The sequence below is a fragment of the Halomonas sp. BN3-1 genome, from assembly GCF_003056325.1.
In the GTDB taxonomy this organism is placed as follows: domain Bacteria; phylum Pseudomonadota; class Gammaproteobacteria; order Pseudomonadales; family Halomonadaceae; genus Halomonas; species Halomonas litopenaei.
Window position 1 is genome coordinate 223,757 of sequence record NZ_PYVV01000004.1, and the last position, 56,661, is coordinate 280,417.

The 56,661-nt window shown below is 65.3% G+C and carries 51 protein-coding genes (2 of these 51 only partly in view); 28 read left to right on the forward strand and 23 right to left on the reverse strand.

What is annotated here, in order from left to right; genetic code table 11:
* The 3 genes from C9F12_RS07685 to C9F12_RS07695 all read right to left on the reverse strand — a co-directional run.
* Positions 1–363 carry the 5' portion of a VOC family protein gene (locus tag C9F12_RS07685; RefSeq protein WP_045991321.1) on the reverse strand. Its footprint begins 93 nt before the window's first position, so the window shows 363 of its 456 coding nt (coding positions 1–363); its start codon is at positions 361–363; its stop codon lies beyond the left edge, outside the window.
* 95 nt (positions 364–458) lie between these two features.
* Entirely contained in the window at positions 459–3,233 is a 2,775-nt protein-coding gene (locus C9F12_RS07690) for a heavy metal translocating P-type ATPase (RefSeq protein WP_240184198.1), read from the reverse strand.
* Entirely contained in the window at positions 3,230–3,679 is a 450-nt protein-coding gene (locus C9F12_RS07695) for a MerR family transcriptional regulator (RefSeq protein WP_108448495.1), read from the reverse strand. Before C9F12_RS07695 ends, C9F12_RS07690 begins: the two co-directional genes overlap by 4 nt.
* Before the next feature lie 394 nt (positions 3,680–4,073).
* On the opposite strand from C9F12_RS07695, the gene C9F12_RS07700 reads away from it, so the two are divergent.
* The 3 genes from C9F12_RS07700 (at position 4,074) to C9F12_RS07710 (ending at position 8,795) form a co-directional block, all read left to right on the forward strand.
* A complete protein-coding gene (locus C9F12_RS07700) occupies positions 4,074–5,402 on the forward strand; it encodes an outer membrane protein transport protein (protein WP_308812410.1) in 1,329 nt (442 codons plus the stop codon).
* Positions 5,403–5,766: 364 nt separating this feature from the next.
* Complete coding sequence (locus tag C9F12_RS07705; RefSeq protein WP_045991318.1) at positions 5,767–7,701, forward strand: TonB-dependent receptor; 1,935 nt, start codon at positions 5,767–5,769, stop codon at positions 7,699–7,701.
* 47 nt (positions 7,702–7,748) lie between these two features.
* Positions 7,749–8,795: an MBL fold metallo-hydrolase gene (locus C9F12_RS07710; RefSeq protein WP_108131208.1), complete on the forward strand. Its 1,047-nt coding sequence runs from the start codon at positions 7,749–7,751 to the stop codon at positions 8,793–8,795.
* Between the two features lie 104 nt (positions 8,796–8,899).
* On the opposite strand, the gene C9F12_RS07715 is transcribed toward C9F12_RS07710, so the two are convergent.
* From C9F12_RS07715 to C9F12_RS07735, 5 genes are all read right to left on the reverse strand, one after another.
* Positions 8,900–10,534: an ABC transporter ATP-binding protein gene (locus C9F12_RS07715; RefSeq protein WP_108448496.1), complete on the reverse strand. Its 1,635-nt coding sequence runs from the start codon at positions 10,532–10,534 to the stop codon at positions 8,900–8,902.
* A gap of 20 nt (positions 10,535–10,554) precedes the next feature.
* Entirely contained in the window at positions 10,555–11,439 is an 885-nt protein-coding gene (locus C9F12_RS07720) for an ABC transporter permease subunit (RefSeq protein ID WP_045991316.1), read from the reverse strand.
* A gap of 9 nt (positions 11,440–11,448) precedes the next feature.
* Positions 11,449–12,375, reverse strand: a complete 927-nt coding sequence (gene oppB / locus C9F12_RS07725; protein ID WP_045991315.1) for an oligopeptide ABC transporter permease OppB — start codon at positions 12,373–12,375, stop codon at positions 11,449–11,451.
* 75 nt (positions 12,376–12,450) lie between these two features.
* Positions 12,451–14,064, reverse strand: a complete 1,614-nt coding sequence (locus C9F12_RS07730) for a peptide ABC transporter substrate-binding protein (protein ID WP_240184199.1) — start codon at positions 14,062–14,064, stop codon at positions 12,451–12,453.
* A 166-nt stretch (positions 14,065–14,230) separates the two neighbouring features.
* Positions 14,231–15,862, reverse strand: coding sequence for a peptide ABC transporter substrate-binding protein (locus C9F12_RS07735; RefSeq protein ID WP_045991314.1), 1,632 nt, complete (start codon positions 15,860–15,862; stop codon positions 14,231–14,233).
* Between the two features lie 386 nt (positions 15,863–16,248).
* On the opposite strand from C9F12_RS07735, the gene prfB reads away from it, so the two are divergent.
* The 7 genes from prfB (at position 16,249) to C9F12_RS07770 (ending at position 23,078) form a co-directional block, all read left to right on the forward strand.
* Positions 16,249–17,347 (forward strand): peptide chain release factor 2 gene (gene prfB, locus C9F12_RS07740; protein WP_197037043.1). Its coding sequence is split into 2 segments (ribosomal slippage): positions 16,249–16,323 and positions 16,325–17,347, totalling 1,098 coding nucleotides; the frame shifts between segments, so codons are not numbered across the junction.
* A gap of 150 nt (positions 17,348–17,497) precedes the next feature.
* Positions 17,498–19,027 carry a lysine--tRNA ligase gene (gene lysS, locus C9F12_RS07745; protein WP_045991312.1) on the forward strand — a complete coding sequence of 510 codons (1,530 nt, stop codon included), beginning with the start codon at positions 17,498–17,500 and terminating at the stop codon, positions 19,025–19,027.
* Between the two features lie 159 nt (positions 19,028–19,186).
* Positions 19,187–19,573: a hypothetical protein gene (locus C9F12_RS07750; RefSeq protein WP_045991311.1), complete on the forward strand. Its 387-nt coding sequence runs from the start codon at positions 19,187–19,189 to the stop codon at positions 19,571–19,573.
* Positions 19,574–19,736: 163 nt separating this feature from the next.
* Complete coding sequence (locus tag C9F12_RS07755) at positions 19,737–21,203, forward strand: MFS transporter (RefSeq protein WP_045991310.1); 1,467 nt, start codon at positions 19,737–19,739, stop codon at positions 21,201–21,203.
* Positions 21,204–21,275: 72 nt separating this feature from the next.
* The gene (locus C9F12_RS07760) at positions 21,276–21,587 is read left to right on the forward strand and encodes a BolA family protein (protein ID WP_045991309.1); all 312 of its coding nucleotides are present in this window, start codon (positions 21,276–21,278) and stop codon (positions 21,585–21,587) included.
* Positions 21,584–22,525 carry a hypothetical protein gene (locus C9F12_RS07765; RefSeq protein ID WP_162816411.1) on the forward strand — a complete coding sequence of 314 codons (942 nt, stop codon included), beginning with the start codon at positions 21,584–21,586 and terminating at the stop codon, positions 22,523–22,525. Before C9F12_RS07760 ends, C9F12_RS07765 begins: the two co-directional genes overlap by 4 nt.
* Positions 22,497–23,078: a GNAT family N-acetyltransferase gene (locus C9F12_RS07770; protein WP_240184200.1), complete on the forward strand. Its 582-nt coding sequence runs from the start codon at positions 22,497–22,499 to the stop codon at positions 23,076–23,078. The genes C9F12_RS07765 and C9F12_RS07770 overlap by 29 nt, the downstream gene beginning before the upstream one ends.
* Before the next feature lie 171 nt (positions 23,079–23,249).
* On the opposite strand, the gene zapB is transcribed toward C9F12_RS07770, so the two are convergent.
* Both zapB and rsmD read right to left on the reverse strand, forming a co-directional pair.
* Positions 23,250–23,471: a cell division protein ZapB gene (gene zapB, locus C9F12_RS07775; RefSeq protein ID WP_045991307.1), complete on the reverse strand. Its 222-nt coding sequence runs from the start codon at positions 23,469–23,471 to the stop codon at positions 23,250–23,252.
* A 164-nt stretch (positions 23,472–23,635) separates the two neighbouring features.
* A complete protein-coding gene (gene rsmD, locus C9F12_RS07780; RefSeq protein WP_108131214.1) occupies positions 23,636–24,310 on the reverse strand; it encodes a 16S rRNA (guanine(966)-N(2))-methyltransferase RsmD in 675 nt (224 codons plus the stop codon).
* A 171-nt stretch (positions 24,311–24,481) separates the two neighbouring features.
* On the opposite strand from rsmD, the gene ftsY reads away from it, so the two are divergent.
* The 4 genes from ftsY (at position 24,482) to rpoH (ending at position 28,731) form a co-directional block, all read left to right on the forward strand.
* Positions 24,482–26,029 carry a signal recognition particle-docking protein FtsY gene (gene ftsY, locus C9F12_RS07785; RefSeq protein WP_108448498.1) on the forward strand — a complete coding sequence of 516 codons (1,548 nt, stop codon included), beginning with the start codon at positions 24,482–24,484 and terminating at the stop codon, positions 26,027–26,029.
* Positions 26,026–26,694: a cell division ATP-binding protein FtsE gene (gene ftsE / locus C9F12_RS07790; protein WP_045991304.1), complete on the forward strand. Its 669-nt coding sequence runs from the start codon at positions 26,026–26,028 to the stop codon at positions 26,692–26,694. The genes ftsY and ftsE overlap by 4 nt, the downstream gene beginning before the upstream one ends.
* The gene (ftsX, locus tag C9F12_RS07795; protein WP_045991303.1) at positions 26,691–27,734 is read left to right on the forward strand and encodes a permease-like cell division protein FtsX; all 1,044 of its coding nucleotides are present in this window, start codon (positions 26,691–26,693) and stop codon (positions 27,732–27,734) included. Before ftsE ends, ftsX begins: the two co-directional genes overlap by 4 nt.
* Positions 27,735–27,864: 130 nt before the next feature.
* A complete protein-coding gene (gene rpoH / locus C9F12_RS07800; protein ID WP_045991302.1) occupies positions 27,865–28,731 on the forward strand; it encodes an RNA polymerase sigma factor RpoH in 867 nt (288 codons plus the stop codon).
* Positions 28,732–28,906: 175 nt separating this feature from the next.
* On the opposite strand, the gene C9F12_RS07805 is transcribed toward rpoH, so the two are convergent.
* The 4 genes from C9F12_RS07805 to C9F12_RS07820 form a co-directional block, all read right to left on the reverse strand.
* Positions 28,907–29,941 carry an SPFH domain-containing protein gene (locus C9F12_RS07805; RefSeq protein WP_108131605.1) on the reverse strand — a complete coding sequence of 345 codons (1,035 nt, stop codon included), beginning with the start codon at positions 29,939–29,941 and terminating at the stop codon, positions 28,907–28,909.
* 140 nt (positions 29,942–30,081) lie between these two features.
* Positions 30,082–30,546 (reverse strand): NfeD family protein, encoded by a 465-nt coding sequence (locus C9F12_RS07810; RefSeq protein ID WP_108131216.1) that lies wholly within the window; start codon positions 30,544–30,546, stop codon positions 30,082–30,084.
* Positions 30,547–31,148: 602 nt separating this feature from the next.
* Positions 31,149–32,612, reverse strand: coding sequence for a DASS family sodium-coupled anion symporter (locus C9F12_RS07815; RefSeq protein ID WP_108448499.1), 1,464 nt, complete (start codon positions 32,610–32,612; stop codon positions 31,149–31,151).
* Between the two features lie 272 nt (positions 32,613–32,884).
* Entirely contained in the window at positions 32,885–33,289 is a 405-nt protein-coding gene (locus C9F12_RS07820; RefSeq protein ID WP_045991298.1) for a DoxX family protein, read from the reverse strand.
* Positions 33,290–33,515: 226 nt separating this feature from the next.
* On the opposite strand from C9F12_RS07820, the gene C9F12_RS07825 reads away from it, so the two are divergent.
* A complete protein-coding gene (locus tag C9F12_RS07825) occupies positions 33,516–33,977 on the forward strand; it encodes an META domain-containing protein (RefSeq protein WP_108448500.1) in 462 nt (153 codons plus the stop codon).
* A gap of 24 nt (positions 33,978–34,001) precedes the next feature.
* Here C9F12_RS07825 and C9F12_RS22490 read toward each other — a convergent pair whose 3' ends face one another.
* Both C9F12_RS22490 and C9F12_RS22495 read right to left on the reverse strand, forming a co-directional pair.
* A complete protein-coding gene (locus C9F12_RS22490) occupies positions 34,002–34,595 on the reverse strand; it encodes a hypothetical protein (RefSeq protein ID WP_124804937.1) in 594 nt (197 codons plus the stop codon).
* Positions 34,596–34,663: 68 nt separating this feature from the next.
* On the reverse strand, positions 34,664–34,807 hold the full coding sequence (locus C9F12_RS22495) for a hypothetical protein (protein ID WP_162816412.1): 144 nt from the start codon (positions 34,805–34,807) through the stop codon (positions 34,664–34,666).
* Between the two features lie 267 nt (positions 34,808–35,074).
* Between C9F12_RS22495 and C9F12_RS07835 the strand changes: the two genes are divergently transcribed.
* Both C9F12_RS07835 and C9F12_RS07840 read left to right on the forward strand, forming a co-directional pair.
* On the forward strand, positions 35,075–35,317 hold the full coding sequence (locus C9F12_RS07835; protein ID WP_108448502.1) for a hypothetical protein: 243 nt from the start codon (positions 35,075–35,077) through the stop codon (positions 35,315–35,317).
* 11 nt (positions 35,318–35,328) lie between these two features.
* Positions 35,329–35,676, forward strand: coding sequence for a DUF3024 domain-containing protein (locus C9F12_RS07840; RefSeq protein WP_108448503.1), 348 nt, complete (start codon positions 35,329–35,331; stop codon positions 35,674–35,676).
* A 120-nt stretch (positions 35,677–35,796) separates the two neighbouring features.
* On the opposite strand, the gene C9F12_RS07845 is transcribed toward C9F12_RS07840, so the two are convergent.
* From C9F12_RS07845 to C9F12_RS07860, 4 genes are all read right to left on the reverse strand, one after another.
* Positions 35,797–38,643, reverse strand: coding sequence for a valine--tRNA ligase (locus tag C9F12_RS07845; RefSeq protein ID WP_108131221.1), 2,847 nt, complete (start codon positions 38,641–38,643; stop codon positions 35,797–35,799).
* Positions 38,644–38,875: 232 nt separating this feature from the next.
* Complete coding sequence (locus tag C9F12_RS07850) at positions 38,876–39,373, reverse strand: DNA polymerase III subunit chi (protein ID WP_045994722.1); 498 nt, start codon at positions 39,371–39,373, stop codon at positions 38,876–38,878.
* 66 nt (positions 39,374–39,439) lie between these two features.
* Positions 39,440–40,534 carry a branched-chain amino acid aminotransferase gene (locus C9F12_RS07855; protein ID WP_045994721.1) on the reverse strand — a complete coding sequence of 365 codons (1,095 nt, stop codon included), beginning with the start codon at positions 40,532–40,534 and terminating at the stop codon, positions 39,440–39,442.
* A gap of 241 nt (positions 40,535–40,775) precedes the next feature.
* A complete protein-coding gene (locus tag C9F12_RS07860; RefSeq protein ID WP_108448504.1) occupies positions 40,776–42,293 on the reverse strand; it encodes a leucyl aminopeptidase in 1,518 nt (505 codons plus the stop codon).
* A 194-nt stretch (positions 42,294–42,487) separates the two neighbouring features.
* On the opposite strand from C9F12_RS07860, the gene lptF reads away from it, so the two are divergent.
* The 5 genes from lptF (at position 42,488) to bfr (ending at position 46,690) form a co-directional block, all read left to right on the forward strand.
* Entirely contained in the window at positions 42,488–43,570 is a 1,083-nt protein-coding gene (gene lptF, locus C9F12_RS07865; protein WP_083970631.1) for an LPS export ABC transporter permease LptF, read from the forward strand.
* On the forward strand, positions 43,567–44,631 hold the full coding sequence (lptG, locus tag C9F12_RS07870; protein WP_108448505.1) for an LPS export ABC transporter permease LptG: 1,065 nt from the start codon (positions 43,567–43,569) through the stop codon (positions 44,629–44,631). Before lptF ends, lptG begins: the two co-directional genes overlap by 4 nt.
* Positions 44,632–44,830: 199 nt before the next feature.
* The gene (locus C9F12_RS07875; RefSeq protein ID WP_045994718.1) at positions 44,831–45,310 is read left to right on the forward strand and encodes an RDD family protein; all 480 of its coding nucleotides are present in this window, start codon (positions 44,831–44,833) and stop codon (positions 45,308–45,310) included.
* 337 nt (positions 45,311–45,647) lie between these two features.
* On the forward strand, positions 45,648–45,854 hold the full coding sequence (locus C9F12_RS07880) for a (2Fe-2S)-binding protein (RefSeq protein WP_045994717.1): 207 nt from the start codon (positions 45,648–45,650) through the stop codon (positions 45,852–45,854).
* 350 nt (positions 45,855–46,204) lie between these two features.
* Positions 46,205–46,690: a bacterioferritin gene (gene bfr / locus C9F12_RS07885; RefSeq protein ID WP_045994716.1), complete on the forward strand. Its 486-nt coding sequence runs from the start codon at positions 46,205–46,207 to the stop codon at positions 46,688–46,690.
* 365 nt (positions 46,691–47,055) lie between these two features.
* On the opposite strand, the gene C9F12_RS07890 is transcribed toward bfr, so the two are convergent.
* The 3 genes from C9F12_RS07890 to C9F12_RS07900 are packed head-to-tail and all read right to left on the reverse strand — an operon-like array spanning position 47,056 to position 48,882.
* A complete protein-coding gene (locus C9F12_RS07890) occupies positions 47,056–47,289 on the reverse strand; it encodes a DUF1653 domain-containing protein (protein WP_045993070.1) in 234 nt (77 codons plus the stop codon).
* Between the two features lie 19 nt (positions 47,290–47,308).
* Positions 47,309–48,106, reverse strand: a complete 798-nt coding sequence (tcdA, locus tag C9F12_RS07895) for a tRNA cyclic N6-threonylcarbamoyladenosine(37) synthase TcdA (protein WP_045993071.1) — start codon at positions 48,104–48,106, stop codon at positions 47,309–47,311.
* Positions 48,106–48,882 (reverse strand): pseudouridine synthase, encoded by a 777-nt coding sequence (locus C9F12_RS07900; protein WP_045993072.1) that lies wholly within the window; start codon positions 48,880–48,882, stop codon positions 48,106–48,108. Before C9F12_RS07900 ends, tcdA begins: the two co-directional genes overlap by 1 nt.
* A 161-nt stretch (positions 48,883–49,043) precedes the next feature.
* On the opposite strand from C9F12_RS07900, the gene C9F12_RS07905 reads away from it, so the two are divergent.
* The 6 genes from C9F12_RS07905 to C9F12_RS07930 form a co-directional block, all read left to right on the forward strand.
* Positions 49,044–50,522 carry a TrkH family potassium uptake protein gene (locus C9F12_RS07905; RefSeq protein ID WP_045993073.1) on the forward strand — a complete coding sequence of 493 codons (1,479 nt, stop codon included), beginning with the start codon at positions 49,044–49,046 and terminating at the stop codon, positions 50,520–50,522.
* Positions 50,523–50,687: 165 nt separating this feature from the next.
* Positions 50,688–52,430 (forward strand): bifunctional isocitrate dehydrogenase kinase/phosphatase, encoded by a 1,743-nt coding sequence (gene aceK / locus C9F12_RS07910; protein WP_108131228.1) that lies wholly within the window; start codon positions 50,688–50,690, stop codon positions 52,428–52,430.
* Positions 52,431–52,477: 47 nt separating this feature from the next.
* Positions 52,478–53,200 (forward strand): NAD-dependent deacylase, encoded by a 723-nt coding sequence (locus C9F12_RS07915; protein WP_045993075.1) that lies wholly within the window; start codon positions 52,478–52,480, stop codon positions 53,198–53,200.
* Between the two features lie 336 nt (positions 53,201–53,536).
* A complete protein-coding gene (locus C9F12_RS07920) occupies positions 53,537–54,418 on the forward strand; it encodes a tRNA-uridine aminocarboxypropyltransferase (protein WP_108448506.1) in 882 nt (293 codons plus the stop codon).
* A 236-nt stretch (positions 54,419–54,654) separates the two neighbouring features.
* Positions 54,655–56,181: a hypothetical protein gene (locus C9F12_RS07925; protein ID WP_162816413.1), complete on the forward strand. Its 1,527-nt coding sequence runs from the start codon at positions 54,655–54,657 to the stop codon at positions 56,179–56,181.
* A gap of 102 nt (positions 56,182–56,283) precedes the next feature.
* Positions 56,284–56,661 carry the 5' portion of a carboxypeptidase-like regulatory domain-containing protein gene (locus C9F12_RS07930; RefSeq protein WP_108448508.1) on the forward strand. 225 nt of this gene lie beyond the right edge of the window, so 378 of the gene's 603 nt are visible here — the first part of the coding sequence; the start codon lies at positions 56,284–56,286; the stop codon falls past the right edge of the window.

Here is a 56,661-nt window from a genome sequence, read left to right on the forward strand (position 1 = left end):
GGTACGACCCTCGATCTCGACCCCGTGGGCGTCGAGGCGCGTCTCCCAGGCACCAAGCTCCTCGCGGTCGATGGCCAGCGCCATATGCACCCAGCCGCGGCCGTCGTGGGGCGGGATGGTGCCCATGTCATCCGGCAGCACCACCGTCTCCAGGGTCTCGCCCTCGAGAAACAGCAGTAGCACCGAAGGGCCGACCTGGTAGGCGGTGAAGCGATGGTCGGCGTTGAAGGGCTCAAGCCCCATCACCTCCTCGAAGAAGGCGCGCGCCCGCGCCATGTCGGCCACGTACAGGGCGGTTTCCAGCACCGACCTGAGGCGGGGGCAGGGGGGCGAATCCAGGTCACTCACGGAAGGCTTGCTCATGGGGCGCTCCTAGGCGTGGCGGTCTCTTCAGGATAGCCAGAACCACCACACAATCAGGCCGATCAATCCCAGTCCCGTCAGGGTCACCACGATGCTCATGACAGCACCTCCTGCGATGGCGGGGTGGCGGGGCGTGGCGCTCGCGCGTTCTGGGGGCGCAGGCGCTTGAGTCGCAGCCGGTTGGCGTTGGCCACCACGGTGATCGACGAGGCCGACATGGCGGCGCCAGCGATCATCGGTGACAGCAGGGTGCCGGTGAGCGGGTAGAAAAGGCCGGCCGCGATGGGGATGCACAGGGCGTTGTAGCCCAGTGCGCCCCACAGATTCTGGCGGATATTGGCCAGGGTCGCCTGGCTGATCTCGATGGCGGCGGCGACGCCGTGAAGCGATGAGCGCATCAGCGTCACCCCGGCGCTTTCGATGGCCACGTCGGTGCCCTGGCCGATGGCGAAGCCGACGTCGGCCCGGGCCAGGGCGGGGGCGTCGTTGATGCCGTCGCCCACCATGCCGACGACTTCGCCCTCGGCCTGAAGGCGCTCGATCTCGGCGTGCTTGTCCTCCGGCGACAGCTCGGCGTGGACCTCATCGATGCCGACCTCTTCCCCGATCGCACGGGCGGTGGCGCTGTTGTCACCGGTCAGCATCACCACCTTGAGGCCATCGGCCCGCAGTCGCGCCACCGCGTCGAGGCTGTCCTCGCGCAACGGATCCTCGATGGCGAAGCCCGCCGTCAGGACGCCGTCCAGCGACAGATAGACCAGGGTGCGGGCCTGGGCCTGCCAGTCGTCGAGCTCATGGTCAGCGAGTGTGACGCCTTCCTCCTGCATCATCGCCGCATTGCCGATGGCCAGGCGTCGTCCCTCGGCGTCCCGGGCACGCACGCCGCGTCCGGTCAGGCTTTCGAAGGCCTCGATGGTGCTGTTGGCGAAAGAAGAGGCACTAGCGGTGCTGCCGCCAGATTCGTCGCTGGGGTTGGTGTCGGCGGCGGCATGGTCATGGCCATGGTCGTGTGCATAGCGGCCCAGGGCCTCGGCCAGGGGGTGTTCGGAACGGGCCTCGATGGCCGCGACCAGACCCAGCAGCCGGGTGCGGTCGTCGCTGGCTTCGCCAGCGAACCAGCGGCAGTCGGTGACCCTGGGGCGACCTTCGGTCAGGGTGCCGGTCTTGTCCACCACCAGGGTGGTCAGTCGACTGGCGGTCTGGAGCGCTTCGCCGGAGCGTATCAGCACGCCGTGCTCGGCGGCCTTGCCCACACCGATCATGGTCGACAACGGGGTGGCCAGGCCCAGTGCGCAGGGGCAGGCGATGATCAGTACCGTGGTGGCGGTGACCAGCATATGGATGACCCGCGGCTCGGGGCCGAAGTGGTACCAGGCCAGGGCGGTGAGCACGGCGATGATCATCACGCTGGGCACGAACACCGCCGAGACGCGATCGGCCAGGTTGCCGATGGGTGGCTTGGAGCCCTGGGCGTTGGCCACCTGTTCGGTGATGCGCCCCAGTCGAGTATCGGCACCGACGCGGGTCGCGCGGAACACCAACGACCCCCGGCCGTTGACCGTGCCGGCGCTGACCTCGTCGCCCGGGCCTCGGGCCAACGGCGCGGGCTCACCCGAGAGCATCGATTCGTCGATATGGCTGTCGCCTTCGACCACCTCACCATCCACGGGCAGGCGCTCGCCGGGCCGCACCCGGATCAGATCGCCCTGGCGAACCTCGTCGATGGGCAGGTCCAGCTCGCCCTCTTCACGCACCACTCGGGCGCTCTGGCTCTGCAGGTCGAGCAGGCGATGCAGGGCGTCCGAGGTCCTGCCCTGGGCACGCAGTTCCAGCGCCTTGCCCAGCAACACCAGGCCGATGATCATGCTCGAGGCCTCGAAGTAGAGCCCTCGGGCGGCCTGTGGCAACCAAGGGGCAGCCACCACCACCGCCATGGAGTAGAGCCAGGCGGTGCCGGTGCCCAGTGCGATCAGGGTATCCATGTTGGCCTGGTGGTGACGCAGCGCTTTCCAGGCGCCGACGAAGAAGGCGCGTCCCGGGAACGCCAGCACGGCCAGCGTCGCCAGGCCCACCAGCCCCCAGCCAAGGCGGGCAAGACCCGTCGGCTCAGGGTGATGGATCAGCATCATCACCATCAGCGGAACCGCCAGCGCCAGCGAGGCCAGGCTGCCCTTGAGCTTGCGCCGGTATTCGCGCTGGTTGCGTTCGGCACGCTGGCGTTCGGCCTGGCGCAGGTCGACGATGGGTTCGGCGCCGTAGCCCACGGATTCCACCGCTTGAACCAGCGCCTCGGCGTCAACGTCGCCGTGGATCCGCGCGGTATGGGAGGCGAAGTTGACCTCGGCGCGCTCGACCCCTGAGGTGGCGGCCAGCGCCTTCTGCACACTGGCCACGCAGCCGGCGCAGGTCATGCCCTGGATCGCCAGACGCTGGGAAGGCGCTGAGGGCTCTTCGTGAAGTGACGCTGAGGGCTCTTTATCGAGCGCGGCTGAGGGCTCTTCTTGCAGTGACGCTGAGGGCTCTTCCTGAAGCGACGGCGCCTCGGCGGGTGCTTGTGGCGTGGTCGTGCTGTCGCTGGCTATCTGCTCGTCGGTGCCGCTTGCCTCGGCGGGCGCTAGCGGTGTGGGCGCGCTGTCGGCGGTTATCTGCTCGTCGCTGCCGCTTGCCTCGGCGGGGTAGCCGGCTTGCGACAGCAGGGCGGCTAATTCGTCGGCGCCGAGGCATGAGGCAACCGACAGCGTGCCGCTCCCGGGGTCGCCTTCGATCTGGGCTTCGGCGTCGTGCTCCTGGATGGCCCGGCGCATGCGCCCGACGCAGCCCTGGCAGGACATTCCGGTTACCTGAAACTGGTGCTCCTCGAGGCGATTCATGACGACTCCCGCTGTCTGGCCGTGGCGGTTTCCGGTACGGACGCCGTCGGCACGCTTTCGATCAGGCGGCACAGGCTGTGTCCGTCCGGGACGCCGTCGGGCAGGTGTTGCCAGCTCTGCATGGCGTCTTCCATGCGCGCTGCCAGGGCCTCGAGCTCGGCGATGCGCCTGCGGATCTTCGGCAGCCGTTCGGCCAGCAGGTCGCGCACCATGGGGCAGGGTGAATCCCCCTGATCGGCGTGGGACAGGATGTCGCGAATCTCGGCCAGGCTGAATCCCAGGGTTCGGGCGCGCTGGATAAAGTCCAGACGCTCGCGATCGCGGTCGCCATAGAGGTGATAGCCGTTGTCAGGGTCTCGATCGGGCGCCAGCAGGCCCTCGCGGGTGTAGTGGCGCACCGTCTCGGCGGTCACGCCGGTGATTCTTGCCAGTTCACTGACCTTCATGTGCACTCCTGGGCGCCCATCGGCGCTGCGCATGGGAGAACGATGGGGATAGTGTAAAACCTGTGTGTTGCACAAAGGTCAAGGGCGCCTGAAGTATGCAGGAAGCGTTTTGTTTAGCTTGTCTAAGTCTTTGAAATGAGTGAATTGGCAAATGTTCTTTGACCAAAGTATGAGTAATTTGGCCATTAAAACGAACGTTTGGCCTTGAACTCTTTGGCGCCTTCGCAAACACTGCGAGCAGGCCCGTCGACAGGGCCAAGCAATTCAGGTCAAACAGATTACAAAGAGTGCTCGAAAGGAACTGCGCCCGGACAAGTGTGCGGACGCAACTGCACAATAACCACTGCGCCATAACAAGTACGCCGACACGCTTGCTGATAATAAGGACGCCGACATGATGCACAACAACTTCAAGCCTTTGACCCTGGCGGTTGCCGTGGCCACCGCTGCTCTTTCCGGCCAGGCGATGGCCGGCGCCTTTCAGCTCAACGAGCAGGGCGTAAGTGGCCAGGGCACCTCCAACGCGGGCCGTGCCTCCACCGTGACCGACGCCACCATCGTGTTCGGCAACCCGGCCGGCATGTCGTTTCTCGATCGTGCCCAGGTCACCGCCGGTACCGCCTTCCTGACCGTGGACACCGACATCAAGAATGCCGACGGCAGCGCCACGGGCTCCAACGAAGGCGATATGGTGCCGGACACCTTTATTCCCTTCGGCTTCTACGTCCAGCCGATCAACGACAACCTGCACTTTGGCCTCGGTGTCTACGCGCCCTTCGGTCTGATCACCGACTACGAAGGCCAGTTCCAGGGCCGTTTCTTCGGCGATCGCAGCAAGGTCGAGGTGGTCACCGTTCAGCCGACCATCTCGGTGAAGTTCAGCGAGCAGTTCTCGGCCGGCTTTGGCCTGACCTACAACCAGATCGATGGTGAGCTGACTGCCAATACTCAGGGAGGCCCGGTGGGCTTCTTTGACCAAACCGGTGCCTTCACTCCTACCGGAGTCGCAGGCGAAGGGGATGTGGACATCGAGGGTGACGATAACGCCTGGGGCTTTACCTTCGGCGCCATGTACAAGCCCTGGGAGCACACCACCTTCGGTTTCGCCTACCACTCTGAGGTGGAGTATGACCTCGAAGGCAAGGCGCGCTTTACCAATGTACGTGGACAGGGTGACCCGACGGTCGTTGCTGGTATCGGCCCCGTAGTCCCTGTAGGCACTGCGAGCCAGCAAGTCGACGCCGATCTGTCGATCACCCTGCCCGAGGTGTGGGACTTCTCGGTAACCCACGAGCTCAATGATCGCTGGACGGTGATGGCCGGCGCCGCCATGACCAACTGGAGCGAGTTCGATGAGCTGCGTGTCGAGAACGATGTTCGCGAGATCGTCGAGGCCCAGAACTATGAGGACAGCTGGCAGTACTCCATCGGTACCGCCTATCAGCTCAACCCCCAGTGGGTGCTGCGTACTGGCCTCGCCTACGACGAGACCCCGATCAAGGACGAGTACCGCAGCGTGCGTGTGCCGTCTGATGATCGCATCATCTTCTCGCTGGGTGCCGGCTGGACCCCGACCCCGGATCTGACCGTGGACGTGGCCTACTCCTATATCCACGAATCCGACGCCGAGCTGTCCCAGGAAGAGGAAAATCGCGGCACCTACGAGGCGGACTTCGAAAACACCGCCCAGGCCTTCGGTGCCCAGCTGACCTATCGCTTCTGACCTATCGCTTCTGACCGGCCACCACCTCGGTCCAGGCGACCGATATTGGCTTCCGCTAGAACATAGTCAGACCCTGCGCAGCGCCCCCTCCCAGGAGGGGGCGCTGTCGTTCGTGGAAGCCAGCCATGCCAAGAGAAGATATCAGCGTTGCAAGTGGAGGCCTTTCTGGAAGGGCAGGGGGTAACAACAGCGATGCTTCACCGTCAGGGTGATAGCACGCGAATCGGCGAAGTCCACTATTGTCGAACATCCCGTTGCATCGGTTTGCCGGTTTTCTGATCGCTAAACGCTGTCTGGACGTATCCCGGTTGGTTAACATTGCGAATCAATCGTATTTGGTCAATACAACAACCTGGTGCTCCGGATGTCCCTTCGCTTGATGATTCGCTGGTCTGTTCTGCCCCTGGGGGCGGCTTCCCTGTCTGTTCAGGCGCAACAGGATCTCGCCCTGGACAATATCGTCGTTACCGCTGCGGGCTATGAGCAGACGCAGACCGAGGCACCGGCTTCGATCAGCGTGGTGACCCGGGAATCGCTTGAAAAACGTGCCTACCGGGACATCACCGATGCGCTACAGGATGTGCCCGGCGTCGTGGTGACCGGCGGTGGCGATGGCGAAGACGTCAGCCTGCGTGGCATGCCGGCGCAGTACACCCTGTGGCTGGTAGACGGTCGCCGGCAGACTTCGCGGGAATCCCAGCCGAGCGGCGGGGGCGGCTTCCAGAAGGACTGGCTGCCACCGTTGAGCGCCATCGAGCGTATCGAGGTCATCCGCGGCCCCATGTCGACCCTGTACGGGTCCGATGCCATCGGTGGAGTCATCAACATCATCACCCGCAAGGTCGCGGAGGATTGGGTCACCCAACTGCGTACCGATGCGACGATTCAGGAAGACAGTGACTCCGGCAACGAATTCAACAATCAGCTGTATGTGTCCGGTCCGCTGGCCGACGACGTCCTCGGGTTGCAGCTGACCGGTCAGTACCAGCATCGCCAGGAGGACAAGATCGAGCGCGGCTATGCCAAGCGCGAGTTTTCCAACCTGGCCGCGCGGCTGTCGCTGGAGGCCACGCCCGATCACTCACTTTCGCTTGATGTCAGCCGACGGGAGCAGGATCGCACCAGTCGTGCCGGATTCTCGCTGCCCGAGCGTTCGAGCGACGCCGAGACCGAAAATCGACACAAGACCGTTGCGCTGTCCCACCAGGGCAACTGGGGGCTGCTGACCTCGGATTCCTACGTGCAGCTGGAGGAAACCGACAACGTCGGTCGCGATATCGAGATTCGCAATACGGTGGCGGATTCACGCTGGGTACTGCCGCTGGGCGACCACTTCGTGACCTTCGGGGGCACCTGGGAGGACGAGAAACTCGAGGACACCACCACCAACGCCCTGGCAGGCACCGACGAGATCACCGTCTACCAGTACGCGCTTTTTCTCGAAGACGAATGGTATCTGACCGATAGCTTCTCGTTGACCGCCGGGCTGCGCATGGACGATCACGAGTTCTTCGGTGAGCACTACAGCCCGCGACTCTACGGTGTCTGGAGCCTGCTGCCCGACTGGACCCTGAAGGGCGGTATGTCCACCGGGTTCCGCGCGCCCAACCTGCGCGAGCTGTCCGGCGACTGGGTCCAGGAGAGCCGGGGCGGCGATATCTACGGCAACCCTGATCTGGACGCGGAAGAGTCCCGTAGCTACGAGATGGGGCTGGTGCATGATGGCGCCAACGGCCTTCAGGCCAGCCTGACGATGTTCTACAACGACTTCGATGACAAGATCTCCACCATCGCCTGTGGCGATCGCGACTGCGGTGATGCGGCGGCCGGCGACCCGGACGCCCGTACCAACGTCAATATCGATGACGCCATCACCAAGGGCATCGAGGCTGGTGTCCAGATGCCGATCGGCGAACGCTGGCAGGCCCAGGCCTCCTACACCTACACCGATTCCGAACAGAAGAGCGGTGACAACGAGGGTCAGCCGCTGACCCAGGTGCCTCGCCACCTGTTCAATACCACCGTCAACTGGCAGGCCACCGAGGCCCTCGCTCCCTGGCTGCGCTTTACCTTCCGCGGCGAGGAAAGCCAGCCGGTGAATCTCTCAAGCAACAGCAGCACCTCCATCCGGGCCCCGTCCTACGCTACCTGGGACGCGGGGCTCAGCTGGCAGGCGACACGACAGATCCGTGTGCTTTCCGGCATCTACAATCTGACCGACAAGGACATCGAGTTCGATAACTTCGGTCATGTGGACGATGGACGGCGCTACTGGGTCGGGCTCGACCTGGAGTTCTAAAGCGCGCAGCGACCCACCTAAACGAACAGCAGCGAACAGGAAGGACCATGAAAGCGATGATCGCAGGGGCCGTGGTAAGCCTCACCCTGAGTCAGACCGCCCTGGCGGTGGATGAACCTCCCCAGCAGCTGCCCGAGCAGCTGGCCGAGCAGCTGGCTGAGCGGGGCCTGGCGGCCGGACAGGCCTTCCCCGGGCTGTCCAGCCTGTGTGACCTGTCGGCCAGGCTCAAGGTGGCGGGCCAGCGTCCGAAAGGCGAGGCGGCAGAGCGGGAGCGTCGTGAGTCCAGTCGCGATGACCGGCGCCAGCGCGGCCCGGCCGAGCCGATGCCGACCCAGGTATTCGACAATCTCTACTACGTCGGCACGCCCGGCGTCGCCAGCTGGGCGCTGACCACCAACGAGGGGATCATTCTGATCGATGCCCTCAACAACAACGAGGAAGCGCAGAAGTTTATCGAGCAGGGGCTGGTGGATCTGGGCCTGGATCCCGAGGACATCACCTATCTGGTGGTGACCCACGCCCACGGTGATCACTACGGTGGTCAGCAGTACCTGGTCGACAACTACGGAGCCCAGGTGGTCATGAGCGATGCGGACTGGACCGCCCTCGAACAGCCGGAGCTGGCCATCGACAATCCCCGCTGGGGCGAGCCTCCAGTGCGCGATATCACCATCGCCGACGGCGACACCCTGACTCTTGGCGATACCGCCCTCGAGGCCTACGTGACCCCCGGCCATACCCTCGGCACGCTGTCGCTGGTGATTCCGCTGAAGGATGGCGACAGTACCCATCGGGCGGTGCTGTGGGGCGGTACCGGTTTCAACTTCGGGCCGGACGAGGCCCGCTTGCGGGAGTACTCGGCCTCCGCCTCACGAATGAAGACGATCTCTGAACAGCAGGGCGTGGACGTCTTCCTGTCCAACCATCCCACCCGCGACAACACCCTGGCGCGGATCGAGGCGTTGGAGCAGCGGCAAGCCGGCGATCCCCATCCCTTCGTCAGCGACCAGGCGCTGGGTGCCCTGGACCTCTTGATGAGCTGTTCGCTGGCCCAGGCCGAGCGTGTCTACGCAGGCGAACATCCGACAGAGTAGAGACGTTCATACGAGCCAAAGCAGCGGCCGCTGCCTTCGCACACCAGGCGCTGCTCAAGCAGCGCCTGTTACGTTACGTAGGTAGAGCCCGTAGATCGCTTGGCCTAGGCCACCTGATCGAGCATGGCGGCGGCCAGCAGCTTGCGGGTGTATTCGGTCTTCGGCGCGGCGAACAGCGCTTCGGCGCTGCCCTGTTCCACTACCTCTCCGTCCTTCATCACCAGCACGGTGTCGGCCAGTGCCCGCACCACCGCCAGGTCGTGGCTGATGAACAGGTAGGTCAGGCCGTGTTTCTGTTGCAGGTCACGCAGCAGGTCGATGACGGTGACCTGCACCGAGCGGTCCAACGCTGAGGTGGGTTCGTCGAGCAGCAGGAACTCCGGCTTGAGCACCAGCGCCCGGGCGATGGCGATCCGCTGGCGCTGGCCGCCGGAGAACTCGTGGGGGTAGCGATTGCGCATCGAAGGATCCAGCGACACCTCCTTGAGCGCCGCCATCACCTGGGCCTCGCGCTCGGCGCGGGACAGGTGCGGGGCGTGGACCTTGAGCCCTTCGCCGATGATGTCGCCAACGGTCAGCCGCGGCGACAGCGAGCCGTAGGGGTCCTGGAACACCACCTGCAGCTTCGAGCGGATCGGCCGCATGGCGGTCTTGTCCAGCACGTCGAGGCGAGTGTCGTGGAAGCGGATCTCGCCCTGGCTCTTGAGCAGCCTCAGCAGGGCGCGGCCCAGGGTCGACTTGCCGGAGCCCGATTCGCCGACGATGCCCACCGTCTGGCCGCGACGGATGCTGACGTCGATGCCACGCACCGCCTCGAAGTACTCGCTGGGACCGAACAGGCGCTTCTTGAGGGCGAAGCGTACGCGCATGTCCTTGGCCTCGAGCACCATGGGCTCGCTGTCGGCCACCGGCGCCTTGCGCCCGCGTGGCTCGGCGTCGATCAGCATGCGGGTGTACTCGTGGCGCGGGTTGGCGAAGACCTCCCGGGTCTCACCCTGCTCGACCAGCTCGCCGTGGCGCATCACGCAGACCCGGTCGGCGAAGTGCTTGACGATGGTCAGGTCGTGAGTAATGAACAGGATCGCCATGCCGTAGCGGCGTTGCAGGTCCTTGAGCAGCTCGAGGATCTGGGCCTGGACGGTGACGTCCAGCGCGGTGGTGGGCTCGTCGGCGATCAGCATCTCCGGCTCGCCGGCCAGGGCCATCGCGATCATCACCCGCTGGCGCTGGCCGCCGGACAGCTCGTGGGGGTAGCTCGACACTCGTCTTGCCGGTTCGGGGATGCCGACCTGCTCGAGCAGGTCGATGGCTTTGGAGGTGGCGGCGCGTCCCTTGAGGCTCTGGTGGCGGTCGAGCACCTCCTTGATCTGGTCGCCGATGCGGTGCAGCGGATTGAGCGAGGTCATCGGCTCCTGGAAGATCATGGCGATGTTGCCACCGCGAATCCGGCGCATGCGCTTGGCGGTGGCGCCCAGCAGTTCCTCACCCTTGAAGCGGATGACGCCCTCGGCCCGGGCGAGCTCCGGCAGCAGGCGCATGGCGGCGGTGGAGGTCACCGACTTGCCGGAGCCGGATTCACCCACCAGCGCCAGGGTCTCGCCGGGATTGACGGCGAAGCTGACGTCCTTGACCGCCTGGACGGTGCCGTGGGGCAGCTCGAAGCTGACGCTGAGCCCCTCGATCTCGAGCAGCGCCTCGCGGGCGGGACGACGGGGGTTCTTGGGTTGTGTGTCGGTCATGGTCGCGTCTCCGTCGTCGATCAGCGGGTCTTGGGGTCCAGGGCGTCTCTGAGGCCGTCGCCGAGGAAGTTCAGGCAGAACAGCGTCAGCGCCAGGAACACCGAGGGCACCAGCAGCATCCAGGGCGAGGTCTGCATCATGTCGGCACCTTCGGAGATCAGCACGCCCCAGCTGGTCAGCGGCTCCTGCACGCCGAGGCCGAGGAACGACAGGAAGCTCTCGAGCAGGATGACCTTGGGCACCGTCAGGGTGACGTAGACGATCACCGGGCCGATGGCGTTGGGGATCAGGTGGCGGGTGACGATCTTGCCGTCCTTGACGCCGAGGGCGTGGGCCGCCTCGACGAACTCTCGCTGCTTGAGCGCCAGGGTCTGGCCGCGCACGATACGCGCCATGTCGAGCCACTCCACCGCGCCGATGGCGGCGTAGATCAGGAAGATGTTGCGGCCGAACACCACCATCAGCAGGATCACCAGGAACATGAACGGCAGCGAGTACATGATGTCGACGAAGCGCATCATCAGGTTGTCGACGCGCCCGCCGACATAGCCGGACACGGCGCCGTAGAGCACCCCGATGATCAGGCTGACGAAGGTCGCCACCAGCGCCACCGACAGCGACACCTGGCCGCCGTAGAGGGTGCGGGTCAGCAGGTCGCGGCCGTTGGCGTCGGTGCCGAGCCAGTGACCGCCTTCCAGGGTCGGGCCCACGTCGAAGGCGTTCCAGTCGACGTCGGCCAGCCCCCAGGGGGTCAGCCAGGGGCCGATAAAGCAGGCCAGGGTCATCAGCCCGAGCAGCCACAGGCTGGCCATGGCCGCGCGGTTCTGGCTCAGCCGGCGCCAGGCGTCGCGGCCGAGGCTGTCGCCGACGGGGGCGGCGGTCGGGGCGAGGGAATCGGTACTCATGGCGTCGCCTCAGTCGTCATAGCGAATTTGGGGATCAAGGGCCGAGTAGATCAGGTCCACGATCAGGTTCATCAACACGATCAGGGCGCCGTAGAACACCACCGTGCCCATCACCAGGGTGTAGTCGCGGTTGAGCGCGCCCTGGACGAAGTAGCGGCCGATGCCGGGGATGCCGAAGATCTGCTCGATCACCACGGAGCCGGTGATGATGCCGGCGATGGCCGGGCCCAGGTAGGAGGTCACCGGCAGCAGGGCGGGGCGCAGGGCGTGGCGCCAGACCACCTCGGCCTCGGTCAGTCCCTTGGCTCGGGCGGTGCGAATATAGTGGCTGCCCATCACCTCGATCATGCTGGCGCGCATCATCCGCGCGATGTAGGCGATCTGCTGGATCGATAGCGCGATCACCGGCAGGATCAGGTTGGGCAGGGCGCCGTCGTTCCAGCCCCCCGCCGGCAGCCAGCCGAGCAGCACCCCGAACACCAGCGCCAGCACCGGCGCCACCACGAAGTTGGGCACCGCGATGCCGGCCAGCGCCGTGCCCATCACCGTGTAGTCCACGGCGGTATTGCGCTTGAGTGCGGCGATGATGCCCAGCGGCAGGCCGATCGCCAGCGCCAGCAGGATCGCCAGGCCGCCGATCTGCAGGCTTACCGGGAAGCCCTGCATGATCAGCTCGGTGACGGTGAAGTCCTTGTACTTGAACGAAGGCCCGAAGTCGCCCTGGACCAGGTTGCCCAGGTAGCGGAAGTACTGCTGCCACAGCGGTTCGTCCAGGTGATAGGCGGCCATCAGGTTGGCCTCGATCTCCGGCGGCAGGGCGCGCTCGCCGTCGAAGGGCCCGCCGGGGGCGATGCGCATCAGAAAGAAGGCGATGGTGATGACGATCAGCATCGTCGGTATGGCCTGGGCCAGGCGTTTCAAGGTGTAGCTCAGCATGGCGCCGTTCCTCGGTTGACATGAAGGGCGGGCCGTCCCTGGCCGCGCCCACGATTGGGTTGGGGCGAGTGGTCGTCAGGGCGCGTCGCCGTCCACGGACACGTAGCGCAGCGGATGCACGTCGAGCGTCGTGGGCTGCCAGCCCTTGACGTCCGGAGAGACCAGATTGACGACCACGTAGTCGTAGATCGGCAGCATCACGTCGGCTTCCAGCAGGCGCTGCTCGGCCTCGGTCATCAGCGCGGCGCGTCGGTCCACGTCGAGCTCATGGGTGCTGGCCTCGACCAAGGCGTCGTACTCGGGGTCCGCGTAGCCGGTGCTGGCCGCCGCCGAGCCTCCCGCCGCGTAGGCGTTGAGGAAGTCGTAGGGGTCGTTGACCGTGGCCACGAAGCCGTAGCGGGCGATCTCGAAGTCGCCCTGGCGCAGGCCGGCGAAGTGCACCGCCGCCTCGCGATTGACCAGATCTATTTCCACCCCCAGCGGGCGCCACATGGCGGCGATGGCCACGGCGATCTTCTTGTGGTCTTCCAGGGTGTTGTAGGACAGCTCAAGTTCAAGCGGTCGATCCGGCCCGTAGCCGGCCTGATCCAGCAGCTCACGGGCCCTGGCCCGGCGGCTGTCCATGCCCTGGTCATGGAAGTCGAGGCTTGCCGAGGTGGGCGAGGCGATGGTGCGCGGCACGAACCAGTAGGACGGCGTCTGGCCCATGCCCAGCAGGCGCTCGGTGATCACCTCGCGGTCGAGCGCCAGATTCAGCGCCTCACGCACCCGCTCATCGCTGAGCGGCGTGCCTTCGCGCAGGTTGAGCATATAGAAGTAGCTGCCGATCAGCGGCCCGACGCGCAGCGACTCGCTCAGGTTTTCCTGGGCCCACTCGAAGCGCGCGGAAGGCACCGCGCCGTAGGCGATGTCGAGCTCGCCTGAGCGAAAACGGTTCATCAGCGCCGAGGTATCCTCGATGGCGTGGAAGTCGACACCCTCCAGCGCCACCTCGTCGGCGGCGTAGTAGCGAGGGTTGCGCTCCACCTCGACCTTGTCCTGGGGCTTCCAGTCGGCGAGCACGAAGGGGCCGCTGGCCACCAGGGTGCCTGGCCGGGTCCAGTCCTCGACGCCGCTGGTGAGCAGGTGGCGGGGCAGAGGTGCGGCCTCGGTCATCGCCATGGCCTGAAGAAAATAGGCGGTGGGCTCGGACAGCCGGATTTCCAGGGTGTGGGAATCCAGCGCGGTGACGCCGAGGCTCTCGGGTTCGGCCTCCCCGGTGTTGATCGCCCGGGCGTTGATGATGGGGTAGTAGAGGTTGGCGTTGTGGTTGGCGGTGGCCGGCGTCACCAGACGTTGCAGGGCGAAGACGGCGTCGTCGGCGGTGATCGGCTCGCCGTCGGACCACTGCGCCTCGCGCAGCCGGAAGGTGATGACCCGGCCGTCGTCGGACAGCTTCCAGGATTCGGCCAGGCCCGGCACCAGCGCGCCGTCGGGGCCATAGTTGACCAGACGATCGAACAGTTGGCGGGTGATCCGGCTCTCCCAGTTGCCGCTGACCTTCTGCGGATCCAGGGTGCTGGGCTCGGCGCCGTTGCCGACCTGCAGGGTGGCGGCCTGGGCGTCGGCAGCGGGCAGACAGAGTCCGAGGCTTGTCGTTGCCATCAGGCCGGCAAGTGCCAGCGGACGAAAGGCGTCCATGGAGACCATAGCGAAGTCCTTGTGGGGTAGGCAGAGCGTCGGTAGGGGACTCGCCTCCTGGTGGAGGCGAGTTCTCGCAGCGAGTCGTTGAAGTGAGTCCTTGAAGCGAGTCCTTGAAGATAGCCCAGCGCTGCTATTTACGAACCCAGCACTGCTATTTACCAACCCAGCGCTGCTACTCGTCGAAGGAGATCCAGCGAGACGGGTGATCGTCCTCGATGTTGTCTTCCCAGCCGCTGATCTTCGGGTTCACCAGGTTGCGTGAGACGTAGTAGAGCATCGGGATCAGGGCGTCGTCGTCCATGGCCAGGGCCTCGGCGCTTTCCATGACGGCCTTGCGTTCATCCAGGTCCAGGGTGGCGGCGGCCTGGTCGTAGAGGGCGTCGAACTCCTCGTTGGCGTAGGCCCCGTAGTTGTTGCCGACGCCGGAACGCAGCAGCGCCAGAAAGTTCTCGGCGTCGTTGTAGTCGGCGATCCAGCCGGCCCGGGCCACATCGAAGTCTCCCTCGGCGATGGTCTGGTAGTGCACCGTGGCCTCGGCATTGACTAGCTCCACCTCGACACCCAGCGGGCGCCACATGGACGACACCGCCACCGCGATCTTCTTGTGCTCGTCGGTGGTGTTGTAGCGCAGGCGCAGTTCGAGCGGTGACTCCTGGCTGTAGCCGGCCTCTTCCAGCAATTGCTTGGCGCGGGCCATGCGGGCGTTCATGTCATCGGTGATGTCATTGCCGTCGGCGTCTTCGAAGCTGGTGTTCTGCACCTGGTAGTGATCGATGCCGTCAGGCACGAAGGACAGCGATTTCTGGAAGGTGCCGCCCATGATCTGCTGAGCGATGACGTCGCGGCGCACCGCCATGTTGAGCGCCTCGCGCACCCTGGGGTCGGCGGTGGGATGACCGTCGCGGTGGTTGAACACGTAGTAGTAGCTGCCGAGGTAGGTGGCCATGTGGGTGGCCTCGGGGATCTCTTCCTTCAACAGCGGGTACATGCTCGAGGAGTACTCGGTCATGATGTCCAGCTCGCCCGCGCGAAAGCGCGAGACGCCGGCGTTGCGATCCTCGATGGTGTGGTAGCGCACGCCGTCCAGCGCCACCTGGTCGGCCTCGTAGTACTCGGGATTCTTGACCACGGTGATGCGCGACTGGGAGATCCACTCGGTGGGGGTGAAGGCACCGTTGGTAACGATATTGTCGAGATCCACGTAGTCCCGGCCGTACTCCTCGAAGGTGTGCTGTGGCTGGGGGTAGCCGGTGTAGTGGGTCAGCAGCTGCAGGAAGTAGGGCGTCGGTTGAGTCAGCTGGACCACGAAGGTGCGGCCTTCGTCGCGGCTTTCCACGCCAAGCTCCTCCAGGGGCAGCTCGCCGGTGTTGACCTCCCTGGCGTTGACCACCGGATAGAGCATATAGGCGTACTTGGAGGCGTTGGCCGGGTCCAGCAGGTGGCGCCAGCCGAACACGAAGTCCTCGGCGGTGACAGGCTCGCCGTCGGACCAGCGGGCATCCTCGCGCAGGCTGAAGGTGTAGGTCTTGCCGTCCTCGGAGACCTCCCAGTCGGTGGCCATGCCGGGCAGGATCTCGCCGTCCGGGGCGTTCTTGACCAGGCCCTCGTAAACGTCCATCAGGATCTGGGACTCCCACACGCCGCCAGAGATCTGGGAGGTGTCGAAGGAGGCGAGTTCGCCGGTGACGCCAAGATCGAGGGTCTCGGCCATGGCCGGTGCGCTGATGGCGGCCGCCAGCGAGGACAGGGTCAGGCCGGAGGCCAGCGCCAGGCGGCGGGCCCAGCGAGCACGGTTCGCGATCATGTCAGTTCCTTGTTCGTGTTGGCATTGTTGTCGCGGGCCGGGCCGTTGGCAGCGCGGTTCGCTGCGACCACGGCCATTGTGGGAAGGCCGCACAAGGCGTGCGACACCGGCTAAGCCCGCTTAGTCGATATCGACCATCGCGCCGTGGCTCCGGTGCTGTCCAGACGAAAATTTTCATGACGTCTTGCGTTTCGTCGATAGCCCCGTGGGAGCCCTTGTGGCAAGGGGGCTCGATGGCAGGAGCAGGATGACGGGGTTAGACGTTTTGGCTACAATGCATCCCCTTTATCGCGGCCTGGCCGACGATCATCGCAACTGGCCCATCGCCACCGGCGCATCGCGAGCGCACGCCGGCACCCGGCGAGGGACGACAAAAGGCGAACTTCATGTTGGAAACCAACCCGATTCACAACCTCATCAAGGACCTGTCTGAGCGGACAGACGTCCTGAGGGGGTATCTTTGACTATGCCGAAAAGAAAGATCGGCTAGAGGAAGTCACCCGCGAGCTTGAGGACCCGGCGGTCTGGAACGACCCGGACTACGCCCAGAAGCTCGGCAAGGAACGTGCCTCGCTGGAACTGGTGGTCGCCACCATCGACGAGCTGGACCAGGGCCTCGGCGACAGCCGGGACCTGCTGGAGCTGGCCGAGATGGAAGACGATGAGGCCACCGTGGCCGAGGTCGAGAAGGAACTGGCCTCGATGCAGGCCAACCTCGAGAAGCTCGAGTTCCGGCGCATGTTCTCCGGCGAGATGGACGAGAACAGCGCCTATCTCGACATCCAGGCGGGCTCCGGCGGCACCGAGGCCCAGGACTGGGCCAACATGCTGCTGCGCATGTATCTGCGCTGGGCCGAGTCCCACGGTTTCAAGGCCGAGATCATCGAGCTGTCGGCCGGTGAAGTGGCCGGGATCAAGTCGGCCACGGTGCACGTCCAGGGCGAGTACGCCTTCGGCTGGCTGCGCACCGAGACCGGGGTGCATCGTCTGGTGCGCAAGAGTCCGTTCGACTCCGGCGGCCGCCGCCACACCTCCTTTGCCTCGGTGTTCCTGTCGCCGGAGATCGACGACAGCTTCGAGGTCGAGATCAATCCGGCGGATCTGCGCGTCGACACCTACCGCTCCAGCGGCGCCGGTGGTCAGCACGTCAACACCACCGACTCGGCGGTGCGGATCACCCACGAGCCGTCCGGCGTGGTGGTGTCGTGCCAGAGCCAGCGCAGCCAGCACGCCAACCGCGACTTCGCCATGAAGCAGTTGAAGGCGAAGCTGTGGGAGCTGGAAATGCAGAAGCGCAACGCCGCCAAGCAGGAGGCCGAGGACTCCAAGGCCGACATCGGCTGGGGCAGCCAGATCCGTTCCTATGTGCTGGACGACCAGCGCATCAAGGACCTGCGCACCGGCGTGCAGTCGAGCAACTGCGACAAGGTGCTCGACGGCGATCTTGACCAGTACATCGTCGCGAGCCTCAAGCAGGGGCTTTAAGCGACCGTCGCCAAGCCCACCGCGTCGCGACTTCGCCCCGGGAGCCAAGTGGCCTCGGGGCGTTTCGCCACCACCATTCATGGGTCCCGTGCCGGGGCCGTTCGGGGAACCGCCGTGGCGGCTTCCCTGCCGTGACAGAGACGAGTAGCCATGGCCAACCAGGATACGCCTTCCACCAATGACGCCGTTGCCGAAGAGAACCGCCTGATCGCGGAGCGCCGCGCCAAGCTGGCGGCTCGTCGCGAGCGCGCCGAGGCCGAGGGCGGCAGCGCCTTCCCCAACGACTTTCGCCGTGACAGCCTGGCCGCCGAGCTCGAGGCGGAACTTGGCGAGCATGACAAGGAAGCGCTGGAGTCGCTGGGCCGCGAGGCCGCGGTCGCCGGGCGCATCATGCGCAAGCGCGGCCCCTTTATCGTGATCCAGGACGTCAGCGGCCAGATCCAGCTCTACGTCGACAAGAAGGGGCTGGATCCTGCCCTGCTCGAGGACATCAAGGGCTGGGACATCGGCGACATCGTGGCCGGCCAGGGCCCGGTGCACAAGTCCGGCAAGGGCGACCTGTACGTGATGATGCGCGAGGCCAAGCTCCTGACCAAGAGCCTGCGCCCGCTGCCCGACAAGTTCCACGGCCTCACCGACATGGAAGCGCGTTACCGCCAGCGCTATGTCGACCTGATCATGAACCCGGACTCGCGCCGGGTGTTCGAGACCCGTGCCGGCATCATCAGCGCCATGCGCCGCTTCTTCGAGGATCGCGGCTTCATGGAGGTGGAAACGCCGATGCTGCAGCCGATCCCCGGCGGCGCCACGGCGCGTCCCTTCATCACCCACCACAATGCGCTGGACATCGACATGTACCTGCGTATCGCGCCAGAGCTTTACCTGAAGCGCCTGGTGGTGGGGGGCTTCGAGCGGGTCTTCGAGATCAACCGCAACTTCCGTAACGAAGGGCTCTCCACCCGCCACAACCCCGAGTTCACCATGGTCGAGTTCTACTGGGCCTACGTGGACTACCAGGCGCTGATGGATCTGACCGAGGCGATGCTGCGCGAGATCGCCCAGAAGGTGCTCGGCACCACCACCCTGAACTACCAGGGAGCGACCTACGACCTGGGCCAGCCGTTCGTGCGGATGACCCTGCGCGAGGCGATCCTGGCTCACGGCGAAGGCATCGAGGCCGCGGACATCGACGACCTCGACGCCGCCCGTGCCCTGGCCGAGCGCCTCGGCATCAAGGTCAAGGATGGTTGGGGACTCGGCAAGCTGCAGACCGAGATCTTCGAGGAGGTGGCCGAGGCGCGCCTGGACCAGCCGACCTTCATCACCGAGTATCCGGCCGAGGTCAGCCCGCTGGCGCGGCGCAACGACGCCAATCCCTTCGTCACCGACCGCTTCGAGTTCTTCGTCGGCGGCCGTGAGATCGCCAACGGCTTCTCCGAGCTCAATGACGCCGAGGACCAGGCCGAGCGCTTCCGCGCCCAGGCGGCCGAGAAGGACGCCGGTGACCTGGAGGCGATGTACTACGACGCCGACTACGTGCGCGCGCTCGAGGTAGGCCTGCCGCCCACCGCCGGCGAGGGCATCGGTATCGACCGCCTGGTGATGCTGTTCACCGACAGCCCCTCGATCCGCGACGTGCTGCTGTTCCCGGCGATGCGCCCGGAAGCCGGCGAGGCCTGAGCCGTTCGGCCTGGCCACCGAGGACAATGTCCCCAGTGGTCGGGTCGATGGATTGTCGGCGGGGTCGGGCCGATGGATTGTCGGCGGGGCCGGGCTTTTGCTGGCAAGCGAGGCCCTTAGCACCCATAATGGCTGCGATTCGACGTCGAGGAGACCGCGATGAAACTGCTCAACCGCTCCGCACTGAGCGTCAGACCCACCCAGCACTTTGTTGACTGGATCAATGCCCTGGAACCGACCATGGGCGATGACGACCTCACGCTCGCCGACGTCGACCGGGAAAGCACGGTCTACCTGATCCCGGAGATGGACACCCCCGAGGCGCTGGAAGCCTTCGTTCGCGAGCGCTATCTCGAGGTGCTCGAGAACGAACTGCGCGCCTGGGAAGAGGACGAACGGCAGTGGCCCGAGGCCCTGAACTGGGAGCTGTTCCAGCGCTTCTTGCAGGTCGAGCACAGCTATCTGGCGATCGATCTGGATGGCGAGGCTGCGCTTGAGATCTCCGAGGTGGACGACGAACTGCTGGCCGACCTCGAGCAGGACTGAAACAGCGCGGCCTGCCGCCGCTGATCAGTGTCTGCCGGATGTACCCCGCAGGTGTCGACGAGACCGGCCACGGCCGGTCTCGTTGCGTGCCGGCATGACCTCCTGTGCCTGACCACCCCGATGCAAGACAACACCCGCCTAGACAACACCAGGAATTGCCCCGATGAGTCGACTGTTCTCCACCCGTGACGGCGACGACGGCCTGCCCGGGCCGGAGCGACGGCTGGCGGTCATCGCCTTGGTGCTGGGGACCCTGATGGCGGTGGTGGACACCACCATGATCAATATCGCGCTGCCCTCCATGGCGCGGGATCTGGGCGTGTCCGATGCCCGCGCGGTGTGGATCACCAACCTGTTCCAGGTGGTCTGCGCGGCCATGCTGCTGGTGTTCGCCGCCGCCAGCGAGTTGCTCAGTCGGCGCAAGGTCTACGTGGCAGGGCTCACCCTGTTCGTAGTGGCGGCGCTGGGCAGCGCGCTGTCGCCCAACTTCGAGACCCTGCTGGTGTTTCGTGCCCTGCAGGGCGTCGGCGCCGCCGCCACCCTGTCGATCGGGCCGAGCCTCTATCGCTCGATCTTTCCCTCGCGCCTGCTCGGCAGCGCCCTGGGCCTGTCGTCGCTGGTGGTGGCGGGGGGCTACGCCGCCGGCCCGTCGATCGGTGGTCTGGTGCTGTCGGTGGCCAACTGGCCGTGGCTGTTCGCCCTGAACGTGCCGCTGGGCGCCGCCGCCGCGGTCATGGCCTGGCGAGCCCTGCCCAGGGAGGAACGCCGCGAGGGCAACTTCGACGCCTTCGGCGCCCTGGCCTCCATGGCCATGCTGGCGGGACTGTTCATGTGCATGGACGCCGTCGGTCATCGCGCGCCGCTGGCCGAGATCCTGGCCTGGCTGGCGGTGACGGTGGTGTCGGCGGTGGCCTTTATCCGTCGCCAGGGGCGGGCTCCCCATCCGCTGCTGCCGCTGGGGCTGTTTCGTGAACCGCGTTTCAGCCTGGCAGTGTCCGCCCAGGGCACCGCCTTCATCGGACAGGGGCTGACCTTCGTTGCGCTGTCGTTTCTCTACCAGCAGCAGATGGGCTACTCGGCGCTGCATACCGCCTGGTTGTTTACCCCCTGGCCGCTGACCATCATGGTGGTCGGGCCGCTGTCTGGTCGTCTGGCCGATCGCTTCAACCCGAGCGTGGTGGCAAGCGTCGGCCTGGTCATGCTGTTGCTGGGGCTGGTCAGCCTGGCGGCGCTGCCGCAGGACGCCAGCGCGATCGACAGCCTGTGGCGTACCGCCCTGTGTGGCGCAGGCTTCGGCCTGTTCCAGCCGCCCAACAACCGTGAACTGATGACCAGCGTACCCAAGGCCCGCAGCGCCAACGCCTCGGGGGTGATGAGTACCACCCGCACGGTGGGGCAGTCGCTGGGGGTGGCCCTGGTCGGGCTGTGCCTGGCCGCCGGCGCTGGCGTTCAGCAGGCGTTGTGGGTCGGCGCTGTCACCACCTTGCTGGCGCTGGTGATCAGCCTGGTGCGTATCCCCCGGGCCCATCGTGCGTATCGTGCGGCGCGGGAGCAGAAGAAGGCCGCGCGGGCCGGCTACTCCGAACGAGTGGGCGAGGACTCCCCGAACCGGGTCGCGGATCGGGCTTAGTCAGCCGCTGGGCGAGGGCGTACAATGGCACAGTATGTACAAAATTAACCGTCACAGACGCGAGTACCCATCATGAGTATTCAGGCGACCATCGAACACAAGCTAAAGGCCCTGGAGCCCACCGAACTGGTGGTCGAGAACGAGAGCCACATGCACAGCGTGCCGCCGAACTCGGAAACCCACTTCAAGGTGACCCTGGTCTCCGAGCGCTTTTCCGGGCTGATGCCGGTCAAGCGCCACCAGCAGATCTACTCGCTGCTGGCCGATGAACTGTCCGGCCCGGTCCACGCCCTGGCGCTGCACCTTTACACCCCCGGTGAGTGGGATAGCCGCAGTGCACCGCGTCCGGACTCGCCCAACTGCATGGGCGGCTCACGCTCGTGACGCCGGAGCCGACACGGCTCGCCTATCTGGATGCCATGGGGCTGACCGCCTGGGTGGCCCGCTATCAGCTACCCAACGCCCGCGAGACCGAAGCCTGCGACTGGCCCGAGCCGGTACCCGAAGAGCGGCCCCAGCCCGGTGCCAAGGGCCTGCATGCGCTGCTCGATGACATGCCCGCCTCGGCCGGCGGTGGCGACACGTCCGCCGGGGCGACCGAGCAGGCCGCTGTCGCTGATTCGTCCTCTGCCGTCCAGGCTCCTGCCCCCCAGGCGCCGGCTGGTCCGCGCAAGGCCAGGGCGCTGCTCGGTGATATCGTGCCCGATGCAGACGACGGTGCAGCGACGGCCCCCACGGCCATGCCGGCAGAGGATGAGGCGGAGGAAGGCGCCGAGCCGCTGCGCTTCGGCTGTCAGGTGGCCTGTCTCGACGGTCGCTGGCTTTTGCTGGTCGCCCGTGACGAACCGCTGGGGCCCCTGCACCAGCGGCTTCTGCTCAATATCCTGACCGGCGCCGGGGTCAGGCCGTCGCAGCGACCGGTGTTCGACTCCCTTGCCTGGCCGCTGGAAGAAGGCTTGCCGGTCAGGCGGCCGTTGGACGAGGCGCGTCAGGGGCTCAAGGCCTTTGTGGCCGGTCGCGCACGTCGTGGCTGGGCTCCGGAGCGGGTGCTGGTATTCGGCCGCCAGGAGGCGCTGATGCAAGCGCTGGCCCCGTCTGACGCCACCGACAACAGCGCGCAGCCTCCGCGCAGCCAGACCCTGGCGCTGCCGTTGTGGCAGGGCCCGGGGCTCGACGAACTGCTCGCCGGTGACGGCGTCGGTGCCGAGGCCAAGCGCCGGCTGTGGTCGCAGATCGGCGAGTGGCAGGCACAGTGGAGCGACGGCACTCGAGGTGATGGTGCTGGAGGCGATGGTGCCAGAGACGACAGCGATGGCGCTTGAGGCGACAGCGGGCCAGCAGAGCTGTCCCCATAGCGGCGGCTACGGTCCTGTCCGTGTCCTTGGCGCCGCCGATCTTGACGCCCTCTTGCGACTGGAAGCGATGGCGTCAGCGCCGTTGTCCAGCCCTCAGGCGCTGGCCCAGGCACTGGAAGATGACCAGCGCCTGCTGCTGGGGATCGATCGGCTGGGTCCGGCGGGTGATGTCGGCGTTGAAGGCGGCCTTGATGCGGGCATGACGGGGCAGGGGGCTATTCACGCCTACGCCTTGCTGGCACGCCGGCCCTTCGAGGCCGAGCTGGAAGCGATCCTGGTGGCCCCGCAAGCTCGCCGCCAAGGGCTTGCCGCACGGCTGCTGACAAGCCTGATTGCGGTAGCGCGCCAGTGGGGCTCGGAGCGACTGCTGCTGGAGGTGCGTGCCGACAACGGCGCGGCGATCGCCTGCTACCGAGCCGCCGGCTTCGCCGAGGATGGTGTGCGTCGCGGCTACTATCCGCCGCTGGCCGATGGCGGCGAGCGTGTCGATGCCTTGCTGATGTCGCTGGCGCTTGACTGAAACAGCCTGAAGCGCTCGGCTTTCTTTAGTCTGGGCCGCCTGCGGCTGGGCTTCCATCGTACGCGCAATGCAAAAGGGCTCCCCATGGGAGCCCTTTTCATTCGTGTCGATCGTTCGCATCAGCCGTTCGAGTCGGCCGTTCGAGTCGACACTGCCGGCACACAAGGCAGGTCAGAGGCTATGGGCGGGCGCCTGTTCGGTATTGCCCGTTTCGCCTTCCACCTCATCGAGCTGGCCCAGGATGGCGGTCAGGCGACGTTCCCACTCTTCGCGATCCTGCTTCAGGCGAGCGTTTTCCTCGCGCAACTCCTCGGCTTCCAGTTTCAGCAATTCCAGGGCCTCAAGGGCGCTGGAGACCTTCTTTTCGAGTTGGTTGAAGAGTTCCGTGCTCATCCTCGTCTCCTGACATGACGTGGGGTGAAGGCGCGACGCGCGCCCCGATGGAATGAGCGTAACGCCGCCGCCGCCGGCGAACAAGCGTCGCCGGGCGGCGACGGGGCTGCTTTGCTGATTCGGCTCAGGAATTGCGACAGTCGCGTGCTTGGGGTACTGCCGGCTCAGCTCTCAGGCGCAGCGTCCTTGAGCGAGTCGGCGTCGCTTTCGCTGCGTCGATACAGACGCCCCATGCTGTCTCCGGCGCGGACCTCTCGGTGTAGCTGCCAGGTGGGGGGCACGGCGGGAGTCAGACCGCTTTCGACCTCCACGTAGATCCAGGCCTCATCCGCCAGCCAGCCGGCTTCCAGGGCCTGGCAGCAGGGCTCGGCAAGGCCCTGGCGAAAGGGCGGGTCGAGAAACACCAGGTCGAAGGGGCTGGCGGTATCGTCTTTCAGCAGCGCGGCGGCGTCGGCGCGGCGTACCTGGGCGCGATCGATCGCCAGCGTCGCCAGGTTATCGCTGATCGCCTGGGCCACCTGGGCATCGCGCTCGACGAACAGGGCCTCGCTGGCGCCGCGCGATAGCGCCTCCAGGCCCAGAGCTCCGGTGCCGGCAAACAGATCGAGCACGCGAACGCGGTACAGCTCGCCCCCGAGCCAGTTGAATAGGGTCTCGCGCACTCGGTCCGGGGTCGGGCGCAGGCCGGGCTTGTCGAGCACCGGTAGCTGGCGGCGGCGGTGTTCGCCACCGATGATGCGCAGCTTGCCAGGCGGCCGACCGCTCGAGGGACTCTTGCCCGAGCGGGGTTTTCCGGCGCCGCCGCGCGGACGGTTTCTTGAAGGACGTTGTCGACTCATGGGCGGCGATTCTACCCCCATGGCAGGGTGCCGTCATGCCTTCGCCATCGCTTCTGTGGCAGGCTGTGGGCAGCGTCGCGTCGCCGCCTCGGGGCTGTCCTGTGTCCACAGCGAGCGGGCAGGGTGGTAGGATGTGGCGGTTCGTTCACCGGCTGAGGCGTCAGGTCATCCATGTTCGGTATTTTCAAGCGCAAGAAGAAGCACACGGGCGAAGAACCCGCCAAGGACCAGGAAGTCGTCGATCAGTCGTCTGCAGATGAGGCGGAAGGCGCGGCTGACAGGGAGGCTGAACAGCCCCTCGGCGACGAGCTGTCGCAAGGCTCACCGTCGGATGCCGAGCCGCCCCAGCAGGGCCGGGAATCTGGCCCCGAGCCGACCGAGACCGCCGAGGCGGTGGTGCCGGAGCCTGTCGAGCCGGCAGCGCCAGCGCCTGCCGAGCCGTCCACCCCTGCCGAGCAGGCGCCCGTTGAACCTGAGCCCGACAAGCAAGAGCCCGTCAAGCAAGAGCCTGTCGAGCAGAAGTCCGGCGAGTCGCAAGCCGACCAGGCGCCGCCTGCCGCCCCCCAGCCGGCTGGCGAGCCCGCCGAAGATGAATCGCCGGCCTCGGCGCACAAGTTGGCCGAGGCGGAGGTGCCCGAGCCTGCAAGTCCGCCAGCTCCCGACGCTGGCACCGGCCAGCGCGAGCACGCCGAGGTGATCGAGCCCAGCCGTCCCACCGGCCCGGCCCTGCAGGAAAAGCCCAGAGCGCCGGTGCAGGGTGGCAAGGGTGGCGAGAAGAAGGGCTGGTTTGCGCGCATGCGCGAGGGCCTTGGCAAGACTCGGGCCAACCTGAGCGACGGCCTGGCCGACCTGTTCATGGGTGCCAAGCAGATCGATGACGAGCTGATCGAGGACATCGAGACCCAGCTGCTGATGGCCGACGTCGGTATCGAGGCCACCAGCGAAATCATCGAGGCGCTGACCGATCGCGTCTCGCGCAAGGAGCTGAAGGACCCGGAGGCGCTGTATCGTGCGCTGCAGCAGGAGCTGGCCGCCATGCTCGGCGAGGTCAGCCAGCCCCTGAGCCTCGAGACCGCCGACGGTGGGCCCTTCGTCATCCTGGTGGTGGGCGTCAACGGCGTCGGCAAGACCACCACCATCGGCAAGCTGACCCAGCGCTTCCAGCGCGAGGGCAAGAGCGTGATGCTGGCGGCGGGGGATACCTTCCGCGCGGCTGCGGTAGAGCAGCTCAAGGTGTGGGGCGAGCGCAACAGCGTGCCGGTGGTGGCTCAGCACACCGGCGCCGACAGCGCCTCGGTGATCTATGACGCCGTGGCGGCGGCCCGTGCCCGTGGCGTCGACGTCTTGATCGCCGATACCGCTGGTCGCCTGCACAACAAGAGTCACCTGATGGAAGAGCTCAAGAAGGTCCATCGGGTGATGGGCAAGCTCGATGCGCAGGCGCCTCACGAGGTGATGCTGGTGCTCGACGCCGGTACCGGCCAGAACGCCTTGTCCCAGGCGGCCACCTTCAACGAGGCGGTTCCGGTCAGCGGGATCACCCTGACCAAGCTCGACGGTACCGCCAAGGGGGGCGTGATCTTCGCCCTGGCCAAGCAGCTGAAGACGCCGATCCGCTTTATCGGGGTGGGTGAGAGTCTGGATGACCTGCGGCCGTTCAAGGCCGAGGACTTCGTCGACGCCCTGTTCGATCGTCGCCCGAGTGACGCCGACGAATGATCGCCTTCGAGCACGTCGGCAAGCGCTATGGAGGGCGCTTCGAGGCGCTCTCCAATATCGATTTTCGCGTCTCGCGGGGCGAGATGGTGTTTCTCACCGGCCATTCCGGTGCCGGCAAGAGTTCGCTGCTTCGGCTGATCATGCGCCTGGAGCGACCCAGTCGCGGACGGGTGATGGTCGCCGGTCACGATATCGACAAGCTGCATCCCAGCCAGTTGCCGTTCTACCGGCGTCAGATCGGGGTGGTCTTCCAGGACCACCAGCTGCTGTTCGACCGCTCGATCTATCACAATGTGGCGTTGCCGCTGGAGATCCGCGGCCTGGCGCCGCGGGATATCGCGCGGCGGGTCCGCGCCGCACTCGACAAGGTCGGCCTGCTGCACCGCGAAAAGGCGCTTCCCATCGAACTTTCCGGCGGCGAGCAGCAGCGCGTGGGCATCGCCCGGGCGGTGGTCAACAAGCCCGCCCTGCTGCTGGCCGATGAGCCTACCGGTAATCTCGACCCTCAGTTGTCCGCCGATATCATGGGGCTGTTCGAGGACTTTCATCGCATCGGCACCACGGTGATGATCGCCAGTCACGATCTGGCGTTGATCGCCAGGCTGCGTCACCGCACCCTGCGCCTGAGCGAGGGGCGCCTGGTGGCCGACGAGGAGGCCGCATGAGCGCTCGCCATTCGCGCAAGGGCGCGGCGACGCCCAGGGGCGCCTCGGCCGCCGCACGTACGGGCGGCCGCCAGGAGGCCTCGACGTCACCTCGCGGTGCGCGTCAGCAGACGGTGCGCGCACAGGGGCAGTGGCAAGCCTGGCTGCGCCACCATCGCGCCATGTGTGTGGACAGCCTGCGCCGGCTGGTGCGCCAGCCGGTGGGTAGCCTCTTGACCATGCTCGCCATCGCCATCGCCCTGGTGCTGCCCAGCGCCCTGTGGCTGTCACTGGACAGCGCCAAGCTGGTGGACGCCGAGCTGGACGCCAGCGCCACCCTGACGGCCTACCTCGACAAGGGGGTGAGCGAGTCCGAGACCGGTCGCATCCTGGAAGCGCTGGAGGCTCAGTCGGAGGTCGCCGCCACCGAATTGATCACCGCCGAGCAGGGCATGGCGGAATTCCAGCAATCCCTGGGGCTCGATGATGCCCTGGCGCGGCTCGACGAGAATCCGCTGCCCGCCGCGGTGGTGATCTCGCCGACGACGCCGTCTCCGGAGGCCATGGCGGCGCTGTCCGAGCGCCTGTCGGCGATGTCCGGGGTGGCCGAGGTGCGCCTCGACCTGGCCTGGATCGAGCGTCTGCGGCAACTGGCTGAGCTGGGTCGTCGCCTGACCCTGGCGCTGGGGGTGCTGTTTGGTCTGGGCGTGCTGCTGGTGGTGGGCAACACCATCCGCCTGGCGGTGGAGAACCGGCGCAAGGAGATCGAGGTGGTGACCCTGATCGGCGCCACCCATGCCTTTGTACGCCGACCCTTTCTGTACAGCGGCGCCTGGTATGGCCTGGGCGGCGGACTGCTGGCGTGGGGGCTTCTGACCCTGGGCAGCGACTGGCTGGCGGCGCCGGTGGCATCGCTGGCGGCCAGCTACGGCGCGCACTATCAGCTACCGACCCTGGGCCTTGTCGGCTCTACAACATTGCTGACTTGTAGTACACTATTGGGCTGGTTGGGAGCCTGGATCGCCGTCAGCCGCCACTTGGCGGGCATCAAGCCACGCTAGCGGCAACAGGTAATCACCCGTTTCTTGTACGGTTTCGTCGGATGTCTACGACCAAAGGGGAACTTCTTCCTATTTTTATCCTCCAAGGTGCATCCGAAATCTTGTTGGTCTTCGAGGAGACAACCTGCACATGAGCAACAGTCTTCTGCCGGTGGGTCATCTTTCACCGGGGCACGACCTCAACGGCTATATTCAGGCCGTCAATCGCATTCCGCTGCTGACGGTGGATGAAGAGCAGGACCTGGCCCATCGCCTTCAGCAGGAAGGCGATCTGGAAGCCGCCCGCCGTCTGGTCATGTCCCATCTGCGTTTTGTCGTGCACATCGCACGCAGCTATTCCGGCTATGGACTTCCCCAGGCTGACCTGATTCAGGAAGGCAACGTCGGCCTGATGAAGGCCGTCAAGCGTTTCGACCCGACCCAGGGCGTACGCCTGGTGTCTTTCGCGGTGCACTGGATCAAGGCCGAGATCCACGAGTTCGTGCTGCGCAACTGGCGCATCGTTAAGATCGCCACCACCAAGGCCCAGCGCAAGCTGTTCTTCAACCTGCGGGGCGCCAAGAAGCGCCTGGCCTGGTTGAACAGCGACGAGGTCGACGCCATCGCCAAGGACCTGGACGTCAAGCCCGAGGTGGTGCGCGAGATGGAAGGTCGTCTGGCCTCCCATGATGCCGGCTTCGATGCTTCACCGTCCGAGGACGAGGATTCGGCCTATCAGGCACCGGTTCACTATCTGGACGACGCCAGCCAGGACCCGGCGACCCAGCTCGAGGACAGCGACTGGGAGCAGGACGCCACCCGCCGCCTCCAGGGCGCGCTGGCCGAGCTCGACGAGCGCTCGCGGGATATCCTGAGCCAGCGCTGGCTCGCCGAAAACAAGGCGACCCTGCATGAACTGGCCGATGTCTATGGTGTGTCCGCCGAGCGCATTCGTCAGCTCGAGAAGAACGCCATGAAGAAGATCCGCGAACGTCTGGGTGATAGCATGGCGGCCTGACCGCCATCGATTGCGCCAGCCGCTGGCAGGACGAAAACGCCCGAACCTCACGGTTCGGGCGTTTTCAGTTGTGGCTGAGCTTGTACCAGGGCGACTGCCACAAGGGCTGTAGGGTGGTTGCCTGAGCCGCTATACCAGCCGCTATACCAGTCGCTACACGCCCTGGTACCAGCGCCTAGCCCTGGGCGCTGGCAGCACCCGTCAGGCCGCCAGCGGCGGCTGCGCGGCGGGCAATGTCGCCCAGCGCCTCGTCACCGGCGCTGAGATCGCGAAAGGCGCCCATGGCGCCGAGCAGGGCCGAGCTCTCGTAGGGCACGAACACACGCTCTCCCTGCTTGGCCATCTCCGGCAGCATCGAGATATAGGACTGGCCGAGCAGATAGCCGATGACCGCCCTGGTGCTCTTCTCGCCTTCGCCCATGGCACCCAGTACCAGCTCGATGGAGCGACTTTCGCCCTGGGCACGCAGAATGGCGGATTCCTTGTCGCCCTGGGCGTTGAGGATCGCTGACTCCTTCTGGCCCTGGGCCTTGGCGATGGCCGCGGCCTTTTCGCCCTCGGCCTCGGTGACGGTGGCTCGACGGCGACGTTCGGCGGACATCTGCAGGTGCATGGCCTCCTTGACCTCCGTCGGCATCTCGATGTCCTGCACCTCGATGCGATTGATCGCCACCCCCCACTTGGAGGCAGGTTCCTCCATCTGTTCCTTGATCTTGGCGTTGACCTCGGCGCGGGACTCGAAGATCTTGTCCAGCTCCATCTGGCCGACCACCGAGCGCAGCGTCGTCTTGGCCAGTACCTCCACCGCCTGACTCATGTTCTCGATCTTGTAGACGGCGTTGGCCGGATCGATGATCTGAAAGTAGATGGCGCCGTCGATGCGCACCGTCACGTTGTCGGTGGTGACCACCGGCTGGGACGGGAAGTCCATGACCGACTCGCGCAGGTCGATGCGGGTCTCCTGACTCAGCACCGGGGTGAACTCCTGGCCCTTGCGCAGGTAGCGCACCATCTTGATTGGTCTTGGCTTGTCGAAGAACGGAACGATGAAGTTGATGCCCTTCTGCAGCGTGCGGTGGTAGGCGCCGAGGCGCTCGATCACCATCACCTCGGACTCCTGAACGATCACCAGTCCCTTGATCACCATGATTACGGCGATGACGACCACCACCAGGGCAATCAATAGCCCCGGGTTTATGGCATACGGCAACATGCAGGTACCTCCTTGGTATCGAGAGTGTCGCCCAGGGCGACCGACGGCATCCCGCCGCCGAAAGCCAGCTTAGGCAATGGGCGGGCGAGTGGCGATAGCGTCTGGCGGCCGCTGCCCGAACGAGCGCATGACCGGGATCAAGAACCTTCGCCGGCGGGACGGACCACCGCCTGGGTGCCCTCGAAGCGGACCAGCGTTACCTCGTCACCCGGACGAAGGGCAGGACCACTCCCTGCTTCGTCCGCCAGGCTGGCACGGTAGAGATCACCGTCGAGCTTGATGCAGGGTGCGTCATCGAAGTCGCGGCTGACCAGCACGAAGCGTTGACCGCGGCCTCCACCGCTGCCAGCCACGCCGAAGCCTTTTTTCGCGCCTCGGCCGCGTCGTCTGAGCTGTCGAATCGCCAGCGGCACCAGCACGGCACAGGCGAGCGCCAGGACGATCAGTTGCAGGGTGAAAGTGGCGCCCAGCCAGGCGGCCAGGGCGGTGAGGGCGAGTGCCGCCGCCAGGGCCAGCAGCACGTAGGAACCGGTCAGCAGCTCGACCAGCAGAGCCGCGAGTCCGGCCAGCAGCCACCACAGCGCGGGAGATAGAAAATCCATGAGGGGCCTCTTGGAAGCAGCGAAATGACGTCCTGTCCTGTCCGATTCTGCGCCGCCGGCCGTGACCCGGCAAGCCGGCGAGACCCGCAGACGACAGCGCCACCGCGATTGCGGTGGCGCGTGGTCCAATATCACGAGGCCTGGAAGTCTGTCGTGTTACGGGGCTTACCAGTACCCCAGCACCTTCCACCGTAGAGAGTCTGCGACACCGACCCAGACGGTCAGGTTGACCAGGCTCCTGCCCTGATCAAGAGCGGACCCGCCTTCCGGGCGTCTTACCAGTACCCCAGCACCTTCCACCATAGGCTACCGACACCGACCCAGACGGTCAGGTTGACCAGGCTCCTGCTCTGATCAAGAGCGGACCCGCCTTCCGGGCGTCTTGCCAGTACCCCAGCACCTTCCACCGTAGAGAGTCTGCGACACCGACCCAGACGGTCAGGTTGACCAGGCTCCTGCCCTGATCAAGAGCGGACTCGCCTTCCGGGCGTCTTGCCAGTACCCCAGCACCTTCCACCGTAGAGAGTCTGCGACACCGACCCAGACGGTCAGGTTGACCAGGCTCCTGCCCTGATCAAGAGCGGACCCGCCTTCCGGGCGTCTTACCAGTACCCCAGCACCTTCCACCACAGGCTGCCAACACCGACCCACACTGTCAGGTTGACCAGGCTCATCACCAGTCCGGCCTTCCACCAGGTGCCGAGTTCCACATAGCCGGAGCCGAAGATGATCGGGGCGGTGCCGGTGGCGTAGTGGGTCAGCGACATCATCAGCGAGGAGGCGCCGGCCAGCAGCAGGGCGATGTACAGGGTGGGGATGCCGAGGGCGATACCGGCGGCCAGGAAGGCGGCGTACATGGCGGTGATATGGGCGGTGGTGCTGGCGAAGAAGTAGTGCGCGTAGAAGTAGACGCCGGTCAGCGCCAGGGCCATGCCGAACCAGCCCATGTTGAAGCTGCTGATGCCCTCCTCGATGACCCCGGAGAACCAGCCGATCAGTCCGAGCTTGCCCAGGAAGCTTGCCATCATTACCAGAGCGGCGAACCACACGATGGTGTCCCAGGCGGACTTCTCGCCGAGGATGTCATCCCAGGTCAGCACATTGGTGACCAGCAGGATGGACAGTCCCAGCAGCGCCACCGCGGTGGAGTTTACCTTGAACTCGGGGCCGAACAGCATCGCCGGGATACCGGCCCACAGGATCAACAGCAGGCCGAACACGCCGATCATGATCTTTTCGGCGCGGTCGAGCGCGCCCATGGCGGTGAGCTGCTCGCGGGCGAAGGAGGTGGCGTCCGGGGTGCGCTTGAGCTCCGGCGGATACAGCACGTACAGCACCGCCGGCATCAAGGCGATGGCGACCAGGCCGGGCAATAGCGCGGCCAGCGCCCACTGGGTCCAGGTGATCGAGATGGCGGAGTCGGTAGCCTTGGCGATCAGGTCGACGATAAGGGGGTTGGGGGCCGTTGCGGTGATGAACATGGCCGAGGTGATGGGGTTGGCGTGATAGTTCACCAGCGCCAGGTACTCGCCGATCTTCTTGCTGGTGCCGGACTCGGGGGAGGAGCCGAAGCTGTCGGCGATGGAGCGCATGATCGGGTGCATGATGCCGCCACCCCGGGCGGTGTTGCTGGGGGTGATCGGGGCGATGGTCAGCTCCGCCAGGGACAGGGCGTAGCCGATGCCGAGGGTGCGTTTGCCGAAGGCGGCGATAAAGGCGTAGCCGATGCGGTTGCCCAGACCCGTCTTCGACAGCCCGCGGGAGATCATGATGGCCAGGCCGATCAGCCAGATCAGCGGGTTGGAAAAGCCCGAGAGGGCGTCGGAGACCGCGCCCTTGGAACTGTCCGGGTTGGTGACGCCGGTCAGCGCGACCACGGTGATGGCAATGATCGCCAGGGCGCCGATGCGCATGGTCTTGCCGATGATGGCGGCGATGGTGGCGACGAAGATCGCCAGCAGGTGCCAGGCCTCGGGATTGACGCCGTCAGGTACGGGGATTACGAACCAGAGCGCCAGCCCCAGGGTCACCGAGACCAGGGCGGGGAGCGGTTTGAATGCGAGCATAAGCGAGCTCCTTTGGGGAAGATCGAGTGATCACCTCTCCACAGAGAGAATCCGAAGGTGTTGTGCTCATTTACGCATAGACGAAGCGACGTCCGAATGACGGACATCAAGCAGAAGTACGACTTTCGTCGAAATGGTCATGTCGAGTGCAACTTGCGCTGAGGAGGTCGCAGCGCCAAGGCAGGAGATAACGGTGCAGGAGTTGGGTGAGGGCTGCGGCCGACGCCATGCCGGGAACTGCCCGGCATGGCGCGAGAGGAGGTGAACGGTCCCTAGTCGGGCTTGATCGCGGTGCGGCCGCTGCCCAGGAACATCATCGCCAGGGCGCCGAACAGGAACATGCCCTGCAGCTCCAGCGCCCAGCCGCCGCTGCTGGTCAGGCTGAACAGCTCACCCATATGCGCCAGATAGATGGCCACCACCATGTTGCCGGCGATCAGCAGACCGGCGATGCGAGTGTTCCAGCCGAGGATCGCCATGACAGGTGCGACGACTTCGCCCAGCAGGACGCCATAGGCCAGCACAGTGGGCAGGCCATGGGAGGCCAGGGTTTCACCGATCCAGGACAGGCTGCCGGGATTGATCAGCTTGCTGACGCCGTGCAGCAGGATCATCACGCCAAGGGCCAGGCGCAGGATCAGCTTTCCCAGGTCGTCGTTGTCGAGGGCGTTGAGCATGGTGACTTCCTTTTCACTAGGGGCTTTTTTGACTCGAGAGCCTTTCACTTCTGGCGTTGGGCAGAAAACAGTCGCGCCGAGTTATCCGTGGCTTCGCAGCATGATCGCGATGACGTCGGCATGGTGCCTTCGGTCGCAACACCAGAATCACCGAAACGGTCGGACCACGCAGGCAATTCTGGCATATTAGGCTTTATCCAGATGACTCAGCTGCAAGGAAGATAGCATGGTTCCGTCACGACTTCGCCGCACCGCCGCTTTCGCTCTTTTCACCCTGGCGCTCAGTGCCTGCTCCAGCCAGCCTGGGCCCACGGTGGGTGGGGGCGACACGGCGGCCCCGGGCAGCGTCTCGAGCCCGCTGGTCGGCAAGCGCTGGAACCTGTTGCTGGTGGGCACCAGCGATCGCCTGTCGATGCCGCAGAAGCCGTACTTCGAGGTGGCTTCCGATGGCAGTGTCAGCGGTAGCGACGGCTGCAATCGCTTCACCGGCACGGTGAGCTTCGGTGACAGCCAGCGTATCGACTTCAGCGAACTGACCGCCACCCGCATGGCCTGTGCCAATCCCCAGGGGGCCCAGCAGGTCCGCGAGATGCTCGACAACGCCTATCGCTACCTGATCGACCATGACCGACTGGTGTTCTTCGGCCCTAACTCGCTGGTGCTGGGCGGTTTTCGCGACTCTAGCTGACCGGGCCAGTGTTCATCGGGGCGATCAGCGACTCCGGTTGTCCCTCCTGAGCGCGGTACTCGAGATGTCGGCTGCAGCGCGGCTTGCATGATGCAGGCAGGATCGCAGGCTGTGCTTTCGCTGTTGGAAGCGATCGAGCCACCGGGGATGGATCGCCACCACGCGCACCGGAACGGAAGCTAGTCCCAGCAATTGCACGATGGCCAGGCGGTGTGAACCGCCGTAGCCGAGCACGACCTCGCCATCCCGGGTAATCAATACCTGCATTTCGTCATCGGGGTGGCGACTGTCGTCGGGGTGTTGGCGAGCCAGTTCTTGCTGGGTCTTGTAGCCGTGTCGGCGAATGCCGTGGTAGGCACGAGACAGCGTCTCGAAGTAGCGAGCGATATCCTCCTCGCTGCGACACCAGTAGGCGCCTTGCTGTGCCGGGTCGGTGCACTCGCCGGAACGATAGCGAGCCACCGCTTGATGCATCTGGGCGTACTGGGCGGTCTCGCGGAAGTGCCTGTCGTGGGCGAAGATGTCCTCGACTGCAGCGGTCTCGTTCAGGCGTGCCTGGCAAAGTGGTGCAACATGGCTGATGTCCCAGTCGCCTTCACTGATCAACTCACGGCTCAAGCCAGAGCGCGTGACGCAGCGCGCGATGCGCCTTGGGTCGATGTCGACCAGCGGCAGGTCGTTGGCATTCAGCCAGCGACGTTGAAGGTCGACACGGCCACACAGCTCGGCCAGGTACAGCAGGGCACGCCGTGTTCGGCGGCGAAGGCGTGGCAGGGCGGCGAGCCCGGCAGTGCCAGGGAACGCCAGGGGGTAAGGCCCGAGTGCGTCATGTTGTAAATGTCTATTGTTGTTGTACGCGTTGGTATGGCCGTTGTTCGGTCTGCTGTCGTATCTGCGGCCGAATCGGCGATTGGCCTGAAGGAACGGCTGTGCTGACAGCTTCACTGTGCCGCAAAATACTTTAATAGAAGAAACTGAAATTTGTAGTAATACCGTCATCTTTGTGTCGTACCCGATCAGGCTGAGGCGACGCAGACGGTTGCCTGAGGCGAGGGGCAGGCACGAACCAATAGCGACGTTCCGCCAGGGGGGGGGGGATGGCCTTCAGCAACGAAGAGAGAGCGGCATTGCTGGCGCTTCACGGGGTAGGGCCGACCGTCATCAGTCGCTTCGAGCAGCTTGGTATCGACTCCTTCGAGCATCTGGCGACGTTCGAGGCCCGGGAGATCGCCGAGCAGGTGGCATCGATGCTCAACACCAGCTGCTGGAAGAATTCGCCACGCGCTCTGGCGGCGGTGGAGGCGGCCATCGTGCGTGCCAGGCAAGGTCTACAGGAATAGGGGGCCGTCTTATGGCATTCAATGATCTGGAGAGAAAGCGAGTGGAGAAGGCGGCAGTGGCTTTTGTCGAGAAGCATCGTCCACCGCCTCAATTGAGATCAAAGCTTGATCTCGCCTTTCGTATCGATGGGCAGAGCCTGGAGATCTTCGAAGTCAGTCCTCGCTATGACAAACCTGACGAGAAACTGGAGATACCCGTCGCCAAGGCGAAGTACGTGCGTAGTCAGGATGTCTGGAAGGTCTACTGGCAGCGAGCGGACCTGAAGTGGCACGGTTATACGCCCTGTCCCCAGGTGGGGACGGTGGAAGCCTTTCTCGAACTGGTGGGTCGCGACGAGATGGCCTGTTTCTTCGGTTAGCCGAGCGTGCTGGGAGCCGATGGATTCTCTGTTGCTATCACGTCTGAATAAAGTCGACCCCGCCAGTGGCGGGGTCGACTCGGCTGGTGCTCAGGCCGGTTGAGCCGGTTTAGGCCCAGACTATAGGGCCGCGATCTTGTCGCGCTGTTCGACCAGCACCCGGCGGGCGGCCTGGTACTCCTCGAGCTTGCCGCGCTCCTTGTCGATGACGGCGGCCGGGGCCTTGGCCACGAAGCCTTCGTTGGCGAGCTTCTTCTCGACGCCGCCGATCAACTTGTCCTGCTTGTCGATCTCCTTGCTCAGGCGGGCGAGCTCGGCGTCCTTGTCGATCAGGTCTGCCATCGGCACCAGCACTTCCATGTCGCCGACCAGCTGGGTGGCGGACAGCGGCGCCGTGCTGGCGTCATCGAGCCACTCGATGGACGACAGCTTGGCCAGCTTGGACAGGAACAGGCGGTTGGCGCTCAGGCGCGCCTGGTCGGCCTCGCTGCCCTTGGTCAGCAGGGCGTCGAGCGGCTTGCCCGGGGCGATGTTCATCTCGGCGCGGATATTGCGCACCGCCACGATCACCCCCTTGAGCCATTCGATGTCACGGATGGCGTCCTGGTCGATCAACGCCTCGTCCGCCAGCGGCCAGGCCTTGGCCATCAGCGAGTCGTTGTCCCCCTCCAGGGTGCCGGCGAGCGGCGCCACGCGCTGCCAGATCTCCTCGGAGATGTACGGCATCATCGGATGGGCCAGGCGCAGGATGGCTTCCAGCACCCGCACCAGGGTGCGCCGGGTGCCGCGTTTGGCGGCCTCGCTGGCGCCTTCGTCCCACAGTACCGGCTTGGACAGCTCCAGATACCAGTCGCAGTACTCGTTCCAGACGAAGTCGTAAAGCGCCTGGGAGGCGTGGTCGAAGCGGAACTCCTCCATCGCCCGGGTGACCTGATCCACCGTCTGCTGCAGGCGGGCCTCGATCCAGCGGTCGGCCAGCGACAGCTCGACCTCGCCGCCTTCGCGGCCGCAGTCCTCGTTCTCGGCGTTCATCAAGACGTAGCGAGAGGCGTTCCACAGCTTGTTGCAGAAGTTGCGGTAGCCGTCCAGCCGGCCCATGTCGAACTTGATGTCGCGACCGGTGGTGGCCTGGGACAGGAAGGTATAGCGCAGGGCGTCGGTGCCGTGGGCCTCGATGCCGTCGGGGAACTCCGAACGGGTCGCCTTGGCGATGGCCTTGGCCTTCTGCGGCTGCATCATGTTGCCGGTGCGCTTGTCGACCAGCGCCTCCAGATCGATGCCGTCGATCAGGTCGATGGGGTCGAGTACGTTGCCCTTGGACTTGGACATCTTCTGGCCCTGGCCGTCACGCACCAGGCCGTGGACGTAGACCGTCTTGAACGGCACCTCGTCGGTGAACTTGAGGGTCAGCATGATCATCCGCGCGACCCAGAAGAAGATGATGTCAAAGCCGGTCACCAGCACGCTGCTGGGATGGAAGGTCTTGAGCTCTTCGGTCTGCTCGGGCCAGCCGAGGGTGCCGAAGGTCCACAGCCCGGAGCTGAACCAGGTGTCGAGTACGTCCTCGTCCTGGGTCAGGGCGACGTCGCCTGCGATGCCGTGCTTTTCGCGGGCCTCGGCTTCGGTGCGCGCCACATAGACGTTGCCCTCCTGGTCATACCAGGCAGGGATACGGTGGCCCCACCACAGCTGGCGCGAGATGCACCAGTCCTGCAGATCACGCATCCACGAGAAGTACATGTTCTCGTAGTTTTTGGGCACGAACTGGATGTCGCCGTTTTCCACCGCCTCGATGGCCGGCTTGGCCAGTGTTTCCACCGCCACGAACCATTGATCGGTCAGCAGCGGCTCGATCACGTCACCGGAACGATCGCCGTAGGGCAGGGTGTTGTTGACCGTTTCGGTCTTCTCGAGCAGGCCCTTGGCCTCCATGTCGGCGACGATGGCCTTGCGAGCGGCAAAGCGGTCGAGGCCGGCGTATGCCGCAGGCAGGCTAGTGTCGATGTCGGTCAGCGGACGGCCCTGGATGTCGAAGGCCTCGGCGGCTTCGAGGATATGGGCGGTCTTCGAGAAGACATTGATCAGCGGAAGACCAGCGCGCTTGCCGACTTCATAGTCGTTGAAGTCGTGGGCCGGGGTGATCTTCACGCAGCCCGAGCCCTTGTCCATGTCGGCGTGCTCATCGGCGACGATGGGGATGCGACGGCCGACCAGCGGCAGCTCGACGAACTTGCCGACCAGCGAGGCGTAGCGCTCGTCGTCGGGATTGACCGCCACGGCGCTGTCGCCGAGCAGGGTCTCGGGGCGGGTGGTGGCGACCACCAGATGGTCGAGGCCGGCGTCGGTGGTGACACCGTCGGCCAGCGGATAGCGGAAGTGCCAGAACTGACCCTGCTGGTCGCGATTCTCGACCTCGAGATCGGAGATGGCGGTGTTCAGCGTCGGGTCCCAGTTGACCAGGCGCTTGCCGCGATACACCAGATCCTCTTCATACAGGCGGACGAAGACCTCCTGCACCGCCTTGTAGAAGCCCTCATCCATGGTGAAGCGCTCGCGGCTCCAGTCGAGGCTTGCGCCCATTCGACGGAGCTGGCGGGTGATATGGCCGCCGGACTCATGCTTCCATTCCCACACCTTGTCGATGAAGGCCTCGCGCCCCAGGTCGTGGCGCGTCTTGCCTTCCTCGGCGGCGACCTTGCGCTCCACCAGCATCTGGGTGGCGATGCCGGCGTGGTCGGTGCCCACCTGCCACAGAGTGTTGCGACCCTGCATCCGCCGCCAGCGGATCAGGGTGTCCATGATGGTGTCCTGGAAGGCGTGACCCATGTGCAGGCTGCCGGTGACGTTGGGTGGCGGAATCATGATGGCGAAGGGGTCGCCCTTGCCCGAGGGCGCGAACCGTCCGTCGTTTTCCCAGCGCTCGTACCAGCGGGCTTCGATGCTTTCGGGTTGGTAGGTCTTGTCCATGGGGTACTCTTGCTAGCGGAGCCCGGGGCATGCCAGGCACGAGACAGAGGCTCGCGCATGGCGCTGGGCTTGGAGTTCGACAGCCGGCGCTCGGGCTCGAAAGCTTCCCGCCGAAGAGCGGTTGCGCGAGTGAGGCCTGCGAAAAATGGGCTCGATTATACCCTGATCCGAGGCGGGGCGTCAGGGGCTGACGGGATGACCGGCAGTGTCCAGAGGATTTGGTGACAGGAGCCTACCCCTGACCCTTGAGGTGGTGCGGGGTGACCGGGTAGCCGCGCTGCTTGTAGGTCTTCCAGCACTCGCGCTTGACCGTCAGCACGTCCTGGTGCTGGTTGATGATCTCGGCCACCCGCTCGAAGCGAGAAAACCACTCGGGGATTTCCGGCGACAGATTGAGCATCGCCTGGGGCGGCGGGTCGAGGCTTTGCGGCGGGCCCTGCCAGCCGATGGTGACGGGTACCTGTCTTGCGTTCTCGATACCGGCCTCTGTTGTCCCGGCCCCGGCCTCTCTTGCATCGGCCCCGCCCCCAGCCTCGAGCGCATGGGGGACGAAGGCGTCGGGACGAAAGTCCCACAGACGCTGGTCGAGCTCCCGGGCCATGGCTTCGTCTTCGGCGTACAGGTAGAGCCGGTAGCCCTTGCGGGCGATGGTCTCGGTCAGCCGACAGGCGAAGGCGAGGCGGGCCTCGAGGGTGGTGTCCGGCAGGATGTAGAAGTCGATCTTGGTCATGCGCTCTGACTTGATGGCTGAACGAAGGCCGCCCGGGGGCGGCCTTTTAGTAGGGAAGGAGCCGGATCAGGCAAGACGGGTCAACCAGCCATGGGTGTCTTCGACACGGCCGTACTGGATGTCGAGCAGACGCTTGCGCAGTCGGCTGGCCACCTCGTTGCCCTCGGGGTGCTCGATCACGCCGTCCTCGCTGACCAGTCGCCCGATGGGGGTGATGACCGCGGCGGTACCGCAGGCAAAGACTTCGGTGATTTCGCCGGAGGCCACGCCATCGCGCCACTCGTCGATGCTGATGGGGCGCTCTTCCGGGGTCAGGCCTTCATCCTTGGCTAGTTCGAGCATGGAATCCCGGGTCACCCCCTCGAGGATGGTGCCGGTCAGGCGCGGGGTGACCAGACGGCCGTCACGGGTGACGAAGAACAGGTTCATGCCGCCGAGTTCCTCGATCCAGGTGTTTTCCACGGCGTCGAGGAAGGCCACCTGGTCGCAGCCGTGGTCGGCGGCTTCCTTCTGGGCCAGCAGCGAGGCGGCGTAGTTGCCGCCGCACTTGGCGTAGCCGGTGCCGCCGGGAGCGGCGCGGTTGTAGTTCGACGACAGCCAGATCGATACCGGCTTGACCCCACCCTTGAAGTAGGCCGCCACCGGCGAGGCGATGACGTAGAAGTCCACCTCCTTGGACGGGCGCACGCCAAGGAAGGCCTCGGAGGCGATCATGAAGGGTCGCAGGTAGAGGCTGGATTCCTCGGCAGCGCTTGCCGGCGTCGGCACCCAGTCGATGTCCTGGGCGACCAGTGCCTTGACCGCACCGATGAAGTCCTCGTCGGACAGTTCCGGCAGGGCCAGGCGACGGGCGCTGGCGCGAAAGCGCGCGGCGTTCTTTTCCGGGCGGAAGGTCCAGACGCTGCCGTCGGCGTGGCGGTAGGCCTTCATGCCCTCGAAGATTTCCTGGGCGTAGTGCAGCACCGAGGCGGCCGGGTCCAGTGACAGCGGGCCGTAGGGACGTACCTGATGGCCGTGGAAGCCGGCGTCCTCGGTCCAGCGGATGTGGGCCATGTGGTCGGTGAAGTGACGACCGAAGCCCGGGTTCTCGAGAATGGTGTTGCGGATGCTCGCGTCGGTGGCGTTGGCGTTGGGCTCGAGCGAGAAGCCTTGGATGGACACGGGTCGTTCTCCAGAATCGTATCGCGCCGCAAGGGCTCTGCGGCGACAGCGGATCGAGGTCGAGTCAGGGGGCTCGACCGGGATGGGGTGGGCAGGCATCGCGCCTGCCGATGGAATCAGAATGACACAGGCTCGCCCTTTCGGGAAAGCCTGTGGGTCGGGAAAGCCTGTAGGACGGGGAAGCCCGCCGGGGCGGGTGCCGACGTCTGTCGGCACCCGTGTGGACGGCGGACTTGCCGGGTCAGTCCTGGTCGGTGTTGACCACCTCTGCCTCGCGGTCGAGCAGGTAGCGGGTCAGCAGGCCCACCGGGCGGCCTGTGGCACCCTTGGCGCTGCCGCTGTTCCAGGCGGTGCCGGCCACGTCCAGGTGCGCCCAGGGGAAGTCGGTGGCGAAGCGCGACAGGAAACAGCCGGCGGTGATGGTGCCCGCCGGGCGCCCGCCGATGTTGGCCAGGTCGGCGAAGTTGGAGTCCAGCTGTTCCTGGTACTCGTCCCACAGCGGCAGATGCCAGGCGCGATCCCAGGCGGTTTCGCCGGCGTCGAGAAGGTCCAGCGCCAGGTCGTCGTCGTTGGACATCAGGCCGGTGGCGTGGTGGCCAAGCGCAATGATGGCGGCTCCGGTGAGGGTGGCGATGTCGACGACGCTGGCCGGCTCGAAGCGCTCGGCGTAGGTCAGGGCGTCACACAGCACCAGGCGGCCCTCGGCGTCGGTGTTGAGCACTTCCACCGACAGCCCCTTCAGCGTCTTGATGATGTCGCCAGGCTTGGTCGCGCGACCGCTGGGCATGTTCTCGGCGGCGGCGACGATGGCGACCAGGTTGATCTTCGGCTTGATCGCCAGGATCGAGGCAACCGCGCCGAACACGCTGGCGGCGCCGCACATGTCGAACTTCATCTCGTCCATGCCGGCACCGGGCTTGAGCGAGATGCCGCCGGTGTCGAAGGTGATGCCCTTGCCGACGAGTACGTGGGGCGACTCGTTTTCGTCGTCCGCGCCCTGATAGCGCATCACGATCAGCCGCGACGGCTCGTCGCTGCCATGGCCGACCGACAACAGCGAGTGCGCGCCGAGCTCCTCGAGGGCTGCCTCGTCGAGAATCTCGGTGGTCAGGGCGCCATCGGATTCGCTGGCCAGGCGCTCGGCCTCGCTGGCGAGGTAGCGCGGCGTGCAGACGTTGCCCGGCAGGTTGCCGAGCTGGCGGGCCAGGTTGATGCCCTGGCCCACGGCGGCACCCTGGCGGGCGCCTTCGCTGGCCGCGTTCTGGTCTTCGCCCTCACTGAGCAGGATCGACACCGTCTTGAGGCTGGGAGCCGGGCCACTCTCCTTCTTGAAGTCGGTGAAGCGGTAGCTGGCGCGAAGCGCGCTCTCGGCGATCTTGTGGGCCTTCCAGCCGGCGTCGCGATCCTCGACGGGCACGTCGGTGAGGGCTACCGAGACTTCGTCCACGGTCAGCTGACCGAGGCTCGCGAAGGCGGCGTCCACGGCCTTGCAGAAGGCACCTTCGTTGCACTTGTCGCGCTCGCCGAAGCCGACCAGCAGCAGGCGGTCGGCGCACAGCCCAGGCGCAAAGGGCACCAGCTGGACGTTGCCGAGCTTGGCGTTGAAATCGCCACGCTCGATCAACTGTCCGATCAGACGCTCGCTGGCGTCGTCGAGCTTGGCGGCGGCAGGAGTAAGTTCACCGTCCTTGAACACCGGGATGACCAGGCAGGCGGTCTCGATCTTGACCGGGTTGGCCGTCTTTACAGGGAATTCCATGCTGACTCCACAAGACAAGTGTGGGGGGATTCTGGATAATGCCGGCACGATGCCGAGTCCATCCAGTGTACCCAAGGCCCCCGGGGTTTGCATGATCACCGTGGCCGCAGCGACCGATCGGGTAGAGACATCGATCAGGGACCTATACTGGATCAGGGACGACCGGTGAGGACGACCGAGAGCAGGAGCGCGCATTGATCATATTCCGTTACCTCACCCGCGAGATTCTGCTGACCATGTCGGCGGTGGCCGGGGTGCTGCTGCTGGTGATCATGGGCAGTCGGTTTATCCGCTATTTTGCCAACGCCGCCGAAGGCGAGATCCCGGCGAACATCCTCGGTTCGCTGATGCTCTATCACATGCCGGGCTTTCTCGAGCTGATCCTGCCGCTGGCGTTCTTTCTCGGAATTCTGCTGGCCTACGGCCAGCTCTACCTCAACAGCGAGATCACCGTGCTGGTGGCCTGCGGCACCAGCCCCAACCGCTTGCTGACGGTCAGCCTGGTGCCCGCCGCCCTGGTGGCGCTGCTGGTCGGGATATTCAGCCTGTGGCTGACCCCCGCCGGTGCCCTGCACAACGAACTGGTACTGGAAGAACAGCGCAGCAAGCTCGACTTCTCGGCGCTGGCGCCAGGGCGTTTTCAGGAGTTCGGCAGTGGGCGTATTGCCTACGCCAGCGACGTGTCCGAGGACGGCGAGCGCATGCAGGAGGTGTTCATCAGCGAACGCCAGAAGCGCAATGACGGCTCCCCCGAGAGCGTGGTGACCCGGGCGACCCAGGGCTACCAGTCGGTGGATCCGGACACTGGCAGTCGCTATCTGGTGCTGGAAGACGGTGAACGCTATAGCGCAGAGGCCGGTCGCGCCGACGCCGAGCGGCTCGAGTTCGGTACCTATGCCGTGCGTCTGGCGCGGGCGGTGGAGGCGGTCGAGACCGACTCGGCGGAGTTTGCCACCACCACGACCCTGCTGAATGACGCTTCGCCCGAGGCCAGGGCCCAGTTGCAGTGGCGACTCGGCGCCCCCTTGATGGTATTCGTGCTGACCCTGCTGGCCCAGCCGCTGTCCCGGGTCAATCCACGCCAGGGCCGCTTTGCCAAGCTGCTGCCGGCGATCTTTCTGTACGTGGCTTACCTGAGTCTGCTGCTGGCGGCCATGGACGCCATCGGCAGCGGCAGCCTGCCTGCCGTCATCGGCATGTGGCCGATCCACGCGGGCTTCCTGATCCTCGGCCTGGGACTGGCCTTCAATGCCCAACGCAAGGGAATGAGCGGATGATTCTCGATCGCCTGGACGGCTACATCGCCCGCAACGTCCTCGGTGCCATCCTGGTGGTGCAGGTGGTGCTGCTGGGCCTGGACCTGATCATCACCTATATCGATGACCTCGGAGACATCGAAGGCGGCTACGGTGCCTTCGAGGTCTTCCTGTTTCTGTGCATGCGCCTGCCCTGGCGCTTTTATCAGTATGCCCCGGTAGGGGTGCTGATCGGCGCCCTGATCGGACTCGGCAGCATGGCTTCCAACAACGAGCTGACGGTGATGCGGGCGGCGGGACGGTCGCTGGCGCGCATCGTCTGGGGGGTGATGAAGCCGATCATCCTGGTGGTGGTGATCGTGCTGACGGTGGCTGAGTTCGTCAGCCCCAGAACCGAGCAGTTCGCCCACGCCTGGAAGGTGCAGCAGATGCAGGGCGAGGGCGCGGTGGTCACCGAACGCGGTGGCTGGCAGCGCGAGGGCGACGACTTCTATCGCTTTGGTGCGATTCGCGCCGACGACACCGTGCTGGATCTGACCCGCTACGAATTCGACGGCCACCGGCTGGAGTCGGTCACCACTGCCAGGCGTGCGGTGTGGCAGGGCGACTTCTGGGAGTTGCAGCAGGTCGAGACGACCCGCTTTACCGGTGACCGCACCGAGGTCGATAAGGTGGCTAGCCTGCGCTGGGACACCAGCCTGTCGCCGACTCAGCTGTCGCGTCTGCTGCGCGACGTCGAGACCCAGGCACCGAGCGAGCTGTGGGCCTACGCCGACTATCTGGATGAGCAGGGCCTGGAGGCCACCCAGCCGCTTCTGTACTTCTGGCAGAAGATGCTGATGCCCCTGACCATGGCCTCGCTGGTATTGGTAGCGGCGTCCTTCGTGTTCGGTCCGCTGCGCACCGTGGCCGCCGGGACGAGGGTATTCTACGGGGTCATCACCGGACTGGTGTTCAAGTACCTCCAGGATCTGCTGGCACCGGCCTCCACGGTATTCGGCTTTTCGCCGGCTTGGGCGGTGCTGGCCCCCACACTCGTGTGCGCCTTGCTGGGACTTCACCTATTGAGGCGGTCGGGGTGAAGGGCGGCATGCCTGGCGCCGGCTTGGGCACTCTCGATCGCCCCGGCCCCCACACTCGTGTGCGCCTTGCTGGGACTTCATCTATTGAGGCGGTCGGGATGAAGGGCGGCATGCCTGGCGCCGGCTTGGGCACTCTCGATCGACCCGGCCCCAACGTTAGTGTGCGCCTTGCCGAGACTTCACCTGCTGAGCAAACCCAATGACACGACGCTTTCCCCATCTCGATGATGTCTGGCCCGCGGGGTTGGGCCGACGTCTGGGCGCCATGTTCTACGACAGTTTTCTGTTGCTGGCCATCTGGATCGCGATTACCACCCTGCACGTGCTGGTGGTGCGCAAGCTGCTGGGCCTGGCCCCGGAAGAGGTGGGGGCAGGCGTTTGGCAGGTGCTCAGCCTGCGACTGCTGCTGGTGGTCGCGGCCTTTGCCTTTTTTGCCTTCTTCTGGCGCCGCGGGGGCATGACCCTGGGGATGCAGGCCTGGCGCCTGCGCGTCCAGACCCTCGACGGCGGGCCCATCAGCCTGCGTCAGACCATGCTGCGCTTCGCCGTGGGAGCGTTTTCCTTCGTGCCGCTGGGGCTGGGCCACTGGTGGGTGCTGTTCGACGCGGAACGGCGCAGCTGGGCGGATCTGGCGTCTGGCACTCAGGTGGTAGTGCTGCCGAAGGCGGCGAAGCGATAGCCCTGCAACGAGCGCTTACGCGAGACTCCTGAACAGGGCAGCTTACGCCTTAGCCCGGCTCGGGCGTCTGCCATCGACCCTTTACCCTCTGCAGCGCCCAGCCACCGTCCCCTGAGATGCTGCTCGGCCCTCCCCATCCAGCCTGCACGAGTCGCTCCCCGCTGTTTCCTTCCTGGTTTTCTGGATGCTGTCGATTGCCTGTCGGCAGGGGCAGCGCTTGAGCTGAGTCATGTAAATTCAAATCTTTAGCTAAAGTAAATACGAATTACTCTTGAAAAGGTTGCGTGTCGCTATGGGAATCATTTACATTGCCTATAGTGATTCAGGAGAGATGGCGATGTACGTATGCCTGTGCAAAGGGGTCAGTGACCGACAGATTCGTCAGAGCGTCGATGACGGCGCGCGTAGCTGGCGTCAGGTTCAGCGTGAGACCGGTTGTGGCACCCAGTGCGGCAAATGCGCCTGTGTGGGCAAGCAGATCACCCGCGACGCCATCCAGGAAGCGTCGAGTCTGGAAGTCGAAGCGCTGGCCTATGCGGTATAGCCTTGGTCGTCGGTACGCTCTTGCGCTACTTCCTTTGCGGTAGTCTTTTGAATTAGCAATCGATATCGTTGTAGTTGCGGTTTTCAAGATTCTGATTTTATTGAGTTTTTTCATGGATGCCCTATACTGCTTCTTGACGGGAGCTGGTAGGGCATTGCTTGTCGTGCCAGTGTGTCTGTAGCCCCGCGTCTGTTGCCCTGTGAAGGCGGGCGAGGCCAAGGAGAGACGTCGCCTCTGCGGCGTCCGATGCAAGACGGTTCGATCAACGACGACTGGCCACGGCCGGTCGGCAATCACCGGCAAGCACATGACCGGCAAGCACAAGTCCGGCAAGCACTGAGGAGTTTTCCATGAAAGGCGATCCCAAGGTCATCGAGCATCTCAACAAGGTGCTGGGCAACGAGTTGGTGGCCATCAATCAGTACTTCCTGCACGCCAAGATGTACAAGGACTGGGGCCTGGCCCGGCTGGCCAAGTGGGAGTACGACGAGTCCATCGAAGAGATGAAGCACGCCGACATTCTGATCGAGCGCATCCTCTTTCTCGAAGGCATCCCCAACCTGCAGGACCTCGGCAAGCTGCATATCGGCGAGGACACCCGCGAGATGCTCGAGGCCGACCTGGCCGCGGAGCATACCGGGCGTGACGACCTGATCGAAGCCATCACCTACTGCGAGCAGGTGCGGGACTACGTCAGCCGTGACCTGTTCCAGAAGATCCTCGACGACGAGGAAGAGCACATCGACATCATCGAGACTGAGCTGGGTCTGATGGACAAGGTCGGCTTGCAGGCGTATCTGCAGACGCAAATGCAAAAGGCCGGCGGCGAAGAGTGATTTAGCGCTGGCGCATTGCATCGACAGCGCCCAGGCAAGCAAAAAGGGGAGGCCAGCGGCTTCCCCTTTTTGCGTCTGCGTGTTCCGTTGCCTGCGCGCTGGCCAGGGCGTATGGACTCGCCTCGCCGGGCTGGCGCTGTTGGACCAGCGTTATCGAACTGGCAGCGTCGGACCGACGACATGGATCCGGGCGCCGTCAGGGCCTGCTAGGCGCTGTCGGAAAAGTCGACGAGCGATGGTTAGACAAGGCAAAAATCGGTGAGAAAGCGCAGTTTACGGGGTGTAAATGAGCATTTTGACCGGGCTGGCGCACCAGCCGATTTTTAACGCCGTATTACCGAGCGCAGGCAGTTTTCAGACAAGCCCTAGAACGCCTTCTCGAGGGCAAAGCGTGGAGTGGTGACACCTTCGACGTCGACGCTCTCGCAGAACATCTCAAGCGGGCGCACCCACAGGCCGTAGTCGCCGTAGAGCGCGCGGTACACCACCAGGGCCTCTTCGCTCTCGCTGTGGTGGGCGACGCCGGTCACCTCGTAGAGCGGGCCCTTGTAGTGGCGATAGATGCCGGGCACCGGAAGGGGGGATTGCGGGGTTGTCATGGTCGTTTCCTTGTCTGGCTCATTTTACCCGGGTCAGTCTGGCCAGCGCCCGCGAGGCGGCGACAAAGCCGAAGCTGCCGGTGACAAAGGTGGCGGCGCCGAAGCCGCTCTCGCAGTCCAGGCGCGTGGACTCGCCGGCACCAGGCTTGGTGTGGCAGACCTCACCGTCCTGGCCGGGGTAGACCAGCTGCTCGTCGGAGTAGACGCACTCGACGCTGAAGCGGCGCTTGGGGTTGCGCGAAAAGCCGTGGTCGCGGCGCAGGCGCGAGCGCACCTTGGCAAGCAGGGGGTCATGCTCCGTGCGGGTCAGGTCGGCCACCTTGATCCGGGTGGGGTCGGTCTGGCCGCCGGCGGCACCGGTGACTGTCAGCGGCAGCTTGCGGCGCTTGCACCAGGCGATCAGTGCGGCCTTGGCCACCACGCTGTCGATGGCGTCGATCAGATGATCGGCGTCCTCGGGAATGCGTTCGGCGAGATTGGTCGGGGTGGCGAAGGCGACATCGGCGACGACCTCGATGCCGGGGTGGATGGCCCGGCAGCGCTCGGCCAGCACTTCCACCTTGGGCCGCCCGATGGTGCCGTCGAGGGCGTGAAGCTGACGATTGACGTTGGATACGCAGACGTCGTCGAGGTCGATCAGGGTCAGCTTGCCGACGCCGCTTCTGGCGAGCGCCTCCACCGCCCAGCTGCCGACACCGCCGACCCCGACCACCACCACGTGGGCTTGCGCCAGACGGGCGCTGGCGGTGGTGCCGTAGAGACGGCGAATACCACCAAAGCGCAGGTCATAGTCGTTGTCGCTGGGGTCAGTGCTCATCAGGAATCTCGCTGGGTCGTTGCGGTCACGTTGGCGTTGGTGGTGCTGACTGGCCGGGGCAGGTGGGCGCGCCAGCCGAAACGGTCGAACAGCCGCGTCATGCAGGCGTCCAGCGGGCAGCACAGCGCCATCGGGGTGCGATGGCGAGGGTGCTCGAACTCGAGCGAGGTCGCCGCCAGCAGCAGCCGATCGCAGTCCAGGCTGTCGCGAAAGAAGCGGTTGTGATTGCCCTTGCCGTGCTTGGCGTCGCCGATGATCGGGTAGCCGATGCCGGACAGATGACGGCGTATCTGGTGGCGCCGGCCGGTCAGCGGGCGGGCTTCCATCAGCGAGTAGCGAACCTGGGGGTAGCGGTCGATACGTACCGGCAGCTCCACGCTGTCGAGTCGGCGCACCTCGGTGATCGCGGGCATCGCCGGCATCTCGGCCTTGGGCCGGCTACCGTCTTCCTCGCGCAGTGCCCGGTCGATGCGCTCGGTCTCGGGGCCGATGCCGCGCACCACCGCCAGGTAACGCTTGGTCACCTGGCGCTCGGTGAAGGCCTCGGCCAGCCGCCGGGCCATGTCCGAGGACAGCGCGAACACCATGACCCCCGAGGTAGGCCGGTCGAGCCGATGCACCGGGTAGACCCGCTGGCCCAACTGGTCGCGCAGGCGCTGCAGCAGGAATTCGCGCTCGCCACGGGCCAGCGCGCTGCGATGCACCAGCAGCCCTGACGGCTTGTGCACCGCCACCAGATCGTCGTCCTGGTAGAGAATGGGCAAGGGCAGGGACATCGCGGCGATACCTATGGCGTGAATGCGGGCTCGAGGCGCGCTATTGTCGCCATGTTGCGGCGATCTGTCATCCGGATTGCGACGACTCCGTGAGTCGAGGGGCATCTCTGGCTACGGCTTTGGTCTATGATGAGCGCCGACAATCGGTGAGAGAGCAGGCTATGACCCGAGGGATAGGGATGCTGCGCTGGTGCAGGGACTGGGCACCGGTCCTCAAGGTACTGTCGGTACTTTGGCTGGTGCTGGCGCTGTTCATGCTGCTGCCCTGGGGGGTGCTGGTATGGGAAGGCGACGCCGACGCGCCGGCCTTCGCTCGTTCCCTGCTGGTGGTGCTGGCCACGGTGCTGATGTGCTGGTGGCTGACCTGGCGGATACCGGTGGCGCTCAAGACCCAGCAGATGTTCGTGCTGACCACCCTGAGCTGGGTCAGTATCAGCGGTTTCGCCAGCCTGCCGCTGGTGCTTGGCGCGCCCCATCTGTCGCTGACCAATGCGGTGTTCGAGTCGGTCTCGGCGATCACCACCACCGGCTCCACCATCCTCACCGATATCGACCAGCTGTCCGATGGTCTCAAGCTGTGGCGGGGTTTGATGCAGTGGCTCGGCGGCATCGGCATCATCGTCATGGGCATCGCCATCCTGCCGTTTCTCAAGGTCGGCGGCATGCGCCTTTTTCAGACCGAATCCTCGGACTGGTCGGACAAGGTAATGCCGCGCACCGGCGGCATCGCCAAGGCCACGCTCGGCATCTACGCCCTGGGTACCCTGGTGGCGATTCTGGCCTACGGTATCGGCGGCATGGCACCGGTGGACGCGGTGGTACACGCCATGAGCTCGGTATCCACCGGCGGCTTCGCCAACTCTGACGCCTCCTTCGGGGCCTACGCCGACCAGCCGCATTTGTTGTGGATGGGCACCTTGTTCATGCTGCTTGGCGCCTTGCCCTTCGTGCTCTACATCCGCTTTCTGCGCGGCTCGCCGCTGGCCTTGTGGCGCGACGAGCAGGTCCGTGGGCTGGTGTGGCTGCTGGTGGTGGTGACGCTGATCCTCAGCCTCTATCGGGTATGGCGAGGCGAGGCGATGTTCGATGCCCTGACTCACACCGCCTTCAACGTGGTCTCGGTGGTGACCACCACCGGCTACGCCAGCGACGACTACAGCCAGTGGGGCCCGTTCGCCGCCATGGCGTTCTTCTATCTGACCTTTGTCGGTGGCTGCAGTGGTTCGACCAGCGGAGGCATGAAGATCTTTCGCTTCCAGGTGGCGATCAAGATGCTGCTGAGCCAGCTGCGCTTCTTGATCCACACCCATGGGGTCTTCGTCTCTCGCTACAACGGTGCGCCGCTGTCCGATGAGATCAGCCGGGGCGTGGTGGCCTTCTCCTTCTTCTTCTTTCTGACCATCGCCGGCCTCGCCCTGGCCCTCGCCATGCTGGGCCTCGATCTGGTCACGGCACTGACCGGGGCGGCCACGGCGGTGGCCAACGTCGGGCCAGGACTTGGCGATATCATCGGCCCAGCCGGCAACTTTTCCACCCTGCCCGACGCCGCCAAGTGGCTGTTGTGTGTGGGCATGCTGATGGGCCGCCTGGAAATCCTGACCGTGCTGGTACTGTTGACCCCGATGTTCTGGCGCAAATAGGTCTTTGGCGGCGGTGGGGGAGGTGATCGATGGCGTAGTGTGCCGGGTTGGACAGACGGCTTGGCGGCTGCCATGTTGCACGGCAACATGACAGTCGACATTGGTCGTCTCGCCGAAGGTGGCGGCGGCGGTCATTCTGAGCTGACGCCCGTCGGGAGCCCCGTGATGAAACTGTCCCCTGCCTATCGCATCGCCGCCACTATCCTGCATGGATTCGACGAGTACCGCTCGCGCTTCAAGCAGATCACCTTGGACGCCAATCGACGCTTTCGCGACGCCGCCTGGCGCGAGGCCCAGCAGGCCTCGGCGGAGCGGATCAACCTCTATCAGGAGAAGGTCGACGAGACCCTGGGGCGCCTGCAGCGCACCTTTGACGAGGACATCCTGACCCACTGCGAGTGCTGGCGTGAGGCCAAGGGGCACTATGTCGAGCTGATCGGTCAGCGACTCGATTACGAGCTGGCCGAGACCTACTTCAATTCGCTGTTCTGCTCGATCTTTCATCACCGCCACATCCGCGATGACTGGATGTTCGTCAACTCCTCCAGGGACGCCGCGTCACACCACTCGGGCATCGAGCTGTGCCGACACATCGCGGTGGAGGGGGACTGGTCAAGGGCCATCGCCGAGGCGCTGGAGGGGGCCGAACTGGGCATGGAGTTCATCGACCTGGGCCACTGCGGGCATCTGGCGCGTGACTTTCTGGTCGAGCACCTGCCGCAAGGGCTGGCGGACGGCACGGACACCGAAATCGAACTGCTGAAGAGCGTCTTCTACCGCAACAAGGGCGCCTACCTGGTCGGCCGCATTCACCGCGATGGCGAGCAGGTGCCGCTGGTGCTGCCGGTGCTCCACGAGGAGGGCAAGGGGCTGCACCTGGATACGGTGCTGATCGAGCCCGACGAGGTGTCGATCATCTTCTCCTTCACCCGGGTCTACTTCCAGGTCGATGCCACCGTGCCCCGTGAGTTCGTGGCCTACCTGCACATGCTGATGCCGGACAAGCCGATCAGCGAACTCTACGCTGCCATCGGCTTCTTCAAGCACGGCAAGACCGAGTTCTTCCGCGCCCTGAACCAGCAGATCGCGCGGCGCGAGGACAAGTTCATCATCGCCCCCGGGGTACGCGGCATGGTGATGGCGGTGTTCGTGCTGCCCTCACACCGCACCGTGTTCAAGATCATCAAGGACCGCTTCGACCCGTCCAAGGCGATGAGTCGCGACAACGTGCGCGAGAAGTACGGCCTGGTCAAGCGCCATGACCGGGTCGGCCGGATGGCCGATACCCAGGAGTTTTCCTACCTGGTGTCGCGCAAGGACCACTTCGATCCCGAATGCCTGGAGCATCTGCTGGAAGTGGCGCCGAGCAATGTCTACCTGAAGGACGACAAGGTCATCATCAAGCACTGCTACACCGAGCGCATGATGACCCCGCTGAATCTGTATCTGGAACAGTGCGACGAGACCGAGACCCGTGCGGTGCTCAAGGACTACGGCAACGCCATCAAGCAGATGGCGGCGGCCAACATCTTCCCCGGCGACATGCTGCTGAAGAACTTCGGGGTGACCCGCCACGGGCGGGTGATCTTCTACGACTACGACGAGGTGAGCTATCTCACCGAGTGCAACTTCCGGCATATCCCGGAGCCCCTGTATCCCGAGCAGGAGCTGGCCGACGAACCCTGGTACTCGGTGGGGCCCAATGATATTTTCCCCGAGGAATTCGGGCCCTTCCTGTTCGCCAATGTGCAGTTGCGCAAGCTGTTCTTCGAACTGCATCCGGAGCTTTTCGATGCCGACTACTGGAAGAGCCTGCAGGCGGCGATCACCGACGGTCAGGTGATCGACGTCTACCCTTATCGCAACAAGCAGCGCTTCGCCTCGGACCCCGGGGGCCTGACCTACTGAGTCCGTGGCGGCGCTGATTCAGACTCTCAAAGCTGTGGAGCGAGTTCATGTCCAAGGCCCCCCATCTGGTGGTGCTGACCGGCGCCGGCATCAGCGCCGAGAGCGGAATCCAGACCTTCCGTGCCGCCGATGGCCTTTGGGCGGATCATCCCATCGAGGACGTCGCCACCCCCGAGGGCTGGGCACGAGACCCGCAGCGCGTGCTGAGCTTCTATGACGCCCGTCGGGACCAGGTACGTGGCGCGCGTCCCAACGCCGCCCACCGGGCGTTGGCTAACCTCGAGGCGCGTGGCTTCGAGGTCAGCATCGTCACCCAGAACATCGACGATCTGCACGAGCGAGCGGGCTCCCGTCGGGTGCTGCACCTGCATGGCGAGATCATGATGGCGCGCTCCTCGGTGGACGAGCGCATGCGCTATCCGCTGGGGCGTCGCAATATCGCCATGGGCGACGTCTGTGACCGTGGCAGCCAACTGCGCCCGGACGTGGTCTGGTTTGGCGAGGCGGTGCCGGCCTATCAGGACGCCTGCGAGATCGTCGCCGAGGCGGACCTGTTGCTGGTGGTCGGCACTTCGCTGGCGGTGATGCCGGCGGCGGCCCTGATCAACGAACTGCCCTTCGATGCCGACTGCGTGCTGGTGGACCCCGACGAATCGCTCAGGGTGCCTGCTGGCGTTGCCCGGCTGGTGATGCCGGCAGGCGAGGGCGTGCCCGCCCTGACCCGTCACTGGCAGCGTGAAGGTCGACTGTTCATGCCGCAATTGGGCTAGGGCTTGTCTGAAAAGTGCCTGCGCTCGGTAATACGGCGTTAAAAATCGGATCAAGATGCTCATTTACACCCCGTAAACTGCGCTTTCTCACCGATTTTTGCCTTGTCTAACCTTCGCTCGTCGACTTTTCGGACAGCGCCTAGGCCCGGGCGATGATGGCGCCGTCGATCGGGTTTTCTAGAGAGCGGTCGAACGGGTTGTCTATAGAGCCGTTGATTGGGTTGTCTAGCGCCATCGAGCGGGTGGTAGATAGAGCGGTCTTTCGCGTGGCTTGCCTGACGCAGGCAATGGGGCGTGGTAGATTGGGCGCCCTTTGCCGCAGCCTGCATCCCGCCCATGTGTGACTCTCGTTTCGCCGATTCCGCCCCCTCCCAGCAAGACGCCCGCTCCGAAGATTCCGGCTCGACTCAGGAAGCTTCAGCTACCGAGGAGGCGTCCGCCGATCGCCATCCGGGTGAGCCGAGCGCTGTCGGGGATCCGCACCTCGGCGAGAGCCCGAGCCTCGACCGGGACCCAGCCACCGGTCATCCGCGTCCCCCGCGGCGAGAGTTCAAGGCGCGCGGCAGTTTCGTCACCCGTTGCGCTGGCTGCAATCTGCCCGAACTCAACTGCCTGTGCCCCTATCAGGCCAAGGCCGACTCTCGGGTCCAGGTGTGGCTGATCACCCATCCGCTGGAGCACCACAAGCCGACCAACACCGGCCGTCTGATCGCCGACGTGCTGGCGCCCACCCGTGTCTTCACCTGGTATCGCACCACGCCCGATGAACAGCTGCTGGCGCTCCTGGCCGACGAGCGCTACGCCCCCTTCGTGGTATTCCCCGATGACCAGCCCGACTACGCCGACCGCGTGGTCGAGGTGGAGGCGGTCCGGCGAGTCCCCCGGGAGCGCATCCCGGTGCTGATCCTGCTCGACGGCACCTGGCGTCAGGCGCGGCGGATCTTTCGCAAGAGCCCCTACCTGGAACGCCTGCCGGTACTGCCGTTGAGAACCGATCGACTGACGCGTTATCGGTTGCGCAAGCCCGCTTCCCAGGCGCATCTGTGCACCGCCGAGGTGGCCGCCGAGCTATTGCGTCAGAGCGGCGAGGAAGACGCCGCTTCGGTGCTCGACGATTACTTCGACGTCTTCAACGACAGCTACGCCTCCAGTCGGCGCTACCACAAGATCGAGACGCCAAGCCCGGCCATGCGCAGGTTGGCCGCACGGCGAGGGTGAGAGGGCGTGGTCAGGCATCGAGGCGACGACAACGCCAGGATCGGTGTCGGTATACGCATAACTATGCCGTATTGAGCGGATTTTTTCGGACCTGTCGGTATAAAACTACATTCCCTATCCACGACCGCTGGCTTGTGGTGTCGCGAATATCCTAGTTCGCCCGGGCTTTTTCTGGGAGACGCTCTTCTTTTGACACAGTTTCGTCAATCTGTGCGGCTTGGCGCACGAGGAGCGTTATGGATTTTCGTAGGCGTTTTCACCCCTGCCGACCTCTCCCGGGAGATCGCTGTCCATCGCTGGCGGTGGATGGTGATGCCGCATTTTCCGTGGCGACGCTGGAGCGTCGCTTGGAAAAGGACCGTACCCGGGTCGTCCACAGTGCCAGCCTGCGTCGATTGCAGCTGCTGCCCCAGCAGGGCGCGGTGCTGGCCCACGCAAGCCAGAGGCGCCTGCTGTCGGCCTCGCTGGAGCGACAGCAGATGGGGCGCCGGATCGTGCAGATGGTCTATCGCAAGCTGGGCAAGCGGGCGGGTGACTGTGGCCTCGATGGTCTGGAAGACGCCTTCATCTGTCTGGTCGAGGTGGGCAGCCTGCTGCGTGATATCGGTCGACCTCCCTTTGGTCAGGCCGGAGAACTTGCGCTCTGCGGTTGGTTCGACAGCCATATGTCGGCCCTGGGAGGCCGCCAGCTACCGCTGGCCAAGGACGATATCCAGGGCGCGGCCCTGCTCAACGAGCTGTGTCGGTTCGACGCCCAGGCCCAGGCGCTCCGCACCATCAGCAAGCAGGAGGGGATCTCGCTGACCCATGTCCAGGGCGCGGTGCTGCTGGGGGAGCAGGCGGTGTGGCGCGAAGTGGGCGACGATGGCCGTGGCCGCCAGGGCTACTGCTATCGTGCCGAGAACGACCAGGAGACGGCCATGCGTGGTGTCCTGGGGCTGGGCCAGGATCATCGCCATCCGGCCAGCTATGTAGTGGATGCCGCCGAGGTCATTGCACGGACCCTGTCACGCCTGGAGGCGGTGGTGGAGCGGGGGTTGATCGACCCGACATCCCTGGTGGCATCGCTCAAGCAGGCCTACATGGAGGGGCTGGCCCGCCAGGGAGAGCCCTGGGCGAGTCTGGAGGAGCGGCGCTTCTCGCGCCACGGAGTAGTACGCCGCTGGAGCCTCGGTGGCATGCTGGACTGGGCGCTGCGCCGCTATGAGCGGGACAACGTCGAGGAACTGGGGCGCTTCTTTCACTACCTGCGACTGGCGCTGGGGCGCACCCTGGTCAATCACGCCGCCGATGCCTTCGTGGCCCACCTGGAGAACATTCGGGAGGGACAGCCTCAGTTGAGGCTGCTGAGCGCGGAGGTCGGCTGTCGCGCTCTGCTCGAGGCCTTCGACAGCCTGGCCACCCGGGTCGAATATCGGGATCCGGAGCTGGAACGGCTGGAGCTCGAGGGTTACCGCACCTTATGTGGACTGCTCGATGCCGCCCTGCCGGCGTTGCGCCTGCCGGAAGCGGCCTTCGTGCGACTGCTGGACGAGGGCCATGGCGCCTCGCCGCGGCTGACGCTGTGGGTGAAGCGGTTGCCGCCCGGCGTGCTCAGGGTGTATCGCCAGGCCATGGCGCAGCCCTGGGAAGGGGCGAGCCGCGAGGTCTGGGAGGCCTACCATCGTGGACGCCTTGTGCATGACTGGATCTGCAGCATGACCGAGTTATCGGCACTGGAAGAGTACAGTCGCCTGCGGGTGGTCGGACGTTCGCTGGCCTGACGGTCTGGAACTGTTGCATCACCACCGGCCCGCCCAGCGTTGAAACGATGGGCCAGGGATGGCGTAGAGTCATTGCAGACTATTCTGCACAGGCGAAGACCCATGAGGCTGGCGACGGGTGGTCGGCGAAGCATCTCATTGATGGCGGTGCTGGCACTGTTGCTGGTACTGATGTCGCTGGTTTCTGGCTGCGTGCCGGTGATCAGTGAGCGCTGGGCGCGCCAGCCACTGCAGGGGCAGGTCATCGACGCCCGTACCGGAGCCCCACTGGCGGGGGCCAGGGTCTCGGCCGAGGCCTTTGCCGAGGCCGCCGACGTGACCGACAGCAACGGGCGGTTCGCCATTCCGGGACATTCGCATATCGGTGGGCAGTTGTTGATGGCAGCAAGCGGGCTCCGTCCTCAGTGCTGGAAGATCGAGCGCGACGGCTACCGGACGCTGTGGATCGAGGTGATGGAGATGGTCCCGGATACGCTGCGC

Coding starts and splice junctions, on each gene's coding strand:
- C9F12_RS07690 (WP_240184198.1), bottom strand. CDS start 3,233: ATGAATCGCCTCGAGGAGCACCAGTTTCAGGTAACCGGAATGTCCTGC.
- C9F12_RS07695 (WP_108448495.1), bottom strand. CDS start 3,679: ATGAAGGTCAGTGAACTGGCAAGAATCACCGGCGTGACCGCCGAGACG.
- C9F12_RS07700 (WP_308812410.1), top strand. CDS start 4,074: ATGATGCACAACAACTTCAAGCCTTTGACCCTGGCGGTTGCCGTGGCC.
- C9F12_RS07705 (WP_045991318.1), top strand. CDS start 5,767: ATGTCCCTTCGCTTGATGATTCGCTGGTCTGTTCTGCCCCTGGGGGCG.
- C9F12_RS07710 (WP_108131208.1), top strand. CDS start 7,749: ATGAAAGCGATGATCGCAGGGGCCGTGGTAAGCCTCACCCTGAGTCAG.
- C9F12_RS07715 (WP_108448496.1), bottom strand. CDS start 10,534: ATGACCGACACACAACCCAAGAACCCCCGTCGTCCCGCCCGCGAGGCG.
- C9F12_RS07720 (WP_045991316.1), bottom strand. CDS start 11,439: ATGAGTACCGATTCCCTCGCCCCGACCGCCGCCCCCGTCGGCGACAGC.
- oppB (WP_045991315.1), bottom strand. CDS start 12,375: ATGCTGAGCTACACCTTGAAACGCCTGGCCCAGGCCATACCGACGATG.
- C9F12_RS07730 (WP_240184199.1), bottom strand. CDS start 14,064: ATGGTCTCCATGGACGCCTTTCGTCCGCTGGCACTTGCCGGCCTGATG.
- C9F12_RS07735 (WP_045991314.1), bottom strand. CDS start 15,862: ATGATCGCGAACCGTGCTCGCTGGGCCCGCCGCCTGGCGCTGGCCTCC.
- lysS (WP_045991312.1), top strand. CDS start 17,498: ATGGCCAACCAGGATACGCCTTCCACCAATGACGCCGTTGCCGAAGAG.
- C9F12_RS07750 (WP_045991311.1), top strand. CDS start 19,187: ATGAAACTGCTCAACCGCTCCGCACTGAGCGTCAGACCCACCCAGCAC.
- C9F12_RS07755 (WP_045991310.1), top strand. CDS start 19,737: ATGAGTCGACTGTTCTCCACCCGTGACGGCGACGACGGCCTGCCCGGG.
- C9F12_RS07760 (WP_045991309.1), top strand. CDS start 21,276: ATGAGTATTCAGGCGACCATCGAACACAAGCTAAAGGCCCTGGAGCCC.
- zapB (WP_045991307.1), bottom strand. CDS start 23,471: ATGAGCACGGAACTCTTCAACCAACTCGAAAAGAAGGTCTCCAGCGCC.
- rsmD (WP_108131214.1), bottom strand. CDS start 24,310: ATGAGTCGACAACGTCCTTCAAGAAACCGTCCGCGCGGCGGCGCCGGA.
- ftsY (WP_108448498.1), top strand. CDS start 24,482: ATGTTCGGTATTTTCAAGCGCAAGAAGAAGCACACGGGCGAAGAACCC.
- ftsE (WP_045991304.1), top strand. CDS start 26,026: ATGATCGCCTTCGAGCACGTCGGCAAGCGCTATGGAGGGCGCTTCGAG.
- ftsX (WP_045991303.1), top strand. CDS start 26,691: ATGAGCGCTCGCCATTCGCGCAAGGGCGCGGCGACGCCCAGGGGCGCC.
- rpoH (WP_045991302.1), top strand. CDS start 27,865: ATGAGCAACAGTCTTCTGCCGGTGGGTCATCTTTCACCGGGGCACGAC.
- C9F12_RS07810 (WP_108131216.1), bottom strand. CDS start 30,546: ATGGATTTTCTATCTCCCGCGCTGTGGTGGCTGCTGGCCGGACTCGCG.
- C9F12_RS07815 (WP_108448499.1), bottom strand. CDS start 32,612: ATGCTCGCATTCAAACCGCTCCCCGCCCTGGTCTCGGTGACCCTGGGG.
- C9F12_RS07820 (WP_045991298.1), bottom strand. CDS start 33,289: ATGCTCAACGCCCTCGACAACGACGACCTGGGAAAGCTGATCCTGCGC.
- C9F12_RS07825 (WP_108448500.1), top strand. CDS start 33,516: ATGGTTCCGTCACGACTTCGCCGCACCGCCGCTTTCGCTCTTTTCACC.
- C9F12_RS22495 (WP_162816412.1), bottom strand. CDS start 34,807: ATGACGCACTCGGGCCTTACCCCCTGGCGTTCCCTGGCACTGCCGGGC.
- C9F12_RS07835 (WP_108448502.1), top strand. CDS start 35,075: ATGGCCTTCAGCAACGAAGAGAGAGCGGCATTGCTGGCGCTTCACGGG.
- C9F12_RS07840 (WP_108448503.1), top strand. CDS start 35,329: ATGGCATTCAATGATCTGGAGAGAAAGCGAGTGGAGAAGGCGGCAGTG.
- C9F12_RS07845 (WP_108131221.1), bottom strand. CDS start 38,643: ATGGACAAGACCTACCAACCCGAAAGCATCGAAGCCCGCTGGTACGAG.
- C9F12_RS07850 (WP_045994722.1), bottom strand. CDS start 39,373: ATGACCAAGATCGACTTCTACATCCTGCCGGACACCACCCTCGAGGCC.
- C9F12_RS07860 (WP_108448504.1), bottom strand. CDS start 42,293: ATGGAATTCCCTGTAAAGACGGCCAACCCGGTCAAGATCGAGACCGCC.
- lptG (WP_108448505.1), top strand. CDS start 43,567: ATGATTCTCGATCGCCTGGACGGCTACATCGCCCGCAACGTCCTCGGT.
- C9F12_RS07875 (WP_045994718.1), top strand. CDS start 44,831: ATGACACGACGCTTTCCCCATCTCGATGATGTCTGGCCCGCGGGGTTG.
- C9F12_RS07880 (WP_045994717.1), top strand. CDS start 45,648: ATGTACGTATGCCTGTGCAAAGGGGTCAGTGACCGACAGATTCGTCAG.
- bfr (WP_045994716.1), top strand. CDS start 46,205: ATGAAAGGCGATCCCAAGGTCATCGAGCATCTCAACAAGGTGCTGGGC.
- C9F12_RS07890 (WP_045993070.1), bottom strand. CDS start 47,289: ATGACAACCCCGCAATCCCCCCTTCCGGTGCCCGGCATCTATCGCCAC.
- tcdA (WP_045993071.1), bottom strand. CDS start 48,106: ATGAGCACTGACCCCAGCGACAACGACTATGACCTGCGCTTTGGTGGT.
- C9F12_RS07900 (WP_045993072.1), bottom strand. CDS start 48,882: ATGTCCCTGCCCTTGCCCATTCTCTACCAGGACGACGATCTGGTGGCG.
- C9F12_RS07905 (WP_045993073.1), top strand. CDS start 49,044: ATGACCCGAGGGATAGGGATGCTGCGCTGGTGCAGGGACTGGGCACCG.
- aceK (WP_108131228.1), top strand. CDS start 50,688: ATGAAACTGTCCCCTGCCTATCGCATCGCCGCCACTATCCTGCATGGA.
- C9F12_RS07915 (WP_045993075.1), top strand. CDS start 52,478: ATGTCCAAGGCCCCCCATCTGGTGGTGCTGACCGGCGCCGGCATCAGC.
- C9F12_RS07920 (WP_108448506.1), top strand. CDS start 53,537: ATGTGTGACTCTCGTTTCGCCGATTCCGCCCCCTCCCAGCAAGACGCC.
- C9F12_RS07925 (WP_162816413.1), top strand. CDS start 54,655: ATGGATTTTCGTAGGCGTTTTCACCCCTGCCGACCTCTCCCGGGAGAT.